The organism is Nonomuraea ceibae, from assembly GCF_019396325.1.
Taxonomy (GTDB): Bacteria; Actinomycetota; Actinomycetes; order Streptosporangiales; family Streptosporangiaceae; genus Nonomuraea; species Nonomuraea ceibae.
Map to the genome: position 1 here is coordinate 1 of NZ_JAHKRO010000004.1, position 54,369 is coordinate 54,369.

Here is a 54,369-nt window from a genome sequence, read left to right on the forward strand (position 1 = left end):
TCACGGCGGAGTTCATCAATAACACCACCGGTGAGATCAAGAGCCAGACGGTGTTCATGGGCGACTTCCCGCTCATGACGCCGAAGGGCACCTTCATCATCAACGGCACCGAGCGTGTGGTGGTCTCGCAGCTGGTGCGTTCGCCGGGCGTCTACTTCGACCGCAGTGTCGACAAGACGTCCGACAAGGACCTGTACGGCTGCAAGGTCATCCCGTCGCGGGGTGCCTGGCTCGAGTTCGAGATCGACAAGCGTGACAGCGTCGGTGTGCGCATCGACCGTAAGCGCAAGCAGGCCGTCACCGTGCTTCTCAAGGCGCTGGGGTGGACCAGCGACCAGATTCTCGAGCGGTTCGGGCAGTACGAGTCGATGCGGGCCACGCTGGAGAAGGACCACACGGCCGGTCAGGACGACGCGCTGCTCGACATCTACCGCAAGCTGCGGCCGGGTGAGCCGCCGACCAAGGAGTCGGCGCAGACCCTGCTGGAGAACCTGTACTTCAACCCCAAGCGTTACGATCTGGCCAAGGTCGGCCGCTACAAGATCAACAAGAAGCTCGGGGTCGGTGCGGAGATCACGCAGGGCACGCTGACCGAAGAGGACATCGTCGCCACGATCGAGTACATCGTCCGCCTCCACGCGGGCGAGGAGACGATGCCGGCCGCCGAGGGCGCGCCGATCGACACGGTGATCGTCGAGACCGACGACATCGACCACTTCGGCAACCGCCGCCTGCGCAGCGTCGGCGAGCTGATCCAGAACCAGGTCCGCCTGGGCCTGGCCCGGATGGAGCGCGTCGTGCGCGAGCGCATGACGACGCAGGACGTCGAGGCGATCACGCCGCAGACCTTGATCAACATCCGCCCGGTCGTCGCGTCGATCCGGGAGTTCTTCGGCACCTCGCAGCTGTCGCAGTTCATGGACCAGACCAACCCGCTGGCCGGCCTGACGCACAAGCGGCGTCTGTCCGCGCTGGGCCCCGGTGGTCTGTCGCGTGAGCGGGCCGGCTTCGAGGTCCGAGACGTGCACCCGTCCCACTACGGCCGGATGTGCCCGATCGAGACCCCTGAAGGCCCCAACATCGGCCTCATCGGCTCGCTGGCCTCCTACGGCCGGATCAACGCCTTCGGCTTCGTGGAGACTCCTTACCGCAAGGTCGTCGACGGCAAGGTCACCGACCAGATCGACTACCTGACGGCCGACGAGGAGGACCGCTTCGTCAAGGCGCAGGCCAACACGGTGCTCAACCCCGACGGGTCGTTCGCCGAGTCCCGCGTCCTGGTCCGCACCAAGGGCGGCGAGACCGAGCTCGCCCGCGCCGAGGAAGTCGACTACATCGACGTGTCGCCGCGCCAGATGGTGTCGGTCGCCACCGCGATGATCCCCTTCCTCGAGCACGACGACGCCAACCGCGCGCTCATGGGCTCCAACATGCAGCGCCAGTCGGTGCCGCTCCTCAAGAGCGAGGCGCCGCTGGTCGGCACCGGCATGGAATACCGTGCCGCGACCGACGCCGGTGACGTCATCAGCGCCGAGAAGGCCGGCGTGGTCGAGGAGGTCTCCGCCGACTACGTCACGGTCATGAACGACGACGGCACCCGGACGACGTACCGGGTGGCCAAGTTCAAGCGCTCCAACCAGGGCACCTCGTTCAACCAGAAGCCCATCGTGGCCGAGGGCGACCGCATCGAGGTCAACCAGGTCATCGCCGACGGTCCCTGCACCGACAAGGGCGAGATGGCGCTGGGCAAGAACCTCCTCGTGGCGTTCATGCCGTGGGAGGGCCACAACTACGAAGACGCGATCATCCTGTCCCAGCGGCTGGTCCAGGACGACGTCCTCTCCTCGATCCACATCGAGGAGCACGAGGTCGACGCCCGTGACACCAAGCTGGGCCCGGAGGAGATCACCCGCGACATCCCGAACGTCTCCGAAGAGGTCCTGGCCGACCTCGACGAGCGCGGGATCATCCGCATCGGCGCCGAGGTCGTCCCCGGCGACATCCTCGTCGGCAAGGTCACGCCCAAGGGTGAGACCGAGCTGACCCCCGAGGAGCGGCTGCTGCGCGCGATCTTCGGTGAGAAGGCCCGTGAGGTCCGCGACACCTCGCTGAAGGTGCCGCACGGCGAGCAGGGCAAGGTCATCGGCGTCCGCGTGTTCAGCCGCGAGGAGGGCGACGAGCTTCCCCCCGGCGTCAACGAGCTGGTCCGCGTCTACGTGGCCCAGAAGCGTAAGATCACCGACGGCGACAAGCTGGCCGGCCGCCACGGCAACAAGGGCGTCATCTCCAAGATCCTGCCGGTCGAGGACATGCCGTTCCTGGAGGACGGCACCCCGGTCGACATCATCCTCAACCCGCTGGGCGTGCCCGGCCGAATGAACGTCGGCCAGGTGCTCGAAACCCACCTGGGGTGGATCGCCGCCCGGGGCTGGGACATCACCGGCGTCCAGGAGGCGTGGGCCGAGCGGCTGCGCGACAAGGGCTTCGGCCAGGTCGAGCCGCGCACCAACATGGCCACGCCGGTCTTCGACGGCGCCCACGAGGAAGAGATCGTCGGCCTGCTCGGCAACACCATCCCCAACCGTGACGGCGACCGGATGGTCGAGCAGAGCGGCAAGGCGCGGCTGTACGACGGCCGTTCCGGCGAGCCGTTCCCGTACCCGATCTCGGTCGGCTACATCTACATCCTCAAGCTCCTCCACCTGGTCGACGACAAGATCCACGCGCGTTCGACCGGCCCGTACTCCATGATCACCCAGCAGCCGCTCGGCGGTAAGGCCCAGTTCGGCGGCCAGCGCTTCGGTGAGATGGAGGTGTGGGCGCTGGAGGCGTACGGCGCCGCCTACGCCCTGCAGGAGCTCCTGACGATCAAGTCCGACGACGTCCTCGGCCGCGTGAAGGTCTACGAGGCCATCGTCAAGGGCGAGAACATCCCGGAGCCGGGAATCCCCGAGTCCTTCAAGGTCCTCATCAAGGAAATGCAGTCGCTGTGCCTGAACGTCGAGGTGCTCTCCAGCGACGGCATGTCCATCGAGATGCGCGACACCGACGAGGACGTCTTCCGCGCAGCGGAGGAGCTCGGTATCGATCTGTCCCGGCGTGAGCCGAGCAGCGTGGAAGAAGTCTGAGGGGGATCGCACGAATGCTGGACGTCAACTTCTTCGACGAGCTTCGGATCGGGCTGGCGACGGCCGACGACATCCGTCAGTGGTCGCACGGCGAGGTCAAGAAGCCCGAGACCATCAACTACCGCACCCTCAAGCCGGAAAAGGACGGGCTCTTCTGCGAGAAGATCTTCGGCCCGACCCGCGACTGGGAGTGCTACTGCGGCAAGTACAAGCGCGTCCGCTTCAAGGGCATCATCTGTGAGCGCTGTGGCGTCGAGGTCACGCGCGCCAAGGTGCGCCGTGAGCGGATGGGCCACATCGAGCTGGCCGCGCCGGTCACCCACATCTGGTACTTCAAGGGTGTCCCGTCGCGCCTCGGCTACCTGCTCGACCTCGCCCCGAAGGACCTGGAGAAGGTCATCTACTTCGCGGCGTACATGATCACGCAGGTCGACACCGAGATGCGCGAGCGTGACCTGCCCTCGCTGGAGGCGAAGATCTCCGTCGAGCGGCAGCACATCGAGCAGCGTCGCGACGCCGACGTCGAGGCCAGGCAGAAGAAGCTCGAAGGCGACCTGGCCGAGCTCGAGGCCGCCGGCGCCAAGGGCGACCAGCGCCGCAAGGTGCGTGAGGGCGCCGAGCGCGAGATGCGCCAGCTCCGCGACCGGGCCCAGCGTGAGCTGGACCGGCTCGAGGAGGTCTGGAGCCGCTTCAAGAACCTCAAGGTCCAGGACCTCGAGGGCGACGAGCTGCTCTACCGCGAGATGCGTGACCGCTTCGGCCGCTACTTCAAGGGCGGCATGGGCGCGCAGGCGATCCAGGACCGCCTGATCAGCTTCGACCTCGACGCCGAGGCCGAGAACCTGCGCGAGACCATCCGCAGCGGCAAGGGCCAGAAGAAGGCCCGCGCGCTCAAGCGGCTCAAGGTCGTCTCCGCGTTCCTCAACACCACCAACTCGCCGCGCGGCATGGTCCTCGACTGCATCCCGGTGATCCCGCCGGACCTGCGGCCGATGGTTCAGCTCGACGGTGGCCGCTTCGCCACCTCCGACCTGAACGACCTCTACCGCCGGGTCATCAACCGCAACAACCGCCTCAAGCGTCTGCTCGACCTCGGCGCGCCCGAGATCATCGTGAACAACGAGAAGCGGATGCTGCAGGAGGCCGTCGACGCGCTGTTCGACAACGGCCGTCGCGGCCGCCCGGTCACCGGCCCCGGCAACCGCCCGCTCAAGTCCCTGAGCGACATGCTCAAGGGCAAGCAGGGCCGCTTCCGCCAGAACCTGCTGGGCAAGCGAGTCGACTACTCCGGCCGTTCGGTCATCGTCGTCGGCCCGCAGCTCAAGCTGCACCAGTGCGGTCTGCCCAAGCAGATGGCGCTGGAGCTGTTCAAGCCGTTCGTGATGAAGAGGCTCGTGGACCTCAACCACGCGCAGAACATCAAGTCGGCCAAGCGGATGGTCGAGCGCGCCCGCCCCGTGGTGTGGGACGTGCTCGAAGAGGTCATCACCGAGCACCCGGTGCTGCTCAACCGCGCGCCCACGCTCCACCGTCTGGGCATCCAGGCGTTCGAGCCGCAGCTCGTCGAGGGCAAGGCCATCCAGATCCACCCGCTCGTCTGCACCGCCTTCAACGCGGACTTCGACGGCGACCAGATGGCCGTGCACCTGCCGCTGTCGGCTGAGGCCCAGGCCGAGGCGCGCATCCTGATGCTCTCGACCAACAACATCCTCAAGCCGGCCGACGGCAAGCCCGTCACCATGCCCACCCAGGACATGGTCATCGGCCTCTACTGGCTGACGACCATGAAGGAGGGCGCGCTGGGTGAGGGCCGGGTCTTCGGCTCCATCGCCGAGGCGCAGATGGCCTTCGACCGTCGCGAGCTGGAGATCCAGGCGAAGATCCAGATCCGGATCAAGGACGTCCTGCCGCCGCGTGACTGGGTGGCCCCCGAGGGCTGGGAGCAGGGCGACCCGATCCGACTGGAGACGACGTTCGGCCGCTGCCTGTTCAACCAGACGCTGCCGCTGTCCTACCCGTTCGTCAACTTCCAGGTGGGCAAGAAGCAGCTGTCCACGATCGTCAACGAGCTGGCCGAGACCTACCCCAAGGTCGAGGTGGCCAACTCGCTCGACGCGCTCAAGGACGCGGGCTTCCGCTGGGCGACCCGCTCCGGCGTCACGATCTCGATCGACGACGTCGTCGCGCCGCCCAACAAGCAGGAAATCATGGAGAACTACGAGCGCCGCGCCGACAAGGTGCAGCGTGAGTACGAGCGCGGTCTGATCACCGACGAGGAGCGCCGTCAGGAGCTCATCGAGATCTGGACCCACGCCACGGCCGACGTCGAGACCGACATGGTCAACGCCTTCCCGGCGACCAACCCGGTCTGGATGATGGTCAACTCCGGCGCCCGCGGTAACAAGATGCAGGTGCGTCAGATCGCCGGCATCCGTGGTCTGGTGTCCAACACCAAGGGTGAGACGATCCCGCGGCCGATCAAGGCCTCGTTCCGCGAGGGCCTGTCGGTGCTGGAGTACTTCATCTCCACCCACGGACAGCGGAAGGGTCTGGCCGACACCGCCCTGCGCACCGCCGACTCGGGTTACCTGACCCGTCGTCTGGTGGACGTCGCGCAGGACGTCATCGTCCGCGAGATCGACTGCGGCACCGACCGCGCGGTCCCGCTGCACGTCGGCGAGCGCGACGCGTCGGGCAACCTGGTCAAGGCCGAGAACGCCGAGTCCAACGTGCACGGCCGCATCCTGGCCGAGGACGTCGAGGTCGACGGCAAGATCATCGCGGCGGCGGGTGTCGACATCAACGACACGCACGTCACCGCCCTGGTCGAGGCCGGCGTCGAGACCGTCCGCACCCGCAGCGCGCTCGTCTGCGAGGCCAAGATCGGTGTCTGCGCGACCTGCTACGGCCGTTCGCTGGCCACCGGCAAGCTCGTGGACGTCGGCGAGGCGGTCGGCATCATCGCCGCCCAGTCGATCGGCGAGCCCGGCACCCAGCTGACGATGCGGACCTTCCACACCGGTGGTGTGGCGGGTGCCGACATCACCCACGGTCTGCCCCGAGTCCAGGAGCTGTTCGAGGCGCGCATCCCCAAGGGTGTCGCCCCGATCTCCGAGGCGGAGGGCCGGGTCCGGATCGACGAGACCGACAAGTCCCGCAAGATCGTCATCACGCCCGACGACGGCTCCGAGGAGATCGCCTACCCGGTGTCCATGCGGTCGCGGCTGCTGGTCTCCGAGGGTTCGCGCGTGTCGGTCGGCCAGCAGCTGGTCGCCGGCGCCGTCAACCCCAACGAGGTGCTGCGCATCCTCGGCCCGCGGGCCGTGCAGCTGCACCTGGTGGCCGAGGTCCAGCAGGTCTACCGGTCGCAGGGTGTGTCGATCCACGACAAGCACATCGAGATCATCGTGCGGCAGATGCTCAAGCGCGTGAACGTGCTCGAGTCCGGTGACACCGACCTGCTGCCCGGCGAGCTCGTCGAGCGTCCGCGCTTCGAGCAGATGAACCGTGAGACGGTGGCGGAGAACGGCTCCCCGGCCGCCGGTCGCCCGGTGCTCATGGGCATCACGAAGGCGTCGCTCGCCACCGAGTCGTGGCTGTCGGCGGCCTCCTTCCAGGAGACGACCAGGGTCCTGACGGACGCGGCGATCCACGCCAAGTCCGACTCGCTCCTGGGCCTGAAGGAGAACGTCATCATCGGTAAGCTCATCCCGGCCGGCACGGGCATGCCCCAGTACCGCAACATCCGGGTCGAGCCGACCGAGGAGGCCAAGGCCGCCATGTACACGGTCGGCGGCTACGACGGCTCCGCGGCCGACTACACCTTCGGCACCGGCAGCGGCGAGGCCGTCCCGCTGGAGGAGTACGACTTCGGTCAGTACAACCGGTAACGGTCGTCAGCACGGCGAAGCGCCCGGGTCTCGTTCGAGAGGCCCGGGCGTTTCCCGTTTCCGGGCCCCGCGCCTCGGGCGTGGAGGTCCCGTGCGGGGTCCGTACGCGTCCGTCAGCCCTTCACGGGTGCGAGTGCTCCGCCGGGTGTCGTCCCGGAACGGCGTCGGCGTACGGGCGGACGTGGGCCCGTGGCCGTGAACGCGAATGGGCCTGTTCGTGGCCTTGGGCGGGCCGGTCCGAAAAGAAGAAGGTTTTGGGGTTGAGCATGGGGAAGGGGCTATATCATGGTCGGCGGAGCAGCGGCCACGAGACGGGCCGCACAGAGCGGATGCGAGACGCCCCCCATAGCGACTCGCGCCGTTTTGACGTGTCGGGCGGGCCTGGTAACCTAGACCATCGTGCCCGTAGCTTTGCGGGCTCTCGGCTGTGCGCTCATATCAGAGGAGTGCCAGTCGGCTTCCTGGCTTGAAGCGTCGTGGATGTGTCTGTGCGGAGAGCGCGACACGCCCGAGCGCGGGGGCGCGGGAGCAAGGACAATCCGCAGGTCATGACACCGGCAGAACCTGTGGATTCGCACAACTGACGTAACACCGGCCAAGGCACGAAACGGAGTGGCAGTGCCCACTATTCAGCAGTTGGTCCGCAAGGGCCGGCAGGACAAGGTCTCCAAGACCAAGACTCCTGCCCTCAAGGGGAGTCCGCAGCGGCGCGGCGTGTGCCAGCGCGTTTACACCACGACCCCGAAGAAGCCCAACTCGGCACTGCGCAAGGTGGCCCGTGTTCGGCTCACCAACGGCATCGAGGTCACGGCCTACATCCCGGGTGTGGGTCACAACCTGCAGGAGCACTCCATCGTGCTCGTGCGTGGCGGTCGTGTGAAGGACCTGCCGGGTGTTCGCTACAAGATCATCCGCGGCTCGCTCGACACCCAGGGTGTCCGCAACCGCAAGCAGGCCCGTAGCCGCTACGGCGCGAAGAGGGAGAAGAGCTAACTATGCCTCGCAAGGGTTCTCCTGGCCGTCGTCAGCTCATGTCTGACCCGGTTTACAGTTCGCCGCTGGTCACCGCCCTGATCAACAAGGTGCTCCTGGACGGCAAGCGCTCCATCGCGCAGTCGATCGTCTACGGCGCCCTCGAGGGCTGCAGGGAGAAGACGGGCAACGACCCGGTCGTCACCCTCAAGCGCGCGCTTGACAACGTCAAGCCGACCCTCGAGGTCCGCAGCCGCCGTGTCGGTGGCGCCACCTACCAGGTGCCGGTCGAGGTGCGCGCCGCGCGCAGCACCACCCTGGCCCTGCGCTGGCTCGTGCAGTACTCCCGGGCCCGCCGCGAGAAGACCATGACCGAGCGCCTGATGAACGAGCTCCTCGACGCCAGCAACGGCCTCGGGGCGAGCGTGAAGAAGCGCGAGGACACCCACAAGATGGCCGAGTCCAACAAGGCCTTCGCCCACTACCGCTGGTAACCCCGGCGGGTTCGACGAGACGACGAGGACGCGAAGAAAGTGGCCACCACGACCGCTCTTGACCTGGCCAAGGTCCGCAACATCGGGATCATGGCCCATATCGACGCGGGCAAGACCACCACGACCGAGCGCATCCTGTTCTACACCGGCATCAACTACAAGCTGGGTGAAGTCCACGAGGGCGCAGCCACCATGGACTGGATGGAGCAGGAGCAGGAGCGCGGCATCACGATCACGTCCGCCGCGACGACCTGTGAGTGGGCCGGTCACACCATCAACATCATCGACACTCCGGGGCACGTCGACTTCACCATCGAGGTGGAGCGCTCGCTGCGCGTGCTCGACGGCGCCGTCGCCGTGTTCGACGGTGTGGCGGGTGTCGAGCCGCAGTCGGAGACGGTGTGGCGCCAGGCTGACGGCTACAACGTCCCCCGCATCTGCTTCGTGAACAAGATGGACCGGGTCGGCGCGGAGTTCCACCGCTGCGTCGAGATGATGATCAGCCGTCTGGCCGCGACCCCGGCCGTCGTCCAGCTCCCGTGGGGCGTTGAGGCCGACTTCAAGGGCGTCATCGACCTGATCAAGATGAAGGGCCTCCTCTGGAGCGCCGAGGCTGCCAAGGGCGAGATGTACGACGTCGTCGACATCCCGGCCGACCACGCCGAGGCCGCTCGCGAGTGGCGCGACAAGCTGGTCGAGACCGTCGCCGAGAACGACGACGAGCTGATGGAGCTCTTCCTCGAGGGCACCGAGCCCACCGAGGAGCAGCTGGTCGCGGCCCTGCGTCGCGCGACGCTGGCGAGCGCCGTCAACCCGGTCCTGTGTGGCACCGCGTTCAAGAACAAGGGCGTGCAGCCCCTGCTCGACGCGATCGTCGCCTACCTGCCCGCGCCGACCGACATCCCGGCCATCGCCGGTCACGCCGTCGGTGACGAGAGCAAGGCCGTCGAGCGTCACGCGGACCCGACCGAGCCGTTCTCCGCGCTGGCCTTCAAGATCGCCAGCGACCCGCACCTTGGCAAGATCACCTACATCCGCATCTACTCGGGCACGCTCGAGGCCGGTTCACAGGTCATCAACTCTGTGAAGGGCAAGAAGGAGCGGATCGGCAAGATCTACCAGATGCACGCCAACAAGCGCGAAGAGCGCCCGTCGGCGATCGCCGGTCAGATCGTCGCCGTGATGGGTCTGAAGGACACCACCACCGGTGACACCCTGTCCGACCCGGCCAACCAGGTCGTGCTCGAGTCGATGACGTTCCCGGCTCCGGTCATCAACGTCGCCATCGAGCCCAAGACCAAGGGCGACCAGGAGAAGCTGTCGACCGCGATCCAGCGGCTGGCCGAGGAGGACCCGTCCTTCCAGGTCCGTCGTGACGAGGAGACCGGCCAGACGGTCATCTGGGGCATGGGCGAGCTTCACCTTGAGATCCTCGTCGACCGCATGCGTCGCGAGTTCAAGGTCGAGGCCAACGTCGGCCGTCCCCAGGTCGCCTACCGTGAGACCATTCGCCGCAAGGTGGAGAAGGTCGACTACACCCACAAGAAGCAGACCGGTGGTTCCGGTCAGTTCGCGCGGGTGATCATCGACCTGGAGCCGCTGGGCGAGGGCAACGACGGTTACGAGTTCGAGAACAAGGTCACCGGTGGCCGCGTGCCGAGGGAGTACATCCCGTCGGTCGACGCGGGCGCGCAGGAGGCCGCTGAGTTCGGCGTGCTGGCCGGCTACCCGATGGTGGGCGTGAAGGTGACGCTGACCGACGGTGCCGCGCACGACGTCGACTCCTCGGAAATGGCCTTCAAGATCGCCGGTTCGATGGCGTTCAAGGAGGCCGCGCGCAAGGCTGACGCCGTGCTCCTCGAGCCGATGATGGCCGTCGAGGTCACCACGCCCGAGGACTACATGGGTGATGTCATCGGCGACCTCAACGGTCGTCGCGGGCAGATCCAGGCCATGGACGAGCGGGCCGGCGCCCGTGTCGTCAAGGCGCTCGTGCCGCTGTCGGAGATGTTCGGCTACGTGGGTGACCTGCGCAGCAAGACTCAGGGGCGCGCGAGCTACAGCATGCAGTTCGACTCCTACGCTGAGGTGCCTCCGGGCATCGCCAAGGAGATCGTCGCGAAGGCCCGGGGCGAATAGTTCCGGTCCCTGGCGGGACGGTGCGAGCCGTCCCGCCGCCTAGGGGTTCGGGATCACCCGGGCCCGAGTGTGTATGACGAAAGTCAGTCAGATTCTCAAGGAGAGAACCAGTGGGCAAGGCCAAGTTCGAGCGGAACAAGCCGCACATGAACATCGGCACCATTGGGCATATCGACCACGGTAAGACCACACTGACCGCGGCGATCACCAAGGTGCTCCACGACCGTTACCCGGACCTGAACGCGGCGACCCCGTTCGACAAGATCGACAAGGCGCCGGAGGAGAAGGCCCGCGGCATCACGATCTCCATCGCGCACGTCGAGTACCAGACCGAGAAGCGCCACTACGCCCACGTGGACTGCCCCGGTCACGCCGACTACGTGAAGAACATGATCACCGGTGCCGCTCAGATGGACGGCGCGATCCTCGTGGTCGCCGCCACCGACGGCCCCATGCCGCAGACGAAGGAGCACGTCCTCCTGGCCCGCCAGGTCGGCGTCCCCTACATCGTCGTGGCCCTCAACAAGGCCGACATGGTCGACGACGAGGAGATCCTGGAGCTCGTCGAGCTCGAGGTCCGTGAGCTCCTGTCCGCTCAGGAGTTCCCCGGCGACGACCTGCCGGTCGTCCGCGTCTCCGCGCTCAAGGCTCTCGAGGGCGACGAGAAGTGGGCCGACAGCATCATCGAGCTGATGAACGCCGTCGACGAGAACGTCCCCGAGCCCCCGCGTGAGACGGAGAAGCCGTTCCTCATGCCGGTCGAGGACGTCTTCTCGATCACCGGTCGCGGCACCGTCGTCACCGGTCGTATCGAGCGCGGCATCGTCAAGGTGAACGAGCAGGTCGACATCATCGGCATCAAGCCGGAGAAGACGACCACCACCGTCACCAGCATCGAGATGTTCAACAAGATGCTCGACGAGGGCCACGCCGGCGACAACGCCGCGCTGCTCCTCCGTGGCATCAAGCGTGACGACGTCGAGCGCGGCCAGTGCATCATCAAGCCGGGCACGACGACCCCGCACACCGAGTTCACCGGCCAGGTCTACATCCTGTCCAAGGACGAGGGCGGCCGCCACACGCCGTTCTTCAACAACTACCGCCCGCAGTTCTACTTCCGTACGACGGACGTGACCGGCGTGGTGAACCTCCCCGAGGGCACCGAGATGGTCATGCCGGGCGACAACACCGAGATGCGCGTTGAGCTGATCCAGCCCATCGCCATGGAGGAAGGCCTCAAGTTCGCGATCCGTGAGGGTGGCCGCACCGTCGGCGCCGGTCGGGTCACGAAGATCATCAAGTAGCTCGACCGCGGGGTGGCGGTCGGCCTCCACACAGGGGCCGGCCGCCGCACCACGACAGGGGTTCGGAGTCCGTACGGGCTCCGCTCCCCGGCTCCACGGCAAAGCCGTGATCCAGCAGTCACTTCGGCCCAGTGACCGAAGCAGGCCAGTGACCGAAGTTACTGCCGGATCACGGAAGAAAAGGCAGATCGACTGCGTCTGTCTCGTGGAGCATCGCACCACCCAGCGGCATCCTGCCGCACGATACTTTTTCAGACGACAGCGAAGGACACCGAGGCCACTATGGCGGGACAGAAGATCCGCATCCGGCTTAAGGCCTATGACCACGAGGTCATCGACGTTTCGGCCAAGAAGATCGTCGAGACGGTGACGCGGACTGGCGCGAAGGTCGCGGGCCCGGTGCCGCTGCCGACCGAGAAGAACGTGTACTGCGTCATCCGTTCGCCGCACAAGTACAAGGACAGCCGCGAGCACTTCGAGATGCGCACGCACAAGCGGCTGATTGACATCATCGATCCGACCCCCAAGACGGTTGACTCGCTCATGCGGCTCGACCTCCCCGCGGGCGTCGACATTTCGATCAAGCTCTGAGGGAACGCACTGACATGGCTAAGACGATCAAGGGCGTCCTGGGCAAGAAGCTCGGCATGACCCAGGTCTTCGACGCGGACAACCGGATGGTCCCGGTGACCGTGGTCGAGGCCGGTCCGTGCGTGGTGACCCGCGTCCGCACCGCTGAAAAGGACGGCTACTCGGCCATCCAGCTCGGCTTCGGGCAGGTCGACCCCCGGAAGGTCAACAAGCCGCTCGGCGACTACCTGCGTAAGCACGACATCACCCCGCGCCGTTACTTCGCGGAGATCCGCACCGACGACGCGAGCGACTACACCCTCGGCCAGGAGCTGCTGGCCGACACCTTCGAGGCCGGCCAGTTCGTCGACGTGACGGGCAAGAGCAAGGGCAAGGGCTTCGCCGGTGTCATGAAGCGGCACGGCTTCGGTGGTCTGGGCGCGTCGCACGGCACGCAGCGCAAGCACCGGTCGCCGGGTTCCATCGGTGGCTGCGCCACCCCGGGACGCGTATTCAAGGGTCTGCGCATGGCCGGTCGGATGGGTAACGTCCGCACCACCGTGCAGAGCCTGAAGGTTCATTCCGTGGACGCCGAGAAGGGTCTCATCCTGATCAAGGGTGCGATCCCCGGCGCCAACGGCAGTCTGGTCCTCGTTCGCACCGCTGCCAAGAAGGGGGCTGCCAAGTGAGCACCATTGACGTCCTTGACGCCAGCGGGGCGAAGACCGGGACCGTCGACCTGCCCGAGGACATCTTCGGCGCCAAGGTCAACGTGCCGCTGATCCACCAGGTGGTCGTGGCCCAGCTCGCCGCTCGTCGGCAGGGCACCCACAAGGCCAAGACCCGTGGTGAGGTCTCCGGCGGCGGCAAGAAGCCGTACCGGCAGAAGGGCACCGGCCGCGCCCGTCAGGGCTCGACCCGTGCGCCGCAGTTCGCGGGCGGCGGCGTCGTCCACGGCCCGGTGCCGCGCGACTACTCGCAGCGCACGCCCAAGAAGATGAAGGCCGCCGCGCTCCGCGGCGCCCTGTCCGACCGGGCCGGCGGCGGTCGTGTGCACGTGGTGAGCAGCCTGGTCTCCGGCGAGACGCCGAAGACGAAGGCCGCCCTGCAGGCGCTGCGCACCATCACCCAGGCCAAGTCGGTCCTCGTCGTGGTCGACGAGACCGACGAGCTGACCTGGCTGAGCCTGCGCAACGCGCCGGAGGTCCACCTGCTGGACTCCGGTCAGCTCAACACCTACGACGTGCTCGTCCACGACGACGTGGTCTTCACCCAGGAGGCGTACGACCAGGTCGTCGCCAGGCTGGGCCAGGGCGGGAAGGAAGAGGCCTGATGGAGAAGATCGCCGACCCGCGCGACATCATCCTCAAGCCGGTCGTCTCTGAGAAGAGCTACGGCCTGATCGATGAGAACAACAAGTACACGTTCCTGGTGCGCAAGAGCGCGAACAAGACCCAGGTGAAGATCGCCGTTGAGCAGATCTTCGGGGTCAAGGTCACCAGCGTGAACACGATCAACCGGCAGGGCAAGCGCAAGCGCACCCGCACCGGTTTCGGTAAGCGGCCCGACACCAAGCGCGCGATCGTGAGCTTGGCCGAGGGCGATCGGATCGACATCTTCGGTCAGATCGGCTAACCACGCGGGAGGCCCGGCCTCCCGCGAGCCCCTTTTCTGGGGCTTCGCACGAAATTGATACCCCAGGTCCCCGGACCTGGGGTCCGACAGAGGATGAACGAAAAAGATGGGCATCCGTAAGTACAAGCCGACGACTCCGGGTCGCCGCGGTTCCAGTGTCTCGGACTTCTCCGAGATCACCCGCAGCACGCCGGAGAAGTCGCTGCTTGCACCCCTTCATAACAAGGGCGGCCGTAACGTACACGGCCGGGTCACCGCTCGCCACCAGGGCGGCGGTCACAAGCGCGCCTACCGGATCATCGACTTCCGCAGGCATGACAAGGACGGCATTCCGGCCAAGGTCGCTCACATCGAGTACGACCCCAACCGCACCGCCAACATCGCTCTGCTGCACTACGCCGACGGCGAGAAGCGCTACATCATCGCGCCGACCGGCCTCAAGCAGGGCGACCGCATCGAGAACGGCCCCGCGGCCGACATCAAGCCGGGCAACTGCCTGCCGCTGCGCAACATCCCGACCGGTACCTTCATCCACGCGGTGGAGCTCCGTCCGGGCGGCGGCGCCAAGCTCGGCCGTTCCGCGGGCGCTCAGATCCAGCTGCTCGCCAAGGAAGGTCAGTACGCCACGCTGCGTATGCCCTCCGGTGAGATGCGCATGGTCGACGTGCGCTGCCGCGCGTCGGTCGGCCAGGTCGGCAACGCCGAGCAGGCCAACATCAACTGGGGCAAGGCCGGCCGTATGCGGTGGAAGGGCAAGCGCCCCACCGTCCGCGGTGTCGCGATGAACCCTGTCGACCACCCGCACGGTGGTGGTGAGGGCAAGACCTCCGGTGGTCGCCACCCGGTGAACCCGAAGGGCAAGCCCGAGGGCCGCACCCGCCAGGCCAACAAGGCCAGCGACCGGCTGATCATCCGTCGGCGCAGCAAGAGGAAGAAGCGGTAGGAGCAGCCGAAATGCCACGTAGCCTTAAGAAGGGTCCCTTCGTGGACGAGCACCTTCAGAAGAAGGTCGACGTCCAGAACGAGAAGGGCACCAAGAACGTCATCAAGACGTGGTCGCGGCGCTCCATGATCGTTCCCGACATGCTCGGGCACACGATCGCCGTGCACGACGGCCGTAAGCACGTCCCGGTGTTCGTCACCGAGTCGATGATCGGTCACAAGCTCGGAGAGTTCGCCCCCACGCGGACGTTCCGGAGCCACGTCAAGGAAGACCGGCGCAGCCGGCGATAGACGCCTTCAGAAGCACTTAGAGGAGTAAGCGATGGAAGCCAGGGCTCAGGCGCGGTTCGTCCGTGTCACGCCCCTCAAGGCCCGCCGCGTGGTGGACCTTATTCGCGGGCTGCCCGCTTCGGAGGCGCAGGCCGTTCTGCAGTTCGCTCCCCAGTCGGCGAGCGAGCCGATCTACAAGGTGCTCAGCAGCGCCATGGCGAACGCTGAGCACAACTTCGATCTCGACCCCAGCACGCTCTTCGTGAGCCGCGCCTGGGTTGACGAGGGCCCGACGCTGAAGCGGTTCCGTCCGCGTGCACAGGGTCGCGCCTATCGGATCAACAAGCGGACGAGCCACATCACCGTGATCGTGGAGTCCCGCGAGCCGAAGGGAAGGACCCGATAGTGGGCCAGAAGGTTAACCCGCACGGGTTCCGCCTCGGCATCACGACCGACTTCAAGAGCCGGTGGTACGCCGACAAGCTGTACAAGTCGTACGTCGCCGAGGACGTGGCGATCCGTCGCATGCTGCAGAAGGGCATGGAGCGGGCCGGCATCTCCAAGGTCGAGATCGAGCGCACGACCGACCGCGTCCAGGTCGACATCCACACCGCCCGGCCGGGCATCGTCATCGGCCGTCGCGGCGCGGAGGCCGACCGCATCCGCGGTGACCTGGAGAAGCTGACCAAGAAGCAGGTCCAGCTCAACATCCTCGAGGTGAAGAACCCCGAGATCGACGCGCAGCTCGTCGCGCAGGGCGTGGCCGAGCAGCTCTCCAGCCGTGTCTCGTTCCGCCGTGCCATGCGCAAGGCGATGCAGTCGGCCATGAAGTCCGGCGCCAAGGGCATCCGTGTCCAGTGCTCCGGTCGTCTGGGCGGCGCCGAGATGTCGCGGTCGGAGTTCTACCGTGAGGGCCGGGTGCCGCTGCACACGCTCCGCGCGGACATCGACTACGGCTTCTACGAGGCCCGTACCACCTTCGGCCGCATCGGCGTGAAGGTGTGGATCTACAAGGGCGAGGCCGCGACGAGCCGCGCCGAGCGCGAGGCGGCGGCTGCCGGCGCCCGTGCCGGCCAGCGTCGCGAGCGTGACGACCGTCGTGGCGGCGGCGGCGACCGTCCGCGTCGTGGTGGTGGCGCCGGTGGCGCCCGCCGCGGTGGCGGTCGTGGCGGCGAGCGCGGCGACCGCGCCCCCAGGACTGAGGCGGCCTCCCAGGCTGCCCCCGAGACCGGCCCGGCTGCTCAGCCGGGTGCTGAAGGGAGCTGACCATGCTGATCCCTCGCAGGGTCAAGCACCGCAAGCAGCACCGGCCCGACCGCAGCGGAGCCGCCAAGGGCGGCACCAGGGTCGTCTTCGGCGAGTACGGCATTCAGGCGCTTGAGCACTCCTACGTGACCAACCGCCAGATCGAGTCCGCTCGTATCGCGATGACCCGTCACATCCGTCGTGGCGGCAAGGTGTGGATCAACATCTACCCCGACCGTCCCCTCACCAAGAAGCCTGCCGAGACCCGCATGGGTTCCGGTAAGGGTTCGCCGGAGTGGTGGATCGCCAACGTCAAGCCCGGACGCGTGATGTTCGAGCTGTCCGGCGTGGCCGAGCCGATCGCCCGCGAGGCGCTTCAGCGCGCGATCCACAAGCTCCCGATGAAGTGCAAGATCGTTAAGCGTGAAGTGGGTGAGGCGTGATGGCTAAGGGCCTGACCGCCGGCGAGCTGCGGGTGGAGGACCAGGACACCCTGGTCCAGAAGCTCAAGGAAGCCAAGGAGGAGCTGTTCAACCTCCGCTTCCAGTCAGCGACCGGTCAGTTGGAGAGCCACGGGCGGCTGCGTGCCGTCCGCCGCGAGATCGCCCGTATCTACACCGTGATGCGCGAGCGCGAGCTGGGCATCGTCACGGTCGAGAAGGAGTCGAGCGATGGCTGAGACCGAGACCACCGAGACCACCGAGTCGACGGGGCGTAACTTCCGCAAGGTCCGTGAGGGCCTGGTCGTCAGCGACAAGATGGACAAGACCGTCGTCGTCGCCGTCGAGGACCGCGTGAAGCACCGCCTCTACGGCAAGGTCATCCGCCGGACGACCAAGTACAAGGCACACGACGAGTCCAACGCCTGTGGCGTGGGCGACCGCGTGCTTCTGATGGAGACCCGCCCCCTCTCCGCCACCAAGCGGTGGAGGGTCGTGGAGATCCTCGAGAAGGCCAAGTAGGCCCTCTCGGATATACCGCGCCTCGTGGGGGCCTCAGGGCCCCCATGACGGTGTCCAAGGACGCGGGAGCCTCGCTCCCGCGTCGCCTGCGGTGCGGCCCCCTACGGGGGCTGTGGCCGGAGGAACAAGACAACGATGGGTTCCGCCAGGCTCAGCGATGAGAACCGGCGCGACTAACAGGAGTACAACGTGATCCAGCAGGAGTCGCGGCTCAAGGTCGCCGACAACACGGGTGCCAAGGAGATTCTCTGCATCCGTGTTCTCGGTGGCTCGGGCCGACGCTACGCCGGTATCGGCGACGTCATCGTCGCCACTGTCAAGGACGCGCTGCCGGGCAGCACGGGCGTCAAGAAGGGCGACGTGGTCAAGGCCGTCGTCGTCCGCACGGTCAAGGAGCGCCGCCGGCCCGACGGCTCCTACATCCGCTTCGACGAGAACGCCGCCGTCATCATCAAGGACAGCGGTGACCCTCGTGGCACTCGTATCTTCGGCCCGGTCGGCCGCGAGCTGCGCGACAAGAAGTTCATGCGCATCATCTCGCTCGCACCGGAGGTGCTGTAATGCCGAAGCTGCATGTGAAGAAGGGTGACCTGGTCCAGGTCATCGCCGGCAAGAACAAGGGTGCCAAGGGTCATGTGATCGCGACCTTCCCACGCGAGGACCGCGTGGTGGTCGAGGGCGTCAACATGATCAAGAAGCACGGCAAGGAGACCAACCAGGGTCCGCGTGGCGCCAAGACCGGCGGCGTGCAGACCATGGAGGGGCCCATCCACGTGAGCAACGTGAAGAAGCTCAAGGAAGACAAGGCCGCCGAAAAGCCCGCCGACAAGAAGGCTGACAAGGCCGACGAGACGGGTGAGGACAGCTGATGACTGCCACGACCACCGAGACCGAGCGCCCGACGCCGCGCCTCAAGACGAAGTACCGCGAGGAGATCGCGGCTCAGCTTCGCGAGCAGTTCGGCATCGAGAACGTCATGCAGATCCCCGGCCTGGTGAAGATCAAGGTCAACATGGGTGTCGGCGAGGCGGCCCGCGACTCGAAGCTGATCGAGGGCGCCGTTCGCGACCTCACCGTGATCACCGGCCAGAAGCCGGCCGTCGTCCGGGCGCGCAAGTCCATCGCGCAGTTCAAGCTGCGTGAGGGCATGCCGATCGGCGCGCACGTCACGCTTCGCGGTGACCGCATGTGGGAGTTCCTCGACAGGCTGCTGTCGCTGGCGCTGCCCCGCATCCGTGACTTCCGGGGCCTGTCGCCGAAGCAGTTCGACGGCAACGGCAACTACACCTTCGGTCTGACCGAGCAGGTCATGTTCCACGAGGTCGACCAGGACAAGGTCGACCGGCCGCGGGGCATGGACATCACGATCGTGACCACCGCGAAGAACGACGACCAGGGCCGGGCGCTGCTCAAGCTCCTCGGCTTCCCCTTCAAGGAGGCCTGATCCAATGGCGAAGAAGTCGCTGATCGCCAAGGCGGGGCGCAAGCAGAAGTTCGAGGTCCGGGCCTACACCCGTTGCTCGCGCTGCGGTCGTCCGCGCGCCGTCTACAGGAAGTTCGGCCTGTGCCGCGTGTGCTTCCGTGAGATGGCGCACCGGGGCGAGCTGCCTGGCATCACCAAGTCCAGCTGGTAGTTACCCTTGGGGGCGGCACTGGTCGCCCCCGGGGCGGCTTCCGGCCGTACATATCCGTAAATGTCAAAATCAGGGGGCTCTCCTAGAGAGCACCCACGACCGCGCCGAAGGTCCACCGGCAGAGCAGTGCGCAGCACTGAAGCTTCGCCGACTGGAAACCGCGGCGAGGAAGGCCATTGGCCATGACGATGACCGACCCGATCGCAGACATGCTCACGCGTCTGCGTAATGCGAACTCGGCGTACCACGACAGCGTGTCGATGCCGTACTCGAAGATCAAGGCGCACATCGCCGAGATCCTCCAGCAGGAGGGTTACATCCAGGCTTGGACCGTCGAAGACGCCAAGGTTGGCAAGAACCTCGTGGTGGAGCTCAAGTTCGGGCCTACTCGTGAGCGTTCGCTCTCTGGACTGCGCCGGGTGTCCAAGCCCGGTCTGCGGGTCTATGCGAAGAAGGACAATCTGCCTCGAGTCCTGGGCGGGCTGGGCGTCGCGATCATCTCGACGTCCGCCGGTCTCATGACCGACAAGCAGGCCGGCAAGCGTGGTGTGGGCGGGGAAGTCCTCGCCTACGTCTGGTAGAGGGGAGGAACACAGCATGTCGAGAATCGGACGGCTGCCCATCCCTGTGCCCAGTGGCGTAGACATCACGATCACCGGCCAGGATGTCCAGGTCAAGGGCCCGAAGGGCACGCTTTCTCACACGGTCGCCGAGCCCATCGCAGTGGGCCGCGACGAGGACGGCGCCATCGCCGTCACCCGTCCCAACGACGAGAACAAGGTCCGTGCGCTGCACGGCCTCTCGCGGACGCTGATCGCCAACATGGTGCAGGGCGTCACGCAGGGCTACTCCAAGACCCTGGAGATCGTCGGCGTCGGTTACCGCGTCCAGGCCAAGGGCCCGGCGCAGCTGGAGTTCTCGCTGGGCTTCAGCCACCCGGTCATCGTCGACGCCCCCGAGGGCGTCACCTTCCGCGTCGAGAAGCCGACCCTGTTCCACGTGGACGGCATCGACAAGCAGAAGGTCGGCGAGGTCGCCGCCAACATCCGCAAGCTGCGCAAGCCCGACCCGTACAAGGGCAAGGGCGTGCGCTACCAGGGCGAACAGATCCGCCGCAAGGTCGGAAAGGCTGGTAAGTAGGCATGGCTCCGAAGACTGCGTTCGGCAAGCACACGGCTGCCCGCACCGTCTCGCGGGCCCGCCGTCACCGCCGCGTCCGCAAGAACGTCGTCGGTACGGCCGCGCGTCCGCGCCTGGTCGTCAACCGTTCGACGCGTCACCTGTTCGTGCAGATCGTGGACGACACCGTCGGCCACACCCTGGTGAGCGCGTCCACCATGGACGCCTCGCTGCGCACGCTGGAAGCGGACAAGACGGAGAAGGCCAAGAAGGTCGGCGAGCTCCTCGCTCAGCGGGCCAAGGAAGCCGGGATCACGGCGGTCGTCTTCGACCGCGGTGGCAACCGCTACGCCGGGCGCATCGCCGCTCTGGCGGACAGCGCCCGCGAAGGTGGGCTCGAGTTCTGATATGGCAACTGAGATGAGGAACCACTGATGGCTGCAGCTCCGCGTCGCGGTGGCGGCACCGGTGGCGAGCGGCGGGACCGTCGTGACGATCGCCGCGGTGGCGCCGCTGACAAGGGCGTCTCGTACATCGAGCGCGTAGTGAAGATCAACCGAGTGGCCAAGGTCGTGAAGGGTGGTCGTCGCTTCAGCTTCACCGCCCTCGTCGTCGTCGGCGACGGCAACGGCCTGGTCGGCGTCGGCTATGGCAAGGCCAAGGAAGTCCCCGCGGCCATCGCCAAGGGCGTCGAAGAGGCGAAGAAGCACTTCTTCAAGGTGCCTCGCATCCAGGGCACGATCCCGCACACGGTGCAGGGCGAGGAGGCGGCCGGCGTCGTCTTCCTGCGTCCGGCCTCGGCCGGTACCGGCGTCATCGCCGGTGGCCCGGTCCGCGCGGTCCTGGAGTGCGCGGGCATCCACGACGTGCTGTCCAAGTCGCTCGGCTCGGACAACCCGATCAACATCGTGCACGCCACCGTGGCGGCTCTGAAGGGCCTTTCGCGCCCCGAGGAGATCGCCGCCCGCCGTGGCCTGCCGATCGAGGACGTGGCCCCGGCCCGGATGCTGAAGGCTCAGCGCGAGGGTCTCGCCGAGGCGGCGGCCGCGAAGGCGGTGAGCTAGTCATGGCACGCCTGAAGATCACTCAGGTTCGCTCGAAGATCGGTGGCAAGCAGAACCAGCGTGACTCGCTGCGCTCGCTTGGCCTGAAGCGAATCGGCGACGTCGTCGTCAAGGAGGACCGGCCCGAGATTCGCGGCATGGTCTCCGTGGTGACGCACCTCGTCGTGGTGGAAGAGGTCGACTAGTCATGACTGACAAGGCTCCGCTCAAGATTCACGACCTGCGTCCTGCTCCTGGCGCCAACAAGTCGAAGGTCCGCAAGGGCCGCGGCGAGGCGTCCAAGGGCAAGACCGCCGGTCGCGGCACCAAGGGCAGCCACGCCCGTACGACGGTTCCCCTCGGTTTCGAGGGTGGCCAGGTGCCGCTGCAGAGGCGTCTGCCGAAGCTCAAGGGCTTCTCCAACGCCATGTTCAAGACGACCTACCAGGTCGTCAACCTGGACCGGCTCGGCGAGCTGTTCCCCGAGGGTGGCGACGTCACCGTCGAGGCGCTGGTGGCCCGGGGCGCTGTCCGCAAGAACCAGCCGGTCAAGGTGCTGGGCACCGGTGAGATCTCGGTCGTGGTGAACGTGACGGCGCATGCCTTCTCGTCCACGGCGAAGGAGAAGATCGCCGCTGCCGGCGGCTCCGTTACCGAGCTGTAAGTGCATTTACGACGCGTGGGGGTTCTGACAATGGGCCCCCACGCGCGTAGTGCGTTAGAGTTCGCGAGACGGCAGGATACTGTCCTGCTGGATGTTGACCTGAGACTTCAGATGGCAGATCCCCGCACCATCGCATACTCACATCGCCTCATAGGCGCGCAGGAGGGACCGTGCTGACCGCGTTTACCCGGGCGTTCCGGACGCCGGACCTGCGCAAGAAGTTGCTCTTCACGCTGGGCATCATCGCGCTTTTCCGACTCGGCTCGGTTCTTCCGACTCCGGGCGTTCACGTCCAGAATCTGGCGGCCTGTTTTGAATCGGCCCGTGAGGGCGCCGCCGGCCAAATCTATGGAATGGTCCAGCTGTTCAGCGGTGGCGCGCTGCTCAAGCTGTCGATCTTCGCACTGGGCATCATGCCCTACATCACCGCGAGCATCATCCTGCAGCTGCTCGTCGTGGTCATCCCGCGTCTCGAGGCGCTGAAGAAGGAAGGCCAGTCGGGCCAGACCAAGATCACGCAGTATACGCGTTATCTGACCGTCGGTCTCGGTGTTCTGCAGTCGACGGCGTTCATCGCCCTCGCCCGCTCGGGCCAGCTGTTCCCCAACTGCCAGCAGGACGTGCTGCTCGACCCGGACAACGTCTTCCAGATCGTCACGATGGTCGTCATCATGACCGCGGGCACCTCCGTGATCATGTGGCTGGGCGAGCTCATCACCGACCGTGGTGTGGGCAACGGCATGTCCATCCTGATCTTCACCTCGGTCGTGTCCATCTTCCCGTCCGAGATGGCCAACATCTTCCAGGCGAACAAGTTCACCTTCGCGGTCGTCATGGTGGTCGGCATCTTCCTGATCGCCGCCGTGGTCTTCGTCGAGCAGGCGCAGCGCCGCATCCCGGTCCAGTACGCCAAGCGCATGGTGGGCCGGCGGATGTACGGCGGCACCTCGACCTACATCCCGCTGAAGGTCAACCAGGCCGGCATCATCCCGGTCATCTTCGCCTCCTCGCTCCTCTACCTGCCGCAGCTGATCACTTCGCTCTTCGCCAACGCGGAGAACCCGAACCCGGTCGTGCAATGGATCTCCCAGAACCTCGCCACCGGCGACACGCCGATCTACATGGCGACGTTCTTCCTCTTGATCGTCTTCTTCACGTACTTCTACGTGTCCATCACTTTCAACCCCACTGAAGTGGCTGACAACATGAAGAAGTACGGTGGGTTCATTCCGGGCATCCGCCCGGGCCGGCCGACGGCTGAATACCTGAACTTCGTGCTCACCCGTCTGACCGCGCCCGGCGCGCTCTATCTGGGTCTGATCTCCATGGTCCCGATCGTCGCGCTGGCGGTGGCCGGTGCGAGCCAGAACTTCCCGTTCGGAGGGACGAGCATTCTGATCATGGTTGGTGTCGGCCTGGACACGGTCAAGCAGATCGAGAGCCAGCTGCAGCAGCGTAACTACGAAGGTTTCCTGCGGTAGTGCGTCTCGTTCTGGTCGGGCCCCCTGGAGCGGGTAAAGGGACGCAGGCCCAGTACATCGCATCGAACCTGTCAATCCCGAAGATCTCGACAGGTGACATTTTCCGTGCCAACGTCTCAGGCGGCACGGACCTCGGCAAGCTGGCCAAGACATACATGGACCGCGGCGACCTGGTGCCCGACGAGGTCACCATCGCCATGGTCCGCGACCGCCTCTCGGAGGACGACGCGCAGGACGGTTTCCTGCTCGACGGCTTCCCGCGCAACGTGCCGCAGGCGGAGATCCTCAAGAAGATGCTCGCCGACTGGGGTCAGGCGCTCGACCTGGTGCTGGAGCTCGTCGTCGACGACGACGAGGTGGTCCGGCGGCTGGCGGGCCGGCGCACCTGCAGCCAGTGCGGCCGCATCTGGCACGTGGAGTTCGACGACAAGCAGGACGACCGCTGTGACGCCTGCGACGGCGCGCTGTTCCAGCGCGACGACGACAAAGAAGAGACCGTCAGGCACCGCCTGGAGGTCTACGGAGAGCAGACGGCTCCGCTGATCTCCTACTACGCGGACGAGGGCATCCTCGTCGGGGTCGACGCTACCGGCCCGGTCGAAGAGGTCACTCAGAGGGCCATGGAGGCCATCAGGCCCTTCATGGGGTGAGGGTGACGACCTACTGCGGAGGTGGCACGGGTTTCCGTGCCACCTCGCGGCTATTGTGGGGGGAATTGGGCTCCCACGTTTGCCCGTTGAAGTCCCTGGGGGTGCCGTAAACGTGTTCAAGAGAAACAAGCATGGGATTCAGATCAAGTCGCCCGAGCAGCTGGAGAAGATGCGGGCGGCCGGTCTGGTCGTCGGGCGCACGCTGGAGCTGCTGAAGCAGTCGGTGCAGCCGGGGATGACGCCGCTCGACCTCGACGTCATCGCCGAAAAGGCGATCCGGGACGAGGGCGCGATCCCGTCGTTCAAGGGCTACCAGGGCTTTCCGGCGACGATCTGCGCGTCGGTCAACCACGAGGTGGTGCACGGCATTCCGACGGACGCCCGCAAGCTGCGCGAGGGCGACGTCATCTCGATCGACTGCGGGGCCATCCTCGACGGCTGGCACGGCGACTCGGCCGTGACCGTGCCGGTGGGCGAGGTCGACCCGAAGCTCACCGAGCTCATGCGCATCACCGAAGAGGCGATGTGGGCCGGCATCAGGGCCCTGACCCCCGGACGCCACCTGTCCGACATCGGGTACGAGGTCGAGCGCTACGTCAAGTCGCAGGGCCGGTTCGGCATCCCGCCGGAGTACGGCGGCCACGGCATCGGCACCGAGATGCACATGGACCCGTGGATCGCCAACCACGGCAAGCCGGGCCGGGGTCCGGTGCTGGAGGTGGGCATGTGCCTGGCCGTCGAGCCCATGGTGAACCTCGGCACCGAGCGCACCCGCGTGCTGGCCGACGACTGGACCGTGGTGACCGTCGACGGAAAGGCGTCCGCTCACTTCGAACACAGCGTCGCCGTGACACATAATGGACCTTGGGTGCTGACCGCCCTTGATGGGGGCAAAGAGCGCTTGGCACAGCCGTAGACGAGCCGGGAGTGGTGGGAATGGCGCAGAGTCCCGAGATGCGTGCCTCCGACGTCGACCGCGACCGGGTGGCGGCAGTACTGCGCGAGCACACCGCCCAGGGCCGCATCACGATGGAAGAGTTCAACGAGCGGCTCGAACAGCTCTACCAGAGCAAGACGTACGGCGACCTGGCCAAGCTGACCGCCGACCTGCCGGACGTCGACCTGCGCAACCGGCCCGCCAAGGTGACGCCGGAGCCGCTGGCCAAGCGGCGGATGCACCCCGGCATGGTGGCCGCCTGGAGCGCCTGGGCCGGCGCCAGCGCGGTCAACTGGGTCATCTGGCTGATCATCAGCATCACGGCGGGCGACTTCATCTATCCGTGGCCGCTGTGGGTCATGGGCCCGTGGGGCGCGATCCTGCTGGTCAGCACGGTCTTCGGGAACCCGCCGCCGAAGCGGTGACGACGGGCTTGTGTGCATAAGTGCCGTCTGCGCATTCGTCCACAGAACGTCGGGGCGCGCATTCCTAACGTGAGCGGTGTCCAGAACACCACCCACGGAGGAAATCATGCGCAAGATTTTCGCGGCCACCGCCATCGCCGGCTCCCTCGCCGCCACCGGCCTCGTCCTCGCCCCGGCCGCCACCGCCCAGGCGTCGTCCGCCGCCAGCGTCCAGGCCGCCTCATCGGCCGGAGCCTGGGGCAAGTACTACTCCAGCAACAAGAAGGCCTACACCTTCGGCAAGACGTGGAAGGCCGGCGGCAAGGTCTTCACGAAGTGGTACGGCAAGGAGTTCACCGCCAAGCGGGGCTACGTCTGGTTCCGGTACGAGTACAAGAACGGGCGCACCGGCAAGCACTTCTACGGCTGGAACGGGTCCCAGGTCCACACCTGGGGCAAGGGGAACATCAAGAAGCTCTGGACGTACACCTGCTGGGGCGGCGCGGCCAAGTACTGCGGTGCGGCCCACCGCATCTACTGAGCCGCCAGAAGGGCCGCTGAGGCCCGGGGAGAGGCGTTCAGGCCCGCCGGCGTCCTGTCGGCGGGCCTCCGGCATGCGTCAGGGCGCGATATCGGGTACAGTGACACGTGGTTGTGTCAGGGCACCTGGCACGCGTTTCGCGTTTGAGCAACAGGTGTCGTACACTCCTTAGTCGGCTCACTATGACTATCACGCGTCGGCGGCCTTTGCCGGTCGCCGCTCTCTTCGAAGCGTGAGGTCGCGGCTGCTTAGTGAACCGGAGCCTCAGACGACCGATCAGTGAAACGCGAGGGACTTTTGGCCAAGAAAGACGGCGCCATCGAGATCGAGGGCACTGTGGTTGAGTCGCTCCCGAACGCCATGTTCCGGGTGCAGCTCGACAACGGCCATAAGGTCCTGGCCCACATCAGCGGACGGATGCGGATGCACTACATCCGGATCCTGCCCGACGACCGGGTAGTCGTCGAACTGAGCCCCTACGACCTGAGTCGTGGGCGGATCGTCTACCGATACAAATAAGACGTCTGAGGAACACGAAGGACAATGAAGGTAAAGCCGAGCGTCAAGAAGATCTGTGACAAGTGCAAGGTGATCCGCCGGCACGGTCGCGTCATGGTGATCTGCGACAACCTGCGCCACAAGCAGCGCCAGGGTTAGTCGCCGCAAGGCTTCTCCGAGTCCGCCCCGTCAGGGAGCGGGCTCGACGCATGAGGAGCCTGAGACAGTAATCGCGCGCCACACCTGAGCAGGCGACGCCGCCGATCCGTCGGCGCCCGTCGAACCGTTCAGGAGACCCCCGGTCGGAGGCCGGGGCCCTCACCCCGGGCATGGGGAGGGGAAGTGGGGCGCAAGACCTCCGCCACAGAGAAGGAGAATGCCCGACCATGGCTCGCCTGGTTGGCGTCGACCTCCCCCGCGAAAAGCGGCTGGAGATCGCTCTCACCTACATTTACGGCATCGGCCGCACCCGGGCCCAGGAGATCCTCCAGGCCACCGGTGTCAGCGGCGATCTGCGCGTGCACCAGCTCTCCGACGCCGAGCTCGTCCCGATGCGTGACTACATCGAGGCGAACTTCAAGATCGAGGGTGACCTGCGCCGTGAGGTCCAGGCCGACATCCGTCGCAAGATCGAAATCGGTTGCTACCAGGGCATCCGCCACCGCAAGGGTCTTCCCGTCCACGGCCAGCGCACGCAGACCAACGCGCGCACCCGTAAGGGCAAGAAGAAGACCGTCGCCGGTAAGAAGAAGCCCGGTAAGAAGTAGTCCTCGCAGCCGCGGGACCGAAGACCTCAGGAGTTAAGGCAAACAATGCCTCCTAAGAGCCGCCAGGGTGCGCCGAAGAAGGTGCGCCGCAAGGAAAAGAAGAACGTCGCTCACGGGCACGCCCACATCAAGAGCACGTTCAACAACACGATCGTCTCGATCACCGACCCCAACGGGAACGTGATCTCCTGGGCCAGCGCCGGCCACGTGGGTTTCAAGGGCTCCCGTAAGTCCACCCCGTTCGCCGCGCAGATGGCCGCGGAGAACGCCGCGCGCCGCGCCATGGAGCACGGCATGCGCAAGGTCGACGTCTTCGTCAAGGGTCCCGGCTCCGGCCGTGAGACCGCGATCCGCTCCCTCCAGGCCACCGGCCTCGAAGTGGGCTCGATCCAGGACGTCACCCCGGTTCCGCACAACGGCTGCCGTCCGCCGAAGCGCCGCCGCGTCTGATTCCCAGGAGATATTGAGAAATGGCTCGTTACACGGGCGCGGACTGCAAGCTCTGCCGTCGCGAGAAGACCAAGCTCTTCCTCAAGGGCAGCAAGTGCGAGTCCGCCAAGTGCCCCATCGAGATCCGTCCTTACCCGCCGGGTGAGCACGGCCGCGGACGCCCCAAGGAGTCCGAGTACCAGCTTCAGCTTCGCGAGAAGCAGAAGACCCGCCGCATCTACGGCGTCCTCGAGAAGCAGTTCCACAACTACTACGAGGAAGCCACGCGCAAGGCGGGCAAGACCGGTGAGGCGCTGCTCCAGATCCTGGAGAGCCGTCTCGACAACGTCGTCTACCGCGCCGGGTTCGCCCAGTCGCGTGACGCCGCCCGCCAGCAGGTCCGTCACGGTCACATCACCGTGAACGGCAAGAAGGTGGACATCCCGTCGTACCGCGTGCGCGAGCACGACATCGTCGAGGTCCGCGAGACCAAGCGCAACCTCATGCCCTACGAGGTGGCCCGGGCGACCGCGGGCGAGCGCACGGTTCCCGCGTGGCTCGGCGTCGTGCCCGAGAAGCTCCGCGTCCTGGTGCACCAGCTGCCGGTTCGCCAGCAGATCGACACCCAGGTCCAGGAGCAGCTCATCGTCGAGTACTACTCCAAGTAGTCACTCGTCCGTTTGGTTCGAGTACGGATTCCGTACTCGAACTAAACTGTTTGTCGGGGTGGCGTCATATAGCGGGCGCCACACGAAACAGGGGAGAACCCACACATGCTGATCGCTCAGCGTCCGACTCTTCTCGAAGAGTCGATCGACGAGACCCGGTCCCGGTTCGTCATCGAGCCGCTGGAGCCCGGCTTCGGCTACACCATCGGCAACTCGCTGCGTCGCACGCTGCTGTCGTCCATCCCGGGCGCCGCCGTGACGAGCATCCGCATCGAGGGCGTGCTGCACGAGTTCTCGACCGTTCCCGGGGTCAAGGAAGACGTCACCGACATCATCCTCAACCTCAAGGAGCTGGTCGTCTCCTCCGAGCACGACGAGCCCGTCGTGATGTACCTGCGCAAGCAGGGCCCGGGTGAGGTCACCGCCGCCGACATCGCGCCTCCGGCCGGTGTCGAGGTGCACAACCCCGAGCTGCGCATCGCCACGCTCAACGGCAAGGCCAAGCTGGAGATGGAGCTGACCGTCGAGCGCGGTCGCGGCTACGTCTCCGCCGCCCAGAACAAGCAGCCGGGCCAGGAGATCGGTCGCATCCCGATCGACTCCATCTACTCCCCGGTGCTCAAGGTTACCTACAAGGTCGAGGCGACCCGAGTCGAGCAGCGCACCGACTTCGACCGTCTGATCCTGGACGTCGAGACCAAGCCGGCCATGAAGCCCCGCGACGCGGTGGCCTCCGCCGGTAAGACCCTGGTCGAGCTGTTCGGCCTGGCCCGCGAGCTCAACGTCGAGGCCGAGGGCATCGACATCGGCCCGTCGCCGACCGACGCCGCCCTGGCGGCCGACCTGGCGCTGCCGATCGAGGAGCTCAACCTCACGGTCCGCTCCTACAACTGCCTCAAGCGCGAGGGCATCCACACCGTGGGCGAACTCGTCGCGCGCAGCGAGCAGGACCTGCTCGACATCCGCAACTTCGGCGCCAAGTCGATCGAAGAGGTCAAGCAGAAGCTGCACGAGATGTCGCTGGCGCTCAAGGACTCCCCGCCCGGGTTCGACCCGACCGCGGTGGCCGGCGGCGGCTACGACGACGACGACAGCGCGTACGTCGAGACCGAGCAGTACTGATATTTCCCGATAGCGCGGACCCGTCCCGGGTCTGGCGGCCCGACCCCGGTACCTGGTACGGCCGGGGCGGGTGAACACACAAGGAGAGAGCAATGCCCAAGCCCACCAAGGGCGCGCGTCTTGGCGGCAGCCCGGCGCACGAGCGGCTGATCCTGGCCAACCTTGCCACGGACCTGTTCCGTCACGGCAAGATCCGCACCACCGTCGCCAAGGCCAAGCGCCTTCGCCCGGTCGCGGAGCGCCTGATCACCAAGGCGAAGAAGGGCGACATCCACAACCGTCGCCAGGTGCTCACCGTCGTCAAGGACAAGGGCGTCGTTCACCACCTCTTCACCGAGATCGCGCCGACGTTCGCCGAGCGTCCCGGCGGCTACACCCGCATCACCAAGGTCGGTGCGCGTAAGGGCGACAACGCCCCGATGGCTGTCATCGAGCTGGTGACCGAGCCGCTGAACGGTGTCACCGTCTCCCGTCCGGCCGCGCCGGCCGCCGCCGAGGCGCCCGCCGCCCCGGCTGAGGAGAAGACCGAGGACAAGACCGAGGAGACCGCCCCGGCCGCGCAGGCCGAGGAGACCGAGGCTCCTGCCGAGGAGGCCCCGGCCGCCGAGGCGAAGAAGGACGAGGCCTGATCCATCAGGCTGCCGGGCCCGGACCCCTTCGTGGGGGCCGGGCCCTTTTCGCTTACCGGGAGGAAGATCGTGGTACGGCTCCGGCTCGACCTCGGCTATGACGGGGGCGGCTTTTCCGGGTGGGCCCGCCAGCCCGGGCTCCGTACGGTCCAGGGGGAGATCGAGCGGGCGCTGGGGCGGATCCTGCGGCTGCCCGAGCCGCCCGACCTGACCGTGGCCGGCCGCACGGACGCGGGCGTGCACGCCCGGGGGCAGGTGGCGCACGTCGACGTGTCGGACGAGGCGCTGGCGGAGCTTGACGGCAACAGCCCGGCGCCGCTCGGCGTGGACGAGAGGCTCGCTGCGCTGGTGCGGAGGTTCGGGGGAGTGCTGGACCCCGATGTACGGATATTTCGTGTCTGCGTGGCTCCTGAGGGCTTTGACGCCCGGTTCTCCGCCGTCTCCCGGCGCTACGCGTACCGGATCAGCGACGCCGTCGGCGGCGTGGACCCGCTGCTGCGGCACGCGGTCGTCTGGCACAACCGGCCCCTCGACCTCGACGCGCTCAACGCCGCCGCCGCCCGGCTCCTTGGCGAGCACGACTTCGCCGCCTTCTGCAAGAAGCGCGAAGGCGCCACCACGATCCGAGAACTCCAGCGGCTCGACTGGATCCGCGAGGACAACGGCGTGCTCGTCGCCACCGTCGTCGCCGACGCGTTCTGCCACTCGATGGTGCGGGCGCTCGTCGGCTCCCTGCTGGCCGTCGGCGACGGACGGCGGCCGGTGCCGTGGCCAGGCGAAGTGCTCGCCCAGGCCGTACGCGACTCCGGCGTCCACGTGGCGCCCGCGCGCGGCCTCTGCCTCGAAGAGGTGACCTACCCGCCCGCGGCCGAACTCGCCGCGCGAGCCGCCGCCACCCGGCGCGTCCGCACGCTGCCGGGCGTCAGTTCTGGTTGATCCGCCGCTCCAGAACCTCCGCCGTCTCGTCCCGGAACGCGCTGCTGACCTTGATGAGCGTCTTCTCCTTGGCCTCCGGCGTGTGCCCGTCGGCGTGGGTGGCGTAACTGAAGACGATGTAGCGGCCCCACACCAGGCCCGCCGCGTAGCCGCCCGCGATGTGCACCCGGTCGCCGCCCGAGCCCGCCGCGCCGGGCAGCGCGCGGAACCAGACATTACGGCTCAGGTTCTTCGCCCGGTCGGCCTTGAGCGCCGCGTCCTTGCTGGGCAGCACCGCGATGCCGGTCGTCACCGCGTAGCGGCGCTTGGAGTCGACGTACGTGGCGCGTAGCACGCGGCTGCACTTGTGTTCGCGCAACGCCTCCGCGAACGGGCCCGCCGCCGCCTCGTCGCACTTGGCCGCCAGGTCAGACTTCACCCGGGTGAACGAGGCGCCCGCGGCCGAGACCTTCTTCTCCGGGAACGCCTCCGCCAGCGACAGCTTCTTCGGGTCGGTGATCTCCGAGTTGAGGATCGACGCGCCGGCGGGCTCCTGCGGCGTGCTTGCGGGCGGGGCCGACGTCGGCGTCGGCGGCTGGACCGACGGCTGCGAGGCCGCCTCCGGCGTGGGCGAGCTCACCGACCTGACGGCGAAGAACCCGCCCGTCGCCACCCCGGCCAGCACCAGCACCCCCAGCGTCGCGAACAGCGCCCGCTTGCTCTTGCCCGGCTGCTTGACCGGCGGCATCGGCGCGAACGGCGGCTGCCGGAACGCCTCCGGAGCCAGCGCCGGCAGGCTGTTGCCCGGGCCCTGGTGACGGTTGCCCCACACCTCGGGGCTGAACGGCAGCTCGGGGCCCTTGGCCGCCGGGTCCTCGTTCGGTGGCCAGACGGGCACGTCGCCGGGCTCGGGCTGGCGCTGGGTGCTCGGGTCGAACAGCGGGGCCGGCGGCTGCTTGACCCCCGGCATCGGCACCGGCACCCCACCGGCCTTCCGGCCAGCGGGGGGAGGAGCGGTGTCCCCGGTGGTGAACGGCGGGGGAGCGACCTGCCCGCGTCCGTTCTGGTCGTGCCCGGTCTGGTCGTGCGTGCCCTGGTCGGGTGCAGGCTGGGGGGAGGCGGCGGCGGGGAGAGCCGGTTCGGTGGGCTGACCGGCGGCAGGCTGAACGGGCCCGGTGGGCTGGCCGTGGGCCGGCGGCTGACCGTGGGCGTCGGGGTGACCGGACGTGACGGCCTCCCCGCGACCGTCCGGCTGACCGTGCGGGGCCGGAGCGTGGGCGGTGGGTTGCCCTGGGGCGCCCGGGTGGGCAGGCCCGTTGGGGTGGTCCGGGGCGGTGGCCGGGTGCTCGGCGGTGGGCTGGGGGGCGGGCGCTGCAGGTGGCTGGTGGGCTCCGGTGGCAGGCTCGGGCGCGGGGTGGGCGCGGTCGTCCGGGTGGTGCTGGGCCGAGCCGGTCGGCTCGGCGGCGTACCCGGAGGGCTGCTGTGCCTGGCCGGGGGCGGTCGGGTGGGGGACGTCGTCGGCCTCGGCCTCCAGCTCGCCGGTGGCGGCGGGCCAGGGCGGCATGGCGACCGGGTCGGCGACCGGAGCGGGCCACACCTGCATGCCCGCTGCGGCGGCGGTGAACGCGGGCGGCGGCTCCCACTGCGGTCCGCCCGGCGCCGCCGGATCGGCGGTCCACCCCTGGGCGACGGCGGCCTCGGCGGTCCACCCCTGGGCGGCGGACGCCTCGGCGTTCTCCGGGTCGGCGAACCAGTCGTACGGAGCGGCGTCCCCGTCGTTCACCTCCCACGGCTGGGCGCCGGGGAACGCGGGCAGCGCCGACATCCCGCCGCCCTGCCCGTCCGCAGGGGGATGCCACTGCCCGGCAGTACCCGGGGCCTCGTCGGCCGCCCGCCTGTGCGGGTCATCCTCGTACGTGTGCCCGGCCTGCGGGTTGCCGTACGTGGGTCCCGGGTGCGGTTCGTTCTCGTACGCGGGGCCCGGTGGGGGTGGGCTCGGCTGGTTGCCGTACGCGGGGCCTGATGGGGGCTGGTTCTCGTACGTGGGGCCCGGTTGCTGGGAGTGTGTCTGGTCGGGGTTGTGCCACTGGTTGACGGGCTGGGCGGGAGGCCAGGCGGTGCCGGGGCGGGTGGCGCCGTCGTCCTGAGGGGTGGCCCAGGGAGCGGCGGGGGTGGCCTCGGTCGTCGGGGGCCAGGGCATGGGGGAGGGCGCGTCGCCCTGGGCGGGCCAGGGGCGCGTGGGCGGCGCTTCGGCGTGTGGGGGTTCGCCGTGTGGGGGTTCGGCGTGGGACGGCCACGGCGGGGTGGGCGGGGCGTCGCCGGCCGGGGTCGGCCACGGGGGCGGGACCTGGGGCTGGGGCGGCGTCCAGGGAACGGCGGCGTGCGGGGGGAGGCCGGCGGGCGGCCAGGCCATGGCGGGGCGGGTGTCGCCCTCCACCGGCGGGGTGTCGGCGACGGAGAGCCACGCCTCGGCCGGGGGCGTGTCGCCGGGCGCCGGCCAGCCTTCCCGGGCGGGCGGCTCGCCTTCGACCGACAGCCAGCCCTCCGCCTCCTCGGCGGTCGGCTCAGGGTAGACGGCCGGTGGCTGCTGCTCACCGCCGTGCTCGCCCGACCCCGCGTACGGGCTCGCCGCCTGCTCGCCGGACCCCGGGGCCGTCCCCGCATATGGGGATGCCGGGGGCTCGCCCGAGCCCGGGCCGTGGTCCGGGGGTGGGGGTGCGTAGGGGGCGGCGCGGTGGCCGCTTGGCGGTTCGCCCGGCGGCGGTTGATGGCCGAAGCTAGGCGGTGGCGTCGATGGTGCGGTCGCGGAGTCGGCTTCGCCACGCTCGTGCTCAGACCCGGGTCCCTGGCCACGCATAAGGGCGAGCCTAGCGAGAGTCGCTAGATCGTTCCCTAGGTATGAGCGTTCCCGGTCGGATCGATCGTCCTGTTTGCGGGGTTAACCGACCGGATGGCCGATATCAGGTTGCGCGCATCCCGGTCAGCGCCCGCCTGTCGAGGGCCTGGAAGACCGTTTGCTTGGTGATGTCCTCGGCCGCCTGGAAGAGCTGCTTCGACAGCTTCTTGTCGGGCTTGACGCCGTCCTTGCTCTGGAACCACACCAGCACCGCGTAGTGGCCGTGCGCCCAGACCTTGGCGCCGCCGCTGCCCGAGCCGAGGAACTTGGTGATCTCGTCCTTGCCGGCGAGCGGCTTGACGTAGTCGGCGGTGCCGCCGGCCTTGGCCACCTTGGCGGCGCTCTTGTAGGTGTTGAGGTTGGCGACGCCGACGGTGCCGATCACCTTGCCGGACTTGTCGCGGAAGCTGGCCCGCATCATCTGGGTGCACTTGCCGCTCTTGAGTGCCTTGGCCATCTTGTCGCCGAGCACGCCGTCGGCGCACTTCTTGTCCTTGCTGGTGACCGTCATCTGGTAGGCGCGGCCGGAGACCGTGAACTTCTTGGCCCGGAAGAGTTCCTTGACCGTGAGCGGATCGGGGTCCGTACTGCGGCTGGCGGCGTAGCCGAACTCGCCGGGCGGGGGCGACGGGAGCGGGGCGGAGGTGCGCTGCTCGGAGTTGGCGGCGGTGGTGGCCGGGTCGTCGGCGTTGAACATGATCGCCAGGCCGCCGCCGAACAGGCCGAGCACGGCGACGCCGGCGACGACCGCCCAGAGCGGGCCGCGCGAGCGGTTCTCCTCGTCGTAGGGGCTCCAGGTCTGCCGGGGGCGCTTGCCTTCGGAGCGGTTGGAGCCGGACCTGCGGCCGCGCTTGGGCTCGTCCAGAGGCGCGTCGGCGTCGGGGTCCCCGTCCGGGGAGGGGGCGCCGTCCAGATTGAAAGCACCGCCGGGGTTGGGGCCGCCGCCACCCGGATTGAAAGCGCCACCCGAGTTGGGGCCGCCGCCCGGGTTGAAAGCGCCACCCGAGTTGGGGGCACCGCCCGGGTTGGGGCCGCCACTCGGGTTGGGGCCGCCGCCCGGGTTGGGGGCGCCGCTGGAGTAAGGGGGGCCGCCCAGGCCGCCGAGGCCGCCCTGGTTGGGGGCGCCGCCGGGGGGCGGAGGGCCGGCCGGGGTGAAGGCGCCGGCGAAGGAACCGGGGTCGGCGTCGGCCTTGCGGTCCCTGCGGGAGCGGCGGGGGGTGCTGTCCGTGCCGGATTCACGTTCGTCGGGAAAACCCATGCGGAGACATTACCGTGCGAAGGTCACGAGCGTCCGAAGTCCTGGGTCCACCAGATGCCCTCGGGGCTGGAGACCACGCCGACGCCGATGGCCTTGAAGTCGCAACTGAGGATGTTGCGCCGGTGGTCGGGGCTGTCGAGCCAGCCGCTCACGGCCTCCTCGGCGGAGGAGTAGCCGCGGCCGATGTTCTCGGCGGCGCCCGCGGGGTAGCCGGCGCGCTCCATGCGGTCCCAGGGCGAGGACCCGTCGGGCGATTCATGCGTGAACTGGCCGGAGCGGGCCATCTCGTACGAGTGCTCCCGGGCGGCCCTGGTCAGCCGGGCGTCGGCGCGCAGCGGGCCGCAGCCCTGCCTGGCGCGGGCGGTGTTGGTGAGGCGGACGACCTCGGAGGCCATGCCCGGCACGCTCTGTACGGGCTCGCTGTCGCGCAGGACCTGGACCGGCTCGTCGGCGGTGTAGCCGGGCACCTGGTCGGTGGGGCTGGGCGTGGGCCTGACCTGCCGGTGGCGGGCGCGGGGCGCGGCGGCGGTGGTGGTCTGGCGGGGCACGGCCTCGGCCATCGGCTGGGCGGCCCGCTTCTGCGCCGGGGCGGCGGCCTTGGGGGTGGGGGCCGGGGTGGCCTCGTTGAGGTAGATGTGGCCGGTCGGCACGGGATCGCCCGACATGCGGCCGAGCAGCACGCCGGTGAACAGCGCGGCCATGAGGCAGGCCAGCAGACCCAGATGGTTCCGGCGCCGTGCGCTCCGCTGGGTGTGCCGGGTGTGAGAACTCTGCCACATACCGCCACCAACGATAGGGATGTCTCGTCCTGGTGAAGAAGGGATCCCAGGGAACTGAAATAGAACCGTTCTGTGATCAGGTAGACTCGGCCAGGGTTACCGGTCTTTTGACCTGCCGCCGTTCGGGCGGGTAACCTAATCGTTCGTTGTGTGCATAGGTCCAGCGTGACCAATGCGCGGCGCGTCCGGCGTCATCTCCCATCTGTGCGGAGACGGAAGGTCCGGGCCGTCGTGTGCCCGCACCGACCGACCCCAAGCGCTGCCGCATCCGGCAGCGCGCCGAAGACGCGAGCATAAAGAAGGCTACGACCGTGCGCACGTACTCACCGAAGCCCGCCGACGTCCAGCGTCAGTGGTACGTCATCGACGCGACCGATGTCGTGCTGGGCCGGCTGGCCAGCCACGTCGCGACCCTGCTCCGCGGCAAGCACAAGCCGATCTTCGCCAACCACGTCGACACCGGTGACTTCGTCATCGTCATCAACGCGGACAAGATCGCGCTCAGCGGCAACAAGCGTGAGCAGAAGAAGGCCTACCGCCACTCGGGTTACCCGGGCGGTCTGCGTTCCGTCAGCTATGGCGAGCTCATGGACAAGCGCCCGGACAAGGCCGTGGAGAAGGCCGTGAAGGGCATGCTGCCGAAGAACTCCCTCGGCCGGAAGATGGCCAAGAAGCTGAAGGTCTACGCGGGTTCCGAGCACCCGCACCAGGCCCAGCAGCCGGTGCCGTTCGAGATCACCCAGATCGCCCAGTAGTAGTTCGCGAAAGAGTTAGAGGAGAACCGTGGCTGAGCCCACCGGTGTCGAGACGGCCGTCGAGACGGCCGAGGTCGAGGACTACTCCGGCGAGGAGTTCCCGTCCGAGTACACCACCGAATCCACCGCCAGCGCTGACGCTCCCGTGCGCAAGCCCGTCACCACGGGCAACTCGTACGGCACCGGCCGCCGTAAGGAGGCGATCGCCCGCGTGCGCATCGTCCCCGGCACCGGCAAGTGGACGATCAACGGTCGTTCGCTGGACGTCTACTTCCCGAACAAGGTCCACCAGCAGATCGTCAACGAGCCCTTCGTGGTGCTCGGCGCCGAAGAGGCGTTCGACGTCATCGCGCGCATCGACGGCGGCGGCGTGACCGGTCAGGCCGGCGCGCTGCGCATGGGTCTGTCCCGCGCCCTGGCGATCCTGGACGTCGAGGTCAACCGCCCGCCGCTGAAGAAGGCCGGCTTCCTCACCCGTGACGCCCGCGCCACGGAGCGGAAGAAGTACGGCCTCAAGAAGGCCCGCAAGGCTCCGCAGTACAGCAAGCGCTAAGTTGGCGCGGCTTTTCGGCACCGACGGGGTACGTGGGGTCGCGGGACGCGACCTCACGGCCGAGCTCGCCATGGACCTTTCGGTCGCGGCGGCTCATGTCCTCGGCGATGCAGGCGTGTTCGCCGCCACCGGCTCCAGCGGCTCAGGCCGCAAGCAGCGGCCGGTGGCGGTCGTAGGCCGGGACCCGCGTGCCTCGGGAGAATTTCTCGAGGCCGCCGTGGTCGCCGGCCTCGCGTCGTCTGGAGTGGATGTGCTGCGCCTCGGCGTGCTGCCCACCCCGGCCGTCGCCCACCTCACCGCCGCGCTCGGCGCCGACCTCGGCGTCATGCTGTCGGCGTCGCACAACGCGGCGCCCGACAACGGCATCAAGTTCCTGGCGCGGGGCGGCTTCAAGCTGTCCGACGCGGTCGAGGACGAGATCGAGCGGCGGCTCGGCGAGGACTGGAGCCGTCCCGTCGGCGCGGCCGTCGGCCGGGTCCGCGACGCCTACGGTGAGGCCGACCGCTACATCACGCACGTCCTCGACACGGTGTCGGGGCGGCTGGACGGGCTGGACATCGTGGTCGACTGCGCCCACGGCGCGGCCCACATGGTGGCCCCGGAGGCGCTGCTGCGCGCGGGCGCCCGCGTCGAGGCGATCGGCGCCAGGCCCGACGGCCTCAACATCAACAACGGCTACGGCTCCACCCATCTGGACAAGCTCCAGCAGGTGGTGGTCTCGCGCGGCGCCGACCTGGGCATCGCCTACGACGGCGACGCCGACCGCTGCCTGGCGGTCGACCACACCGGCGCGATCGTCGACGGCGACCAGATCATGGCCATCCTCGCCGCCGACATGCACGCCGCCGGCACGCTGGCCAAGGACACGGTGGTCGCGACCGTCATGTCCAACCTGGGCTTCAAGCTGGCGATGCGCGAGGCGGGCATCACGGTGGTGGAGACCGCCGTCGGCGACCGTTACGTGCTGGAACGCATGAAGAGCGAAGGCTACAACCTGGGCGGCGAGCAGTCGGGCCACGTCATCATGCTCGACCACGCCACCACGGGCGACGGCCTGCTCACCTCGCTCCACCTGCTGTCGGTGGTGGCCCGTTCGGGGAGCACGCTGCGCGACCTGGCGTCCGTCATGACGGCACTGCCGCAGATCCTGATCAACGTCAAGGACGTCGACCGGGGCAAGGCGTCGGCCGGCGAGCTCACCTCCGCGGTCGCCGAGGCCGAGGCGGAGCTGGGCGAGACGGGCCGGGTGCTGATCCGGCCCAGCGGCACCGAGCCGATGATCCGCGTGATGGTCGAGGCGGCCTCGGAGGAGCAGGCGACCAAGGTCGCCGAACGCCTCGCCGACGTCGTCCGCGTGGCCTGCGCCTGACGTCTTCTCCGGGTACGGGATCCCGTACCCGGAGATCGGTCACTCGTCGCCCGTGAGGGCGAAGCCGCGCAGGCGGTGGCCCGCCCAGAGGACGGCGCCGACGGTGACGACGACCAGGGCCGGGACGGCGAAGCCGAACGTGACCCTGGTGGTGAGGAACGGCGAGTCGGAGAGCTGGTCGGCGACGGTCAGGGCCCACCGCTGGATCGAGAACTGCTGCGCGCCGGGGACGAAGCCGCCGACGAGGCTCTCCCAGACGAGGGCGTAGGTGATGCCGATCGTGACCGCGTGGCGGGTGACGATGCCCAGGAGCAGGAAGACGGCGGCGTAGGCGATGCCGGCGACCAGGGCGCCGAGGGCGAAGCCGGGGGCGAGGCCGTCCTCGTTGCCGACCAGGAGCCAGACGGCGACGTAGGTGGGCACGGCGGCGAACAGCGCCAGGAGCGAGGCCGCCACCAGGAACTTCGTCCGTGTGATGGCCGGGCGGGAGATCGGCTTGGACAGCAGGTGGATGATGGTGCCGTCGTCGATCTCGGGGGCGATGACGCCGGTGCCGGCGATGAGGCCGAGCAGCGGCAGCATGGTGCCGATGGCGAACTTCTCCATCAGCAGCACGGCCGAGCGCTGGTCGTCGCTGCCGATGACGCGGAGCAGCACGGCCAGGCCGATGAGGGCGAGCGGCAGGAGGAGCAGCAGGATGATGCGCCGCCTGCCGAGCAGGGCCCGGTAGGTGATGCCTGCGACCACGGTGTTCATCAGGTGCTCCTGGTGATCAGGTAGGAGAAGACGCTCTCCAGGTCCTCGTCGGCGGGTGACACCTGCTGGAGGTGGACGCCTTCGGCGCGGGCCACGCGGGGGAGCAGGCGGGCGAAGCGCCGCAGCTCGCTGGCCTGCACCTCCAGCCCGTCGGGGCCGAGCGTGACGCCGCCGGTGGAGTCGTCGAGGAGGAGGGCCGCGGCCAGCCTGCGGTCGTCGCTGGAGCGGATCTTGAACAGGTGGGGCCGGTCGGTCATCAGGCGCCGGATCTCGCGGAAGTTGCCGGAGGCGGCGTGCCTGCCGGCGACCACGACCTCGATCTGCTGGGCGACCCGCTCGACCTCTTCGAGGATGTGCGAGCTGAACAGGATCGTCTTGCCGGCGGCGCCCATCGCGCGGATCAGGTCCATCAGGTGCATGCGCTGGCGCGGGTCCATGCCGTTGAAGGGCTCGTCCAGCAGGAGCACGTCCGGGTCGTGGACGAGCGCGGCGGCGACCTTGACGCGCTGGCGCATGCCCTTGGAGTAGGTCTCGACGCGGCGGTCCTTGGGGGCCTCCATCTCGACGGTGGCCAGGGCCTTGTGGGCGGCTTGGGCGGGGTCGGGCAGGCCGTGGAGCTTGGCGGCGGACAGGACGAACTGCCAGCCGGTGAGGAAGCCGTAGACGCCCTCCCGTTCGGGCACTAACCCGATATTTCGATAAATATGGTGGTTCTTCCAGACGTTCTGGCCGTCCAGCGTGACCGTGCCGCCGGAGGGCGCCAGGAAGCCGGCCATCATGTGCAGCAGCGTCGACTTGCCGGCGCCGTTGGGCCCGAGCAGCCCGGTCACCCCCGGCCCGATCGTCATCGTGACGTCGTTGACCGCGACGACGTTGCCGTACCAGCGCGACACCTGCGCGAGCTCGATCTTCATCGCGAGGCGGCCTTCCGGTAGCGGGCGGCCAGGACCGCCAGGGCGAGGCCGATGAGCGCCACCACGATGACGGCCGGCATCGGGCCGCCGGGGTAGGCGCCGTCGGCGTTGGGCGGGGTGTCGAACAGCCACACCTGCACGGCGTCGACCAGCCAGAACGGGTTCATCAGCCAGGCCCACGAGGCGGCCGAATGGTAGCCCGACATGTCCAGCGCGGTGTAGACGAGCGGGACCGAGGCGAAGGACAGCAGGTAGACGGCGATGACCGAGGCGACGCCGAGCCCGCGCCGGGGCGTCAGCGAGGCCAGTGCCAGGCCGAACGTGGCCAGCAGCAGCGCCAGCACCAGGGCCATCGACAGGGCGCCGAGGAACTCCTTGGTCTGCGGCGGCCCGTCGAGGTCGATGACCAGCTCGCCCACGTACATGAGGATCAGCGGAGCCGCGAGCATGAGGAACAGCGCCCCGGTCATGGCTGCGACCTTGGCCCCCACGTACGCGGAGACCGTGATCGGGCGCGACAGGTAGAGCGGCAGCACCCGGTGGCGCAGGTCGGGGGCGACGGCGGTTGGCGCCTGCGAGGCGAGGAAGATCGCCGCGATCGGCTGCATGATGACGGCGTAGCCGCTGTAGGTCATGGCGCGCTCGCCGAGCATCGCCATGACGGCGACGGACACGACGGCGGGCAGCAGCATGATGGTGGCCAGCGAGAACGGCATGATCTTGCTGCGCGCGGTGCGGCCGAGGCCGTAGATGCCGCGCAGGCTGTGGACGGCCAGCGCCCGCGTGGCGTGGCCGCCGCCGAGGCGGGGGCCGTCGTAGTGGCGATAGCCGATGTCGTAGATCTCAGACATGGGCCGCCTCCTCCCGGAAGACGTCCTCGATGCGGTGGCGGCCCTGCTCCAGCCGGATGAGGCACAGGTCGAGGTCGACGGCGGCGTCGCGGATCGCGTCGTAGGTGCCGGGGCCGGACACCTCGACGAGCAGCAGGCGGCCGTGCGGGCTGACCTTCTGGCCGAGCTCGGTCAGGCGGGCGGCCAGCGGCTCGGTGCCCTCGTCGACCTCGACCGTGACGGTCCGGGTCGCCTGGGTGAACTCGGTGATCGCCGAGGAGCGCAGCAGCCGCCCGGCGTCGATGACGATCACGTGGTCGCAGATCCGCTCAAGCTCGCCGAGCAGGTGTGAGGTGACCAGCACGCTGATGCCGAACTCGGTGCCGATGCGCCTGATCAGCGCCAGCATCTCGTCGCGGCCGCGCGGGTCGAGGCCGTTGGTCGGCTCGTCCAGGAAGATCAGCTTGGGGTCGTGGACGAGCGCCTGGGCCAGCTTGACCCGCTGCTTCATGCCGGTCGAGTAGCCGCCGATCGGGCGGTAGCGCTCCTCGGCCAGGCCCACGTGGCGCAGCACGTCGGCGGCCCGCTCGCGGGCGGCCGTGCGCGGCAGGCCGGACATGCGCGCCATGTGCACCACGAACTCGGTGGCCGACACGTCGGGCGGCAGGCACTCGTGCTCGGGCATGTAACCCACGAGCCTGCGGATGTCGGCGCCTCGGGTGGACACGTCGAGGTCGAGCACCCGGGCGGTCCCCGAGGAGGCGGGCAGCAGGCCGAGCAGGATCTTGATGAGCGTCGACTTGCCCGCGCCGTTCGCCCCGACGAGGCCGGTGACGCCGGTTCCGACGGTGACCGTGAGCTGGTCGAGCGCCGTGACGGTGGGGAAGCGTTTGGTCAGCCCCTCGGTGGCGAGGATGTGCATGCCCGGGACACTACCCGCCCAGGTGCTCGTGGGGCCTCGTCCCCGGGGATGAACGGCGTCCTACCTGAGGCCAGAATTTCCGCTGGACCCACAGGGTGGCGGTGCCCGCGATGACCATGCCGAGCACGTTCAGCGCGAGCTGCGAGACCGACCCGGCGACCGCCCGCCACTCGCCGAGGGCGAGCGCCACCGCCATGTAGCCGGCGGCGGGCACGGTGGTGACCGAGATGAACACGCCGATCAGCGCCGACGACTTGCCCGCCGTGACCGACAGCACCCCGGCGGCCCCGGCCAGCACGGCCACGATGAACGACCAGCGGTCGGGCGTGACGATGAAGCCGACCTCGACGTTCGTCCGCAGGCTCTCCGGGCCGATCCAGCCGAGCCGGTACGAGACGAACGCGCAGGCGAACGTGAGCCCGATCGCGAACGCGAACCCGGCGACCAGCGTCCGGAACGCCCCGATGATCAGGTGCAGCCGGCCGCCCAGCAGCCCGAAGCAGATCGCGGCCACCGCGCCGAACTCCGGCCCGAGCACCATCGCGCCGACGATGAGGATGACCGAGTCCTGCAGCACGGCGATGCCCGCGAGCTGCGTGGCGATGCCGAGGAAGGCCAGGTACGCCCAGGTGATGCGGGAGTCGGCGTGCACCTTCTGGGCCAGGTCCTCCCACACCACCGCGTCGTCGGGGTCGCCCGGCGCCTCCTCGACGGCTTCCTCGGCGGCCCTGGACAGGGCCATGTCGAGCTGCTCGGCCGCGATCGAGCCCTCGTCCTTGAGCCATTCGAGCCGGCCGATGACCTCGTTGGCCGACTCGCGCGCGAGGTCGCACAGCACCAGGTCGCCGGGCGGCCGGTGGGCGGCGCCCGGCAGGACCGCGACGTTGGTGACGCCGGCGCAGTCGTCGAGCACCTCCAGCACCTCGCCGGTGCGGTCGGCCGGGCTGATCAGACGCAGATGGAGCACCCGGCCATTGTCGTCCATCCGACGTTGACGTTCCGTTGAACGTGATCAGGCAGGCTGACTTCATGCGGATGTTGACATGTCATGACCACGGCGAGGAGTGCTGGTTCGCGGACATCGACGACCTGGGCTGTTCGGGGCGGTTCGCGAGTTACCTGTTCGACGAGGTGTTCAGGTCCGGCGAAGCCGTACCCGCCTGACGGAGTGGTCGGCGCCCTTGTGCAGGACGAGGTCGGCGCGGCCGCGGGTGGGGGCGATGTTCTCGACGAGGTTGCGTTCGTTGATGTCGCGCCAGACGTTGACCGCGAATTCGGTGGCCTCTTCGTAGGACAGCTCGGCGATGTGCCGGAAGTAGGACTTGGGGTCCTCGAACGCGGTGCGGCGCAGCTTGTGGAACCGGTCGACGTACCAGGTGCGGATGTCCTCGACCTTGGCGTCCACGTAGATGGAGAAGTCGAAGTAGTCGTTGACGGCGAGTGAGGTGGGCGGGGCGGGCTGGAGGACGTTGAGCCCCTCGATGATCAGGATGTCGGGGTTCTGCACGGTCTGGCGGGCGCCGGGGACGATGTCGTACTCCAGGTGGCTGTAGACCGGTGCGTTCACCTCGGCCGCGCCCGCCTTGACCTCGGCCACGAACCGCACCAGCGCCCTGCGGTCGTAGCTCTCGGGGAAGCCCTTGCGGTGCATGATGCCCTTGGACTCCAGCACCGCGTTGGGGTAGAGGAAGCTGTCGGTGGTGATCAGCTCCACGTGGGGGTGTTCGGGCCAGCGGGCGAGCAGCGTGTGCAGCAGTCGCGCCGTCGTCGACTTGCCGACCGCGACGCTGCCCGCGATGCCGAGGATGTACGGCATCCGCCCGCCCGGTCGCCCGAGGAACGCGCTCAGCACGCTGCTGCGCTGCTGCGAACCGGTGAAGTGCAGGTTCAGCAGCCGCGTCAGCGGCAGGTAGATGTCGGTGACCTCGGCGAGGTCGATGGGGTCGTCGACGCCTCGCAGCTCTTCGAGCTCGTCCGCCGTGAGAGTCAAGGGCGTGTTCTTGCGGAGCTCGCTCCACTGCTCCCTGCTCAGTTCAACGTAACCGTTGTTCACCCTGGCAGCGTAGCGATGGTGTCAGAATGCGGTTCCGGCCGGGGTATCCACAGCCTGTGGACAAAATCGGGGGATTACCGATACTCAGTTCGGGGAATGAAGAGGGTTTTCGCATGGACCGAGCTCGCATGGACCGACGCGGCTTCCTGACCCGGGCCGTCCTGGCCGCCGGGCCGTTCGCCGGCGTGGCCTGCGCGGGGCAGCGCGGCGGCGCCGCCCCCGCGCCCGGTTACGGGCGGCTCGTCCCCGTCGCCGACCAGCGCGACGGCGAGGTGCGGCTGCACCTGCCCGAGGGGTTCCGCTACCGCTCGTTCAACGCGGCCGGGGAGAAGTTCTCCGACGGCAGCACGGTGCCCGGCAGGCACGACGGGATGGCCGCGTTCCCCGGGCCGCGCGGCAGCGCGATCCTGGTGCGCAACCACGAGGTCAACGGCCCCGTCGGCGCGTTCGGCGACGAGCGGCTCGCGTACGACCCGATGGCGGGCGGCGGCACGGCGACGCTGCGGGTCAGCCGCTACGGCGAGGTGGCCGAGAGCAGGCCGTCGCTGACCGGCACGATGATGAACTGCTCGGGCGGCCCGATGCCCTGGGGCGCCTGGGTGAGCTGCGAGGAGACCGTCAACGGGCCCGACGTGGGCGACGACTTCACCGGCGGCGACAACTCCCGGCTGACCGAGAAGCACGGCTATCTCTTCGAGGTGCCGCTCAAGGGCGTCTCGCGGGCCAGGCCGATCAGGGCCGCCGGGCGGTTCGCGCACGAGTCGGCGGCCTTCGACCCGGCCACCGGCACGCTCTACCTGACCGAGGACAACTTCGGCTTCCCGTCCGGCTTCTACCGCTACGTGCCGCCCCGGCATCCGATGCGCGAGGGGCGACTGCTCGACGGCGGCAAGCTCCAGATGCTCGCCGTCGCCGACCGGCCGCGCGCCGACCTGTCCACCGGGCAGGAGCCCGGCGCGGCCTTCGCCACCACCTGGGTGGACATCGACGACCCCGACCCCGCGTTCACCGGCAGGCCGTCCAACGACGTCGCCGTGCAGGCGGTCGGCAGGCAGGGCCGGGCGGCGGGCGCGGCGATCTTCTCCAGGCTCGAAGGCGCCGTCTTCCACCAGGGCACCGTCTACTTCGTCTCCACCCAGGGCGGCGACCCCGCGCCCGGCGAGACGCCGCCCGACGGCTTCGGCCGGGGCCGCGGCCAGGTGTGGGCTTACGAGACGTGGAGCGGCCGGCTCCGGCTCGTCTACCAGTCGCCCCGCGCGGCGGCACTCGACCTGCCGGACAACGTGACCGTCAGCAGGCGCGGCACGCTGGTCCTGTGCGAGGACGGCGACGGCGACAACTACCTGCGCGGCCTCACCAGGGCCGGGAAGATCTTCGACTTCTGCCGCCTGGCCCCCATCCCGGGCGACGCGGGCGCGGAGTTCGCCGGCTCCGCCTTCGGCCCCGGCGGCCACACCCTGTACGTGAACGTCCAGTCCAAGCGGGGCCGCTCGTTCGCCATCTGGGGTCCCTGGCAGCGCGGCGACTTCTAGATAGCCTGGGCCCCATGATCCTGGGCATCGGGGTCGACGTCGTCGACATCGCGCGTTTCGAGGCCACGCTCAAGCGCACCCCCGCGCTGCGCGAGCGGCTGTTCACCGAGGTCGAGCAGCCGCTCGCCGTCCACTCGCTGGCGGCCAGGTTCGCCGCCAAGGAGGCTGTGGCCAAGGCGCTGGGCGCGCCCCCCGGGCTCGGCCACCGGGAGGCCGAGGTGCGCTGCGACCCCCACGGCAAGCCCGAGCTGTACGTCAGCGGCAAGGTGGCCGAGGTCGCCTACGGCCTCGGCGTCAAGCGCTGGCACGTCTCGCTGAGCCACGACGGCGGCATCGCCATCGCCTACGTGATCGCCGAAGGATGACGTGATGATCACCGCCTACACCGCCGACCAGATCAGAGCCGCCGAACAGGAGCTCATGGCCCGCCTGCCCGGCGGCACGCTCATGCTCCGCGCCGCAGCCGGCCTCGCCGCCGCGTGCGCGGGCCTGCTCGGCGGCGTGTACGGCAGCCGCGTCGTGCTGCTCGTGGGCAGCGGCGACAACGGCGGCGACGCCCTGTACGCGGGGGCGGCGCTCGCCAGGCGCGGGGCCGCGGTAGAGGCGGTGCTCGCCGGGTCGCGCACCCACGAGGCCGGGCTGGCGGCCTTCCGCGACGCGGGCGGGCGGATCGGCGAGGCCGCCGCGCTGGACCGGGCCGACCTGGTCGTCGACGGCCTGGTCGGCATCGGGGCCACCGGCGCGCTCCGGGAGCCGTACGCCGCGCTCGCGGAGCGGGCGGGGGCGGGCCCCGGGCTGGTCGTGGCCGTCGACGTGCCCAGCGGCGTGGACGCGAGCAGCGGGCGGGTGGCGGGCGCCGCCGTGCGCGCGCACCTGACCGTGACGATGGGCGCGTACAAGACGGGGTTGCTCGTCGATCCCGGGGCCGGGCACGCCGGGCGGGTCGAGCTGGTCGACATCGGGCTCGGCCCCTGGCTGCCGGAGCCGGACGTGACGGCGCTGACCCGCGACGACGTGCGCGAGCTGCTGCCGAGGCCGGGCGCGGAGTCCGACAAGTACCGCAGGGGCGTCGTCGGCGTCGCGGCCGGCAGCGACCTCTACACGGGCGCGGCGGTGCTCGCCGTCGGCGGGGCGCTGCGGGCGGGCGTGGGCATGGTCCGCTACGCCGGTCCCGCCGGGCCCGCGGACCAGGTGCGGGCGCGCTGGCCGGAGGCGGTCATCACCGAGCTGGCCGAGCCGTCGATCGACCGCGTCGGGCGGGTGCAGGCGTGGGTGCTCGGGCCGGGGCTCGGCACCGGCGGCTGGGCCCGCGAGCTGGCCACCCGGGTGCTCGCCTCGGACGTGCCGGTCCTGGTCGACGCCGACGGCCTGACCCTCGTGGCCAAGGAGCCGGGGCTGCTGCGCCGAGCCGCGCCCGTGCTCGTCACCCCGCACGCCGGCGAGCTGGCGCGCCTGACCGGGGCCGCGCGGGAGGAGATCGAGGCCGACCGGCTGGCGCACGCCCGCCGGGCCGCCGCCGAGCTGGGCGTGACCGTGCTGCTCAAGGGCTCCACCACGGTGGTGGCCGAGCCGGGCGGCGCGGCCCGCGTCAACACGACGGGCACCCCCTGGCTGGCCACCGGAGGCACCGGCGACGTCCTGTCCGGCATCGCCGGGGCGCTGCTCGCCCAGGGATTGAGCAGCGCCGACGCCGGAGCGTGCGGCGCCTGCCTGCACGGGCTCGCCGGACGCCGGGCCGCGGGCGGCGCGCCGCTGACCGCCGCCGACGTGGCGGACGCGGTGCCGTCGGCCATCAGGGAAATCGCGCTCGACCATCGGGACGAGCTGCCAAACTAGAGGTATGGACTCCCGGACGGCGACCCCCGCGCAGGCGCGCGTCGACCTCGCCGCGATCAGGCATAACGTGGCCCTGCTCAAGGACCGCGCCTCAGGCGCGGAGCTCATGGGGGCCGTCAAGGCCGACGCCTACGGGCACGGCCTGGTGCCCGCCTCGCGGGCCGCGCTGGAGGGCGGCGCTAGCCGGCTCGGCACCGCGTTCGTCAGGGAGGCGCTCGCGCTGCGCGAGGGCGGCGTCACCGCCCCCGTGCTGGCCTGGCTCCTCACCCCCGGCGAGCCCCTGGACGAGGCGCTGCGGGCCGACGTCGAGCTGTCGGCCGCGAGTGAGGAGCTGCTCGACGAGATCGCCGCCGCCGCCCGCCGCACCGGCGTCACCGCCCGCGTCCACCTGGAGGCCGACACCGGCATGAGCCGCGGCGGCGCCCCGCTCGCCGCCTGGCCCGCCCTGGTGGCCAGGGCGGTCGCGCTGCAGGCCGAGGGCGCCGTCGAGGTCACCGGGCTGTGGTCGCACTTCGCCTGCTCCGACATCCCGGGCCACTCCTCGATCGAGGCGCAGATCGACACGTTCGAGACGGCGCTGAAGCTGGCCGAGCAGGCCGGGGCCGGCGGCTCCCACGTGATCAGGCACCTGGCCAACTCCGCCGCCATCCTGACCCTGCCCCGGACCCACTACGACCTGGTCAGGCCCGGCATCGCCATGTACGGGCTGAGCCCGATCCCGGAGGCGGGCGACTTCGGGCTCACCCCGGCGATGACGCTGACGGCCCGCATCGCCCTCGCCAAACGCGTCCCTGAGGACTCCGGAGTGTCCTACGGACACCTTTACATCACGGATCGCGAGACGACGCTTGGCCTGGTGCCGCTCGGGTACGCCGACGGAATCCTGCGGCACGCGACGGGGCGGGCCGAGGTGCTGGCGGGAGGCCGTCGCAGGCTGGTGGCCGGTCGGGTGTGCATGGACCAGTTCATGATCGACGTGGGTGACGACCCGCTGGCCGCGGGCGACGAGGTCATCCTGTTCGGGCCGGGCGGTCAGGGCGAGCCGACCGCCCAGGAGTGGGCCGATACCCTCGGCACGATCACTCATGAGATCGTGACGAGGATCGGCGCTCGGGTGCCGAGGGTGTACGAAGGCTGAGGGACATGACGACGACAACACGGCGGAAGGTCGGCATCGCGGGCGCGCTCGTCGGCGCCGCCTCCGCGGGGATCGCCGCGGCCGCCATGGCCAAGCGCTACGCGGTCGGCCGCATCCGGCTGCGCCCCGACACCGAGGCGAGCGAGCCGTTCGGCGAGCTGCGCGGGCGCGAGCACACGCTGATCACCTCCGACGGCAGGGCGCTGCACGTCGAGGTCGACGGCCCCGACGACGCGCCGCTCACCCTCGTCTTCTGCCACGGCTACTGCCTCAGCCTGGAGTCGTGGCACTACCAGCGCCGCGAGCTGCGCGAGCAGCACCGCATGGTGCTGTGGGACCAGCGCTCCCACGGCCGCTCCCAGCGCGGCGCGGCCGACGACAGCACGATCGACCGGCTCGGCCAGGACCTGGCCGAGGTCATCGAGCAGTACGTGCCCGGCCCCTGCGTGCTCGTCGGCCACTCCATGGGCGGCATGACGATCATGGCGCTGGCGGACAGCCGCCCCGAGCTGTTCGGCGACAAGGTGCGCGGCGTGGCCCTGCTGTCCACCTCGGCCGGCAAGCTCGCCGAGTTGACCCTGGGCCTGCCCGCGCTGGCCTCCAAGGTCGTGCACAAGCTGGCCCCCACGACCGTGTCGATGCTGGGCCGCCGCGGCTCGTTCATCGACCGCACCCGCCACGCGGGCAGCGACATCGCCTTCCTCATGACCCGCTACATGGGCTTCGGCGACTCCAAGAACGTCAGCCCGACCGTGGTCGACTTCGCCGAGTCCATGATCCGGGGCACGCCGACCGAGGTGGTCGCCGACTTCTACCCGGCGCTGATGGACCACGACAAGCTGTCCGCGCTGCACGTCCTCGACCCCGTGCCCACCGCGATCATGGTGGGGGACAAGGACTGGCTGACCCCGCCCGACCACAGCCGGGCGATGGCCGAGGCGCTGCCCAAGGCCCAGCTCACCGAGGTGCCCGACACCTCGCACCTGCTCCAGCTCGAGCGGCCCGGCGTGGTCAACGACGCGCTGCGCGACCTGATCAAGAGGGTGGCGCTGTGAGGCTGCCGACCGCCGAGGAGATGCGCGCGTTCGGCGCCCGGCTGGCCGCCCGGCTGCGGCCCGGCGACCTGGTGGTCCTGTCGGGGCCGCTCGGCGCCGGCAAGACCACGCTGGTGCAGGGCATCGGCGAGGGCCTGAAGGTGCGCGGGCCGATCACCTCGCCCACGTTCGTCATCGCCCGCGTCCACCCGTCGCTGGCCGGCGGGCCGCCGCTGGTCCACGTCGACGCCTACCGGCTCGGCGGCGACCTGGAGGTGGACGACCTCGACCTCGACGCCTCGCTGGAAGACTCGGTGACCGTCGTCGAGTGGGGCGAGGGGCTGGTCGAGGGGCTGTCCGACGACCGGCTGGAGATCCACATCGACCGCGAGGCGGGTGACGAGGCCCGCCTGGTCACCCTGCGCGGCGTCGGCGCCCGCTGGGCCGACGACACGCCGTCTGAAGGGGCACAAGAGTAAAACCACCGCCACGCCCCGGTGATCCTGTCACCCTTGACGTATCACGCCGATGACATGAAACATGATCATTGGTAAGGGTTGGCCCAGAAATTCTGGGTATCAGGAGGGGCGGCATCCACGAAAACTGGTGGATGCTTGGTGAAAGACGGCGGAGTGGGGTGCGGCGGTGCTCAGGGTCAGCCAGGTCGCGTACGCGGGAGCCATCCTCATGATCGGCCTCGCCGGTTGTTCGGCGGAGGCGCAAACACCGCCGTCGGGGTCGGCCTCCCCGACAGTGAGTCCCACCGGCAGCCCGACCGGCAGCCCCACGGCGGCGCCCACCGCCACCACGAGCTCCACGGCGACCCCGGCGGCCACCCGCCCGTCCATCCTGGTCCAGCTCAACCCCGACCGCGTCACCGCGGGCGAGACCTCGACCGTGTGGGTGCTGGCCAACTGCCCCGAGCCCACCGGCGGCCCCGCCCACAGCGGCACCGCGACGTCCCGGGCGTTCGTCAGCGGCGTCACGCTCAACCCGGCCGACGCCGCGACCTCCTCGCCCTCGCCGACCGGCGCCCGGGCTGGCGGCGCCTGGGTGCGCGGCCAGGCACAGGTCAACGGCACCGTCCGGCGCGGCTCCTACCGGGTCGACGTCAAGTGCGACGGCACCAACCACGTCGGCCGGGCCACGCTGCGCGTCCGCGCGCCCGAGCCGCTGCCCGACGACGTGCCCACCAAGGCCCCCAGGGCCGGCGGCGGCGGCACCTTCGGCAAGGACGTCGACGAGGGCTCGTCGATCCCGCTCGTGCCCGTGGGCCTGGCGCTCGGCGTCGCCGCCGCTGCCGGGATCGGGATCGCGGTCAAGCGCCGCCGGTCCTGAAGATGGCGCGTTCGGGACGGGTCGTCCTCGCGGGCGCCGTGACCGGCCTCGTGCTGGTCGCCTTCGGCAAGAACATGCAGTCCGCCCCCGAGGAGACGGCGGCCGGCGTGGTGCCCCGCAGCATCGACATCCCCTCGATCGACGTCGAGGCGCCGCTGATGAAGCTCGGGCTCAAGGACGGCGAGGTCGAGCTGCCGCCGTACGAGAAGCCCAAGGTCGCCGGCTGGTACACCGGCAGCGCCGTGCCGGGCGAGAAGGGCGCCTCCGTCATCGTCGGCCACGTCGACACCAAGACCTCGCCGGCCGTCTTCTACAAGCTCCGCCAGGTCCGCAAGGGCGAGACGGTCAAGGTCGAACGCAGCGACGGCAAGGTCGTCGAGTACAAGGTCACCGCGATCGAGCAGGTGCACAAGGACGACTTCCCGCTGCGCAAGGTCTACGTCGAGGACGGGCTCAAGCTCGTCACCTGCGGCGGCAAGTTCGACTACGCCAAGGGCGAGTACCTGGACAACATCATCGTGTACGCCAGCGAGGCCTGAGAAAGCGGTTGCGCCCCTCTGTGACGATGGAGGGCATGAGCGTGGACACCAGCCCGCCCGCGTCCGGCTCCCGGGTGCCCTGGCCCGAGGTGCACCCGGGCGTCCGCGAGGCGGTCGAGAAACTGCTCGGCGCGCCCGTCGCCGAGGCGGTCACCCAAGAGGGCGGCTTCTCCCCGGCCGCCGCCGTTCGGCTGCGCGCCGCCAACGGCCGCCGGGCCTTCGTCAAGGCCGTCGGCCCCGAGCCGAACGCCGAGTCGGTGCGCATCTACCGGGCCGAGGCCCGGGTCGCCGCCGCCCTGCCCGCCTCGGTGCCGGCGCCCCGGCTGCTCGACGCGTTCGAGCTCGACGGGTGGGTGGCGATGGCGTTCGAGGACGTCGAGGGCCGCCACCCGGCCATGCCGTGGCGGCGCGACGAGCTGGACCTGGTGCTCGACGCCGTCGAGCGGATGTCGGCCGCGCTCACGCCGTCACCGGTGGACGTGCCGCCGATCGGGGAGGTCATGGGGCCGTCCTTCCAGGGCTGGCGCAGGCTGCTCGGCGAGGACACCACCGGGCTCGACCCGTGGGCGCTGCGCCACCTGCCGGCGCTGGCCGAGCTGGAGTCCGGCTGGGCCGAGGCGGCGGCGGGCGACACGCTGGCCCACTGCGACCTGCGGGCCGACAACGTGCTCATCTCGGACGGGCGCGTCCACGTCGTCGACTGGCCGTGGGCGTCGCGGGCCGCCGCCTGGTACGACCGGGTGGCGATGCTGCCGTCGGTCGGCATGCAGGGCGGGCCGCCGCCGCACGAGCTGCTGCCTGACCCCGACCCGGACATCACCAAGGCCGTCACCGCCCTCACCGGCTTCTTCGTCCGGCAGTCCCGCCAGCCGGCGCCGCCCGGCCTGCCGACCCTGCGCGCCTTCCAGCGGGCCCAGGGCGTGGTGGCGCTGGAATGGCTCAGACAGCGGACCGGCTGGTCCTGAAGCATCGGCAGGCCGAATCGGCGGAGCGGCCGGGTCTGACCTGTCGGGCCGGTAGGCTAAGCAGTCGTGCTGGTCCTGGCCTTTGACACCGCGACGCCCGCCGTCACCGCCGCCCTTCACGACGGGCAGCGGGTGCTCGCCGAATCCACCACGATCGACGCGCGCCGCCACGGCGAGTTGCTCGTGCCCACCGTCGAGCGCGTCCTCGCCGAGGCGGGGGTCGCGCTGCGCGACGTCACGGCCGTCGTCGCGGGCAGCGGCCCCGGCCCCTACACGGGCCTGCGCGTCGGGCTGATGACCGCGCAGGGCCTGGCGACCACCCTCGGCGTGCCCGCCCACGGCATCTGCACGCTCGACGCCGTCGCCTACGGGTCCGGGCTGGAGGAGCCGTTCCTGGTCGCCACCGACGCGCGGCGCAAGGAGGTCTTCTGGGCCCGCTACTCCGACCGCCGCACGAGGGTCGACGGCCCGCACGTCGACCGGCCCGCCGACGTGCCCGTCGAGGGGCTGCCGGTGGCCGGGGCCGAGCTCTACCGCGACGTCCTGGGCCCCGCCGTAGCCCCCGCCTATCCGTACGCCGGGTTCCTGGCCGCGCTCGCGGCCGAGCGGATCGCGGCGGGCGCCCCGCTCGACCCGCCGCGCCCGATCTACCTGCGCCGCCCCGACGCCGTGGTGCCCGGGGCGCCCAAGAAGGTGACGGCGTGAAGCTGCGGCAGATGACCGAGGCCGACCTGCCGGCGGTCATGGCGATCGAGCGGGCCACGTTCCCGCGCGACGCGTGGAGCGAGGGCATGATGCGCGGCGAGCTGGCCGACCAGCCGCGCACCCGCCATTACGTGGTGGCCCTGGTCGAGGAGCAGATCGTCGGCTACGCCGGGCTCGCCGTCGCCGCCGACCAGGCCGACGTGCAGACGATCGCGGTGCTCGACACCCACCGCGGCACCGGCGTCGGCGGCGCCATGCTCTCCGCCCTGCTGCAGGAGGCCGGCCGCAGGGGCGCCAGGGAGATCTTCCTGGAGGTGCGCGAGGACAACCCGGTCGCCCGCGGCGTCTACACGCACTTCGGGTTCGAGGAGATCGGCACCCGCCGCCGCTACTACGAGGACGGCACCGACGCGATCATGATGAGAAGGAAGCTGGATGGCTGACGCACCCCTGGTCCTGGGCATCGAGACGTCCTGCGACGAGACCGGCATCGGCATCGTCAGAGGCCACACGCTGCTGGCCAACACCATCGCCTCCAGCATGGACGAGCACGCCCGCTTCGGCGGCGTGGTGCCGGAGGTGGCCTCGCGGGCGCACCTGGAGGCCATGACGCCGACGGTCGAGGCCGCGCTGTCCGCCGCCGGGCTGAAGTTCTCCGACATCGACGCCATCGCCGTCACCGCCGGCCCGGGGCTGGCCGGGGCGCTGCTCGTCGGCGTCGCCGCCGCCAAGTCCTACGCGCTCGGCCTCGGCGTGCCCCTCTACGGCGTCAACCACCTGGCCGCGCACGTCGCCGTCGACCAGCTCGAACACGGGCCGCTGCCCAAGCCGTGCATCGCCCTGCTCGTCTCCGGCGGCCACTCCTCGCTGCTGCTGGTGCCCGACGTGGCCGAGGACGTGATCTCGCTCGGCTCGACCGTCGACGACGCGGCGGGCGAGGCGTTCGACAAGGTGGCGCGGGTGCTCGGGCTGCCGTTCCCCGGCGGGCCGCACATCGACCGGGCCGCCCGCGACGGCTCCGGCGCCGCCGTCGCCTTCCCGCGCGGCAAGATGGACGACGGCACGCTCGACTTCTCCTTCTCCGGGCTCAAGACCGCCGTCGCCCGCTGGGTGGAGGCCCGCGAGTCGTCCGGCGAGCGCATCCA

At 69.3% G+C, this 54,369-nt stretch carries 65 protein-coding genes (1 of these 65 only partly in view); 56 read left to right on the forward strand and 9 right to left on the reverse strand.

All coding sequences use genetic code 11. The features are described from left to right. The 40 genes from rpoB to truA form a co-directional block, all read left to right on the forward strand. Positions 1 to 3,128, forward strand: a 3,128-nt coding sequence (gene rpoB, locus KME80_RS04020; RefSeq protein WP_219500397.1) for a DNA-directed RNA polymerase subunit beta, incomplete at its 5' end; no start/stop codon positions are given. 14 nt (positions 3,129 to 3,142) lie between these two features. Next, on the forward strand, positions 3,143 to 7,018 hold the full coding sequence (locus tag KME80_RS04025) for a DNA-directed RNA polymerase subunit beta' (protein WP_219500398.1): 3,876 nt from the start codon (positions 3,143 to 3,145) through the stop codon (positions 7,016 to 7,018). Between the two features lie 618 nt (positions 7,019 to 7,636). Next, positions 7,637 to 8,011: a 30S ribosomal protein S12 gene (gene rpsL, locus KME80_RS04030; protein WP_049572713.1), complete on the forward strand. Its 375-nt coding sequence runs from the start codon at positions 7,637 to 7,639 to the stop codon at positions 8,009 to 8,011. A 2-nt stretch (positions 8,012 to 8,013) separates the two neighbouring features. Next, positions 8,014 to 8,484, forward strand: coding sequence for a 30S ribosomal protein S7 (gene rpsG, locus KME80_RS04035; protein WP_043623423.1), 471 nt, complete (start codon positions 8,014 to 8,016; stop codon positions 8,482 to 8,484). Positions 8,485 to 8,574: 90 nt separating this feature from the next. Further along, the gene (gene fusA / locus KME80_RS04040; protein WP_246644013.1) at positions 8,575 to 10,623 is read left to right on the forward strand and encodes an elongation factor G; all 2,049 of its coding nucleotides are present in this window, start codon (positions 8,575 to 8,577) and stop codon (positions 10,621 to 10,623) included. A gap of 110 nt (positions 10,624 to 10,733) precedes the next feature. Continuing rightward, the gene (gene tuf, locus KME80_RS04045) at positions 10,734 to 11,927 is read left to right on the forward strand and encodes an elongation factor Tu (protein WP_219500410.1); all 1,194 of its coding nucleotides are present in this window, start codon (positions 10,734 to 10,736) and stop codon (positions 11,925 to 11,927) included. A 282-nt stretch (positions 11,928 to 12,209) separates the two neighbouring features. Further along, a complete protein-coding gene (rpsJ, locus tag KME80_RS04050) occupies positions 12,210 to 12,518 on the forward strand; it encodes a 30S ribosomal protein S10 (RefSeq protein WP_030912931.1) in 309 nt (102 codons plus the stop codon). A 14-nt stretch (positions 12,519 to 12,532) separates the two neighbouring features. Continuing rightward, positions 12,533 to 13,186 carry a 50S ribosomal protein L3 gene (gene rplC / locus KME80_RS04055; RefSeq protein WP_101783540.1) on the forward strand — a complete coding sequence of 218 codons (654 nt, stop codon included), beginning with the start codon at positions 12,533 to 12,535 and terminating at the stop codon, positions 13,184 to 13,186. Next, positions 13,183 to 13,830: a 50S ribosomal protein L4 gene (gene rplD / locus KME80_RS04060; protein WP_219500412.1), complete on the forward strand. Its 648-nt coding sequence runs from the start codon at positions 13,183 to 13,185 to the stop codon at positions 13,828 to 13,830. Before rplC ends, rplD begins: the two co-directional genes overlap by 4 nt. Next, entirely contained in the window at positions 13,830 to 14,132 is a 303-nt protein-coding gene (gene rplW / locus KME80_RS04065; RefSeq protein ID WP_219500414.1) for a 50S ribosomal protein L23, read from the forward strand. The genes rplD and rplW overlap by 1 nt, the downstream gene beginning before the upstream one ends. A gap of 106 nt (positions 14,133 to 14,238) precedes the next feature. After that, positions 14,239 to 15,075 (forward strand): 50S ribosomal protein L2, encoded by an 837-nt coding sequence (gene rplB, locus KME80_RS04070; protein ID WP_101783543.1) that lies wholly within the window; start codon positions 14,239 to 14,241, stop codon positions 15,073 to 15,075. An 11-nt stretch (positions 15,076 to 15,086) separates the two neighbouring features. Next, positions 15,087 to 15,365, forward strand: coding sequence for a 30S ribosomal protein S19 (gene rpsS, locus KME80_RS04075; RefSeq protein WP_049572698.1), 279 nt, complete (start codon positions 15,087 to 15,089; stop codon positions 15,363 to 15,365). A gap of 31 nt (positions 15,366 to 15,396) precedes the next feature. Beyond that, positions 15,397 to 15,750 carry a 50S ribosomal protein L22 gene (gene rplV, locus KME80_RS04080; protein ID WP_049572697.1) on the forward strand — a complete coding sequence of 118 codons (354 nt, stop codon included), beginning with the start codon at positions 15,397 to 15,399 and terminating at the stop codon, positions 15,748 to 15,750. Further along, positions 15,750 to 16,610 (forward strand): 30S ribosomal protein S3, encoded by an 861-nt coding sequence (gene rpsC, locus KME80_RS04085; RefSeq protein ID WP_219500416.1) that lies wholly within the window; start codon positions 15,750 to 15,752, stop codon positions 16,608 to 16,610. Before rplV ends, rpsC begins: the two co-directional genes overlap by 1 nt. Positions 16,611 to 16,612: 2 nt before the next feature. Beyond that, on the forward strand, positions 16,613 to 17,032 hold the full coding sequence (gene rplP / locus KME80_RS04090; RefSeq protein ID WP_219500418.1) for a 50S ribosomal protein L16: 420 nt from the start codon (positions 16,613 to 16,615) through the stop codon (positions 17,030 to 17,032). After that, positions 17,032 to 17,268: a 50S ribosomal protein L29 gene (gene rpmC / locus KME80_RS04095; protein ID WP_049572733.1), complete on the forward strand. Its 237-nt coding sequence runs from the start codon at positions 17,032 to 17,034 to the stop codon at positions 17,266 to 17,268. Before rplP ends, rpmC begins: the two co-directional genes overlap by 1 nt. Next, positions 17,261 to 17,551: a 30S ribosomal protein S17 gene (gene rpsQ / locus KME80_RS04100; protein ID WP_219500420.1), complete on the forward strand. Its 291-nt coding sequence runs from the start codon at positions 17,261 to 17,263 to the stop codon at positions 17,549 to 17,551. The genes rpmC and rpsQ overlap by 8 nt, the downstream gene beginning before the upstream one ends. Positions 17,552 to 17,740: 189 nt before the next feature. Further along, entirely contained in the window at positions 17,741 to 18,112 is a 372-nt protein-coding gene (rplN, locus tag KME80_RS04105) for a 50S ribosomal protein L14 (RefSeq protein WP_043623452.1), read from the forward strand. Then, positions 18,112 to 18,420 carry a 50S ribosomal protein L24 gene (gene rplX / locus KME80_RS04110; protein WP_219500422.1) on the forward strand — a complete coding sequence of 103 codons (309 nt, stop codon included), beginning with the start codon at positions 18,112 to 18,114 and terminating at the stop codon, positions 18,418 to 18,420. The genes rplN and rplX overlap by 1 nt, the downstream gene beginning before the upstream one ends. Continuing rightward, entirely contained in the window at positions 18,420 to 18,995 is a 576-nt protein-coding gene (gene rplE / locus KME80_RS04115) for a 50S ribosomal protein L5 (RefSeq protein ID WP_101783550.1), read from the forward strand. Before rplX ends, rplE begins: the two co-directional genes overlap by 1 nt. 4 nt (positions 18,996 to 18,999) lie before the next feature. Continuing rightward, entirely contained in the window at positions 19,000 to 19,185 is a 186-nt protein-coding gene (locus KME80_RS04120; protein WP_020542298.1) for a type Z 30S ribosomal protein S14, read from the forward strand. Between the two features lie 182 nt (positions 19,186 to 19,367). Continuing rightward, the gene (gene rpsH / locus KME80_RS04125; RefSeq protein WP_049572677.1) at positions 19,368 to 19,766 is read left to right on the forward strand and encodes a 30S ribosomal protein S8; all 399 of its coding nucleotides are present in this window, start codon (positions 19,368 to 19,370) and stop codon (positions 19,764 to 19,766) included. A 16-nt stretch (positions 19,767 to 19,782) separates the two neighbouring features. Beyond that, positions 19,783 to 20,325 (forward strand): 50S ribosomal protein L6, encoded by a 543-nt coding sequence (gene rplF, locus KME80_RS04130; RefSeq protein WP_219500424.1) that lies wholly within the window; start codon positions 19,783 to 19,785, stop codon positions 20,323 to 20,325. 2 nt (positions 20,326 to 20,327) lie between these two features. Continuing rightward, entirely contained in the window at positions 20,328 to 20,711 is a 384-nt protein-coding gene (gene rplR / locus KME80_RS04135) for a 50S ribosomal protein L18 (protein ID WP_219500426.1), read from the forward strand. A gap of 27 nt (positions 20,712 to 20,738) precedes the next feature. Then, the gene (rpsE, locus tag KME80_RS04140; protein WP_091090115.1) at positions 20,739 to 21,368 is read left to right on the forward strand and encodes a 30S ribosomal protein S5; all 630 of its coding nucleotides are present in this window, start codon (positions 20,739 to 20,741) and stop codon (positions 21,366 to 21,368) included. Between the two features lie 2 nt (positions 21,369 to 21,370). Then, a complete protein-coding gene (gene rpmD / locus KME80_RS04145; RefSeq protein ID WP_049572666.1) occupies positions 21,371 to 21,553 on the forward strand; it encodes a 50S ribosomal protein L30 in 183 nt (60 codons plus the stop codon). A gap of 2 nt (positions 21,554 to 21,555) precedes the next feature. Further along, a complete protein-coding gene (gene rplO / locus KME80_RS04150) occupies positions 21,556 to 22,011 on the forward strand; it encodes a 50S ribosomal protein L15 (RefSeq protein WP_219500427.1) in 456 nt (151 codons plus the stop codon). A gap of 170 nt (positions 22,012 to 22,181) precedes the next feature. Then, positions 22,182 to 23,492, forward strand: a complete 1,311-nt coding sequence (secY, locus tag KME80_RS04155; protein WP_219500430.1) for a preprotein translocase subunit SecY — start codon at positions 22,182 to 22,184, stop codon at positions 23,490 to 23,492. Beyond that, on the forward strand, positions 23,492 to 24,142 hold the full coding sequence (locus tag KME80_RS04160; protein ID WP_219500431.1) for an adenylate kinase: 651 nt from the start codon (positions 23,492 to 23,494) through the stop codon (positions 24,140 to 24,142). Before secY ends, KME80_RS04160 begins: the two co-directional genes overlap by 1 nt. 112 nt (positions 24,143 to 24,254) lie before the next feature. Next, on the forward strand, positions 24,255 to 25,058 hold the full coding sequence (map, locus tag KME80_RS04165) for a type I methionyl aminopeptidase (RefSeq protein ID WP_219500433.1): 804 nt from the start codon (positions 24,255 to 24,257) through the stop codon (positions 25,056 to 25,058). A 38-nt stretch (positions 25,059 to 25,096) separates the two neighbouring features. Beyond that, a complete protein-coding gene (locus KME80_RS04170) occupies positions 25,097 to 25,504 on the forward strand; it encodes a DUF1707 SHOCT-like domain-containing protein (protein ID WP_246643995.1) in 408 nt (135 codons plus the stop codon). A gap of 106 nt (positions 25,505 to 25,610) precedes the next feature. Beyond that, positions 25,611 to 26,024, forward strand: coding sequence for a hypothetical protein (locus tag KME80_RS04175; protein WP_219500437.1), 414 nt, complete (start codon positions 25,611 to 25,613; stop codon positions 26,022 to 26,024). Between the two features lie 297 nt (positions 26,025 to 26,321). Continuing rightward, positions 26,322 to 26,543 carry a translation initiation factor IF-1 gene (gene infA, locus KME80_RS04180; protein ID WP_012887858.1) on the forward strand — a complete coding sequence of 74 codons (222 nt, stop codon included), beginning with the start codon at positions 26,322 to 26,324 and terminating at the stop codon, positions 26,541 to 26,543. Positions 26,544 to 26,567: 24 nt separating this feature from the next. Further along, on the forward strand, positions 26,568 to 26,681 hold the full coding sequence (gene rpmJ, locus KME80_RS04185; protein WP_003956441.1) for a 50S ribosomal protein L36: 114 nt from the start codon (positions 26,568 to 26,570) through the stop codon (positions 26,679 to 26,681). A 227-nt stretch (positions 26,682 to 26,908) separates the two neighbouring features. Further along, entirely contained in the window at positions 26,909 to 27,289 is a 381-nt protein-coding gene (gene rpsM, locus KME80_RS04190) for a 30S ribosomal protein S13 (protein WP_049576926.1), read from the forward strand. Between the two features lie 45 nt (positions 27,290 to 27,334). Then, positions 27,335 to 27,739, forward strand: a complete 405-nt coding sequence (gene rpsK, locus KME80_RS04195; protein WP_020542285.1) for a 30S ribosomal protein S11 — start codon at positions 27,335 to 27,337, stop codon at positions 27,737 to 27,739. A 20-nt stretch (positions 27,740 to 27,759) separates the two neighbouring features. Then, positions 27,760 to 28,386, forward strand: a complete 627-nt coding sequence (gene rpsD, locus KME80_RS04200; RefSeq protein ID WP_219500441.1) for a 30S ribosomal protein S4 — start codon at positions 27,760 to 27,762, stop codon at positions 28,384 to 28,386. Between the two features lie 105 nt (positions 28,387 to 28,491). Beyond that, entirely contained in the window at positions 28,492 to 29,508 is a 1,017-nt protein-coding gene (locus tag KME80_RS04205) for a DNA-directed RNA polymerase subunit alpha (protein ID WP_219500443.1), read from the forward strand. Between the two features lie 92 nt (positions 29,509 to 29,600). Next, positions 29,601 to 30,137 carry a 50S ribosomal protein L17 gene (gene rplQ, locus KME80_RS04210; RefSeq protein WP_219500445.1) on the forward strand — a complete coding sequence of 179 codons (537 nt, stop codon included), beginning with the start codon at positions 29,601 to 29,603 and terminating at the stop codon, positions 30,135 to 30,137. A 69-nt stretch (positions 30,138 to 30,206) separates the two neighbouring features. Further along, the gene (gene truA, locus KME80_RS04215; protein WP_219500447.1) at positions 30,207 to 31,073 is read left to right on the forward strand and encodes a tRNA pseudouridine(38-40) synthase TruA; all 867 of its coding nucleotides are present in this window, start codon (positions 30,207 to 30,209) and stop codon (positions 31,071 to 31,073) included. Here the strand turns inward: truA and KME80_RS04220 are convergent. From KME80_RS04220 to KME80_RS04230, 3 genes are all read right to left on the reverse strand, one after another. Then, a complete protein-coding gene (locus KME80_RS04220) occupies positions 31,060 to 33,909 on the reverse strand; it encodes a hypothetical protein (protein ID WP_219500449.1) in 2,850 nt (949 codons plus the stop codon). The genes truA and KME80_RS04220 overlap by 14 nt on opposite strands. A gap of 103 nt (positions 33,910 to 34,012) precedes the next feature. Further along, positions 34,013 to 35,206 carry a hypothetical protein gene (locus KME80_RS04225; RefSeq protein ID WP_219500451.1) on the reverse strand — a complete coding sequence of 398 codons (1,194 nt, stop codon included), beginning with the start codon at positions 35,204 to 35,206 and terminating at the stop codon, positions 34,013 to 34,015. Between the two features lie 23 nt (positions 35,207 to 35,229). Beyond that, positions 35,230 to 35,985 carry a CAP domain-containing protein gene (locus tag KME80_RS04230; RefSeq protein WP_219500454.1) on the reverse strand — a complete coding sequence of 252 codons (756 nt, stop codon included), beginning with the start codon at positions 35,983 to 35,985 and terminating at the stop codon, positions 35,230 to 35,232. Between the two features lie 311 nt (positions 35,986 to 36,296). On the opposite strand from KME80_RS04230, the gene rplM reads away from it, so the two are divergent. The 3 genes from rplM to glmM are packed head-to-tail and all read left to right on the forward strand — an operon-like array spanning position 36,297 to position 38,662. After that, positions 36,297 to 36,740 carry a 50S ribosomal protein L13 gene (gene rplM / locus KME80_RS04235; protein WP_106236123.1) on the forward strand — a complete coding sequence of 148 codons (444 nt, stop codon included), beginning with the start codon at positions 36,297 to 36,299 and terminating at the stop codon, positions 36,738 to 36,740. A 28-nt stretch (positions 36,741 to 36,768) separates the two neighbouring features. Further along, a complete protein-coding gene (gene rpsI / locus KME80_RS04240; RefSeq protein ID WP_219500457.1) occupies positions 36,769 to 37,293 on the forward strand; it encodes a 30S ribosomal protein S9 in 525 nt (174 codons plus the stop codon). Between the two features lies 1 nt (position 37,294). Continuing rightward, entirely contained in the window at positions 37,295 to 38,662 is a 1,368-nt protein-coding gene (gene glmM, locus KME80_RS04245) for a phosphoglucosamine mutase (RefSeq protein WP_219500459.1), read from the forward strand. A 39-nt stretch (positions 38,663 to 38,701) separates the two neighbouring features. Here glmM and KME80_RS04250 read toward each other — a convergent pair whose 3' ends face one another. The 5 genes from KME80_RS04250 to KME80_RS04270 are packed head-to-tail and all read right to left on the reverse strand — an operon-like array spanning position 38,702 to position 43,051. Then, entirely contained in the window at positions 38,702 to 39,418 is a 717-nt protein-coding gene (locus KME80_RS04250; RefSeq protein WP_219500461.1) for an ABC transporter permease subunit, read from the reverse strand. Beyond that, entirely contained in the window at positions 39,418 to 40,332 is a 915-nt protein-coding gene (locus KME80_RS04255; RefSeq protein WP_219500463.1) for an ABC transporter ATP-binding protein, read from the reverse strand. The genes KME80_RS04250 and KME80_RS04255 overlap by 1 nt, the downstream gene beginning before the upstream one ends. Further along, positions 40,329 to 41,183 carry an ABC transporter permease gene (locus KME80_RS04260; protein ID WP_219500465.1) on the reverse strand — a complete coding sequence of 285 codons (855 nt, stop codon included), beginning with the start codon at positions 41,181 to 41,183 and terminating at the stop codon, positions 40,329 to 40,331. The genes KME80_RS04255 and KME80_RS04260 overlap by 4 nt, the downstream gene beginning before the upstream one ends. Then, a complete protein-coding gene (locus tag KME80_RS04265) occupies positions 41,176 to 42,084 on the reverse strand; it encodes an ABC transporter ATP-binding protein (protein WP_219500467.1) in 909 nt (302 codons plus the stop codon). The genes KME80_RS04260 and KME80_RS04265 overlap by 8 nt, the downstream gene beginning before the upstream one ends. 10 nt (positions 42,085 to 42,094) lie before the next feature. Further along, positions 42,095 to 43,051: a DUF389 domain-containing protein gene (locus tag KME80_RS04270; RefSeq protein ID WP_219500469.1), complete on the reverse strand. Its 957-nt coding sequence runs from the start codon at positions 43,049 to 43,051 to the stop codon at positions 42,095 to 42,097. A 62-nt stretch (positions 43,052 to 43,113) separates the two neighbouring features. Here KME80_RS04270 and KME80_RS51670 point away from each other — a divergent pair, with 62 nt between their 5' ends. Further along, positions 43,114 to 43,248, forward strand: a complete 135-nt coding sequence (locus KME80_RS51670) for a hypothetical protein (protein ID WP_281426775.1) — start codon at positions 43,114 to 43,116, stop codon at positions 43,246 to 43,248. Here the strand turns inward: KME80_RS51670 and coaA are convergent. Then, positions 43,220 to 44,137, reverse strand: coding sequence for a type I pantothenate kinase (gene coaA / locus KME80_RS04275; protein ID WP_219500472.1), 918 nt, complete (start codon positions 44,135 to 44,137; stop codon positions 43,220 to 43,222). The two genes, KME80_RS51670 and coaA, sit on opposite strands and share 29 nt — an antisense overlap. 128 nt (positions 44,138 to 44,265) lie before the next feature. Here coaA and KME80_RS04280 point away from each other — a divergent pair, with 128 nt between their 5' ends. The 12 genes from KME80_RS04280 to tsaD all read left to right on the forward strand — a co-directional run. Next, a complete protein-coding gene (locus tag KME80_RS04280) occupies positions 44,266 to 45,669 on the forward strand; it encodes a PhoX family protein (protein WP_219500473.1) in 1,404 nt (467 codons plus the stop codon). A 14-nt stretch (positions 45,670 to 45,683) separates the two neighbouring features. Next, positions 45,684 to 46,034, forward strand: a complete 351-nt coding sequence (locus KME80_RS04285; protein WP_219500474.1) for a holo-ACP synthase — start codon at positions 45,684 to 45,686, stop codon at positions 46,032 to 46,034. A 4-nt stretch (positions 46,035 to 46,038) separates the two neighbouring features. Then, positions 46,039 to 47,505, forward strand: a complete 1,467-nt coding sequence (locus tag KME80_RS04290; protein ID WP_219500476.1) for an NAD(P)H-hydrate dehydratase — start codon at positions 46,039 to 46,041, stop codon at positions 47,503 to 47,505. 4 nt (positions 47,506 to 47,509) lie between these two features. Further along, entirely contained in the window at positions 47,510 to 48,643 is a 1,134-nt protein-coding gene (gene alr, locus KME80_RS04295) for an alanine racemase (protein ID WP_219500478.1), read from the forward strand. Positions 48,644 to 48,648: 5 nt separating this feature from the next. After that, positions 48,649 to 49,698, forward strand: coding sequence for an alpha/beta hydrolase (locus KME80_RS04300; RefSeq protein WP_219500480.1), 1,050 nt, complete (start codon positions 48,649 to 48,651; stop codon positions 49,696 to 49,698). Then, positions 49,695 to 50,156, forward strand: coding sequence for a tRNA (adenosine(37)-N6)-threonylcarbamoyltransferase complex ATPase subunit type 1 TsaE (gene tsaE, locus KME80_RS04305; RefSeq protein WP_308125610.1), 462 nt, complete (start codon positions 49,695 to 49,697; stop codon positions 50,154 to 50,156). The genes KME80_RS04300 and tsaE overlap by 4 nt, the downstream gene beginning before the upstream one ends. Positions 50,157 to 50,430: 274 nt before the next feature. Continuing rightward, entirely contained in the window at positions 50,431 to 51,015 is a 585-nt protein-coding gene (locus KME80_RS04310; RefSeq protein ID WP_219500483.1) for a hypothetical protein, read from the forward strand. Positions 51,016 to 51,017: 2 nt separating this feature from the next. Beyond that, positions 51,018 to 51,554 (forward strand): class F sortase, encoded by a 537-nt coding sequence (locus KME80_RS04315; protein WP_219500485.1) that lies wholly within the window; start codon positions 51,018 to 51,020, stop codon positions 51,552 to 51,554. Positions 51,555 to 51,589: 35 nt separating this feature from the next. Further along, positions 51,590 to 52,519 carry a phosphotransferase gene (locus KME80_RS04320; RefSeq protein ID WP_219500487.1) on the forward strand — a complete coding sequence of 310 codons (930 nt, stop codon included), beginning with the start codon at positions 51,590 to 51,592 and terminating at the stop codon, positions 52,517 to 52,519. A gap of 66 nt (positions 52,520 to 52,585) precedes the next feature. Continuing rightward, positions 52,586 to 53,224, forward strand: a complete 639-nt coding sequence (gene tsaB / locus KME80_RS04325; RefSeq protein ID WP_219500488.1) for a tRNA (adenosine(37)-N6)-threonylcarbamoyltransferase complex dimerization subunit type 1 TsaB — start codon at positions 52,586 to 52,588, stop codon at positions 53,222 to 53,224. Beyond that, complete coding sequence (gene rimI, locus KME80_RS04330; protein WP_372455340.1) at positions 53,221 to 53,667, forward strand: ribosomal protein S18-alanine N-acetyltransferase; 447 nt, start codon at positions 53,221 to 53,223, stop codon at positions 53,665 to 53,667. Before tsaB ends, rimI begins: the two co-directional genes overlap by 4 nt. Beyond that, positions 53,660 to 54,369: the 5' portion of a tRNA (adenosine(37)-N6)-threonylcarbamoyltransferase complex transferase subunit TsaD gene (tsaD, locus tag KME80_RS04335; protein WP_219500491.1), read on the forward strand. Its footprint extends 322 nt past the window's final position; the window shows 710 of its 1,032 coding nt (coding positions 1–710); it begins with the start codon at positions 53,660 to 53,662; its stop codon lies off the right edge, out of view. The genes rimI and tsaD overlap by 8 nt, the downstream gene beginning before the upstream one ends.

Bases quoted from the DNA above. Each gene is read 5' to 3' on its own strand.
- rplF (WP_219500424.1), top strand. From the start codon at position 19,783: ATGTCGAGAATCGGACGGCTGCCCATCCCTGTGCCCAGTGGCGTAGAC.
- KME80_RS04280 (WP_219500473.1), top strand. From the start codon at position 44,266: ATGGACCGACGCGGCTTCCTGACCCGGGCCGTCCTGGCCGCCGGGCCG.
- rplB (WP_101783543.1), top strand. From the start codon at position 14,239: ATGGGCATCCGTAAGTACAAGCCGACGACTCCGGGTCGCCGCGGTTCC.
- rplV (WP_049572697.1), top strand. From the start codon at position 15,397: ATGGAAGCCAGGGCTCAGGCGCGGTTCGTCCGTGTCACGCCCCTCAAG.
- rpmD (WP_049572666.1), top strand. From the start codon at position 21,371: ATGGCACGCCTGAAGATCACTCAGGTTCGCTCGAAGATCGGTGGCAAG.
- rpsD (WP_219500441.1), top strand. From the start codon at position 27,760: ATGGCTCGTTACACGGGCGCGGACTGCAAGCTCTGCCGTCGCGAGAAG.
- KME80_RS04205 (WP_219500443.1), top strand. From the start codon at position 28,492: ATGCTGATCGCTCAGCGTCCGACTCTTCTCGAAGAGTCGATCGACGAG.
- rpsK (WP_020542285.1), top strand. From the start codon at position 27,335: ATGCCTCCTAAGAGCCGCCAGGGTGCGCCGAAGAAGGTGCGCCGCAAG.
- rpsE (WP_091090115.1), top strand. From the start codon at position 20,739: ATGGCTGCAGCTCCGCGTCGCGGTGGCGGCACCGGTGGCGAGCGGCGG.
- rpmC (WP_049572733.1), top strand. From the start codon at position 17,032: ATGGCTAAGGGCCTGACCGCCGGCGAGCTGCGGGTGGAGGACCAGGAC.
- rplW (WP_219500414.1), top strand. From the start codon at position 13,830: ATGGAGAAGATCGCCGACCCGCGCGACATCATCCTCAAGCCGGTCGTC.
- KME80_RS04225 (WP_219500451.1), bottom strand. From the start codon at position 35,206: ATGGGTTTTCCCGACGAACGTGAATCCGGCACGGACAGCACCCCCCGC.
- rpsJ (WP_030912931.1), top strand. From the start codon at position 12,210: ATGGCGGGACAGAAGATCCGCATCCGGCTTAAGGCCTATGACCACGAG.
- fusA (WP_246644013.1), top strand. From the start codon at position 8,575: ATGGCCCATATCGACGCGGGCAAGACCACCACGACCGAGCGCATCCTG.
- KME80_RS04255 (WP_219500463.1), bottom strand. From the start codon at position 40,332: ATGAAGATCGAGCTCGCGCAGGTGTCGCGCTGGTACGGCAACGTCGTC.
- KME80_RS04285 (WP_219500474.1), top strand. From the start codon at position 45,684: ATGATCCTGGGCATCGGGGTCGACGTCGTCGACATCGCGCGTTTCGAG.
- rpsQ (WP_219500420.1), top strand. From the start codon at position 17,261: ATGGCTGAGACCGAGACCACCGAGACCACCGAGTCGACGGGGCGTAAC.
- KME80_RS04250 (WP_219500461.1), bottom strand. From the start codon at position 39,418: ATGAACACCGTGGTCGCAGGCATCACCTACCGGGCCCTGCTCGGCAGG.
- alr (WP_219500478.1), top strand. From the start codon at position 47,510: ATGGACTCCCGGACGGCGACCCCCGCGCAGGCGCGCGTCGACCTCGCC.
- rpsS (WP_049572698.1), top strand. From the start codon at position 15,087: ATGCCACGTAGCCTTAAGAAGGGTCCCTTCGTGGACGAGCACCTTCAG.
- KME80_RS04290 (WP_219500476.1), top strand. From the start codon at position 46,039: ATGATCACCGCCTACACCGCCGACCAGATCAGAGCCGCCGAACAGGAG.
- rplR (WP_219500426.1), top strand. From the start codon at position 20,328: ATGGCTCCGAAGACTGCGTTCGGCAAGCACACGGCTGCCCGCACCGTC.
- rpsM (WP_049576926.1), top strand. From the start codon at position 26,909: ATGGCTCGCCTGGTTGGCGTCGACCTCCCCCGCGAAAAGCGGCTGGAG.
- KME80_RS04315 (WP_219500485.1), top strand. From the start codon at position 51,018: ATGGCGCGTTCGGGACGGGTCGTCCTCGCGGGCGCCGTGACCGGCCTC.
- rplX (WP_219500422.1), top strand. From the start codon at position 18,112: ATGCCGAAGCTGCATGTGAAGAAGGGTGACCTGGTCCAGGTCATCGCC.
- KME80_RS04120 (WP_020542298.1), top strand. From the start codon at position 19,000: ATGGCGAAGAAGTCGCTGATCGCCAAGGCGGGGCGCAAGCAGAAGTTC.
- KME80_RS04300 (WP_219500480.1), top strand. From the start codon at position 48,649: ATGACGACGACAACACGGCGGAAGGTCGGCATCGCGGGCGCGCTCGTC.
- rplO (WP_219500427.1), top strand. From the start codon at position 21,556: ATGACTGACAAGGCTCCGCTCAAGATTCACGACCTGCGTCCTGCTCCT.
- rpsH (WP_049572677.1), top strand. From the start codon at position 19,368: ATGACGATGACCGACCCGATCGCAGACATGCTCACGCGTCTGCGTAAT.
- KME80_RS04320 (WP_219500487.1), top strand. From the start codon at position 51,590: ATGAGCGTGGACACCAGCCCGCCCGCGTCCGGCTCCCGGGTGCCCTGG.
- KME80_RS04220 (WP_219500449.1), bottom strand. From the start codon at position 33,909: ATGCGTGGCCAGGGACCCGGGTCTGAGCACGAGCGTGGCGAAGCCGAC.
- KME80_RS04230 (WP_219500454.1), bottom strand. From the start codon at position 35,985: ATGTGGCAGAGTTCTCACACCCGGCACACCCAGCGGAGCGCACGGCGC.
- rplQ (WP_219500445.1), top strand. From the start codon at position 29,601: ATGCCCAAGCCCACCAAGGGCGCGCGTCTTGGCGGCAGCCCGGCGCAC.
- KME80_RS04175 (WP_219500437.1), top strand. From the start codon at position 25,611: ATGCGCAAGATTTTCGCGGCCACCGCCATCGCCGGCTCCCTCGCCGCC.
- rpsG (WP_043623423.1), top strand. From the start codon at position 8,014: ATGCCTCGCAAGGGTTCTCCTGGCCGTCGTCAGCTCATGTCTGACCCG.
- KME80_RS04170 (WP_246643995.1), top strand. From the start codon at position 25,097: ATGCGTGCCTCCGACGTCGACCGCGACCGGGTGGCGGCAGTACTGCGC.
- KME80_RS04025 (WP_219500398.1), top strand. From the start codon at position 3,143: ATGCTGGACGTCAACTTCTTCGACGAGCTTCGGATCGGGCTGGCGACG.
- KME80_RS04260 (WP_219500465.1), bottom strand. From the start codon at position 41,183: ATGTCTGAGATCTACGACATCGGCTATCGCCACTACGACGGCCCCCGC.
- rpmJ (WP_003956441.1), top strand. From the start codon at position 26,568: ATGAAGGTAAAGCCGAGCGTCAAGAAGATCTGTGACAAGTGCAAGGTG.
- KME80_RS04265 (WP_219500467.1), bottom strand. From the start codon at position 42,084: ATGCACATCCTCGCCACCGAGGGGCTGACCAAACGCTTCCCCACCGTC.
- rplP (WP_219500418.1), top strand. From the start codon at position 16,613: ATGCTGATCCCTCGCAGGGTCAAGCACCGCAAGCAGCACCGGCCCGAC.
- rplE (WP_101783550.1), top strand. From the start codon at position 18,420: ATGACTGCCACGACCACCGAGACCGAGCGCCCGACGCCGCGCCTCAAG.
- KME80_RS51670 (WP_281426775.1), top strand. From the start codon at position 43,114: ATGCGGATGTTGACATGTCATGACCACGGCGAGGAGTGCTGGTTCGCG.
- rplC (WP_101783540.1), top strand. From the start codon at position 12,533: ATGGCTAAGACGATCAAGGGCGTCCTGGGCAAGAAGCTCGGCATGACC.